Annotated in this window: 31 protein-coding genes, 1 tRNA gene and 3 pseudogenes (1 of these 35 only partly in view); 25 read left to right on the top strand and 10 right to left on the bottom strand. The window is 62.6% G+C overall.

The features are described 5' to 3' along the window. Positions 1-149: 149 nt before the first annotated feature. Positions 150-3,548, bottom strand: a complete 3,399-nt coding sequence (locus NDB2M4_RS12400) for an autotransporter outer membrane beta-barrel domain-containing protein (RefSeq protein WP_072375476.1) — start codon at positions 3,546-3,548, stop codon at positions 150-152. Positions 3,549-5,070: 1,522 nt separating this feature from the next. Between NDB2M4_RS12400 and NDB2M4_RS12390 the strand changes: the two genes are divergently transcribed. The 3 genes from NDB2M4_RS12390 to NDB2M4_RS12380 all read left to right on the top strand — a co-directional run bounded on the left by NDB2M4_RS12390 (position 5,071) and on the right by NDB2M4_RS12380 (position 18,845). After that, positions 5,071-5,586 carry an RNA polymerase sigma factor gene (locus NDB2M4_RS12390; RefSeq protein WP_072375471.1) on the top strand — a complete coding sequence of 172 codons (516 nt, stop codon included), beginning with the start codon at positions 5,071-5,073 and terminating at the stop codon, positions 5,584-5,586. Between the two features lie 97 nt (positions 5,587-5,683). Next, complete coding sequence (locus tag NDB2M4_RS12385) at positions 5,684-6,676, top strand: FecR family protein (protein WP_072375468.1); 993 nt, start codon at positions 5,684-5,686, stop codon at positions 6,674-6,676. A gap of 145 nt (positions 6,677-6,821) precedes the next feature. Further along, the gene (locus tag NDB2M4_RS12380) at positions 6,822-18,845 is read left to right on the top strand and encodes a filamentous haemagglutinin family protein (RefSeq protein WP_171988090.1); all 12,024 of its coding nucleotides are present in this window, start codon (positions 6,822-6,824) and stop codon (positions 18,843-18,845) included. Between the two features lie 133 nt (positions 18,846-18,978). Here NDB2M4_RS12380 and NDB2M4_RS12375 read toward each other — a convergent pair. Next, positions 18,979-19,230, bottom strand: a pseudogene (locus tag NDB2M4_RS12375) (hypothetical protein); the annotation flags it as partial. Between the two features lie 240 nt (positions 19,231-19,470). Here NDB2M4_RS12375 and NDB2M4_RS12370 point away from each other — a divergent pair. The 19 genes and pseudogenes from NDB2M4_RS12370 to NDB2M4_RS12280 form a co-directional block, all read left to right on the top strand. Beyond that, positions 19,471-20,208 carry an STN domain-containing protein gene (locus NDB2M4_RS12370; protein ID WP_139247240.1) on the top strand — a complete coding sequence of 246 codons (738 nt, stop codon included), beginning with the start codon at positions 19,471-19,473 and terminating at the stop codon, positions 20,206-20,208. 36 nt (positions 20,209-20,244) lie between these two features. Beyond that, a complete protein-coding gene (locus tag NDB2M4_RS12365; RefSeq protein ID WP_072375456.1) occupies positions 20,245-20,922 on the top strand; it encodes an energy transducer TonB family protein in 678 nt (225 codons plus the stop codon). A 132-nt stretch (positions 20,923-21,054) separates the two neighbouring features. Next, positions 21,055-21,603 (top strand): RNA polymerase sigma factor, encoded by a 549-nt coding sequence (locus NDB2M4_RS12360; protein ID WP_072375453.1) that lies wholly within the window; start codon positions 21,055-21,057, stop codon positions 21,601-21,603. A gap of 64 nt (positions 21,604-21,667) precedes the next feature. Beyond that, a complete protein-coding gene (locus tag NDB2M4_RS12355) occupies positions 21,668-22,630 on the top strand; it encodes a FecR family protein (protein WP_083556268.1) in 963 nt (320 codons plus the stop codon). A gap of 227 nt (positions 22,631-22,857) precedes the next feature. Then, on the top strand, positions 22,858-24,528 hold the full coding sequence (locus NDB2M4_RS12350; RefSeq protein WP_072375450.1) for a ShlB/FhaC/HecB family hemolysin secretion/activation protein: 1,671 nt from the start codon (positions 22,858-22,860) through the stop codon (positions 24,526-24,528). A 23-nt stretch (positions 24,529-24,551) separates the two neighbouring features. Beyond that, positions 24,552-26,627 carry a DUF2341 domain-containing protein gene (locus tag NDB2M4_RS12345; RefSeq protein ID WP_083556278.1) on the top strand — a complete coding sequence of 692 codons (2,076 nt, stop codon included), beginning with the start codon at positions 24,552-24,554 and terminating at the stop codon, positions 26,625-26,627. A gap of 3 nt (positions 26,628-26,630) precedes the next feature. Then, positions 26,631-27,035: an ExbD/TolR family protein gene (locus NDB2M4_RS12340; protein ID WP_072375444.1), complete on the top strand. Its 405-nt coding sequence runs from the start codon at positions 26,631-26,633 to the stop codon at positions 27,033-27,035. Positions 27,036-27,250: 215 nt separating this feature from the next. Further along, a complete protein-coding gene (locus tag NDB2M4_RS19995; protein ID WP_139247239.1) occupies positions 27,251-27,592 on the top strand; it encodes a hypothetical protein in 342 nt (113 codons plus the stop codon). Further along, a complete protein-coding gene (locus NDB2M4_RS12330) occupies positions 27,589-28,311 on the top strand; it encodes a TonB C-terminal domain-containing protein (protein ID WP_072375438.1) in 723 nt (240 codons plus the stop codon). Before NDB2M4_RS19995 ends, NDB2M4_RS12330 begins: the two co-directional genes overlap by 4 nt. Before the next feature lie 185 nt (positions 28,312-28,496). Continuing rightward, entirely contained in the window at positions 28,497-30,365 is a 1,869-nt protein-coding gene (locus tag NDB2M4_RS12325; RefSeq protein WP_072375435.1) for a putative porin, read from the top strand. Positions 30,366-30,367: 2 nt separating this feature from the next. After that, positions 30,368-30,979, top strand: coding sequence for a hypothetical protein (locus NDB2M4_RS12320; protein ID WP_072375433.1), 612 nt, complete (start codon positions 30,368-30,370; stop codon positions 30,977-30,979). A 24-nt stretch (positions 30,980-31,003) separates the two neighbouring features. Further along, positions 31,004-32,014 carry a peptidylprolyl isomerase gene (locus NDB2M4_RS12315; protein WP_072375430.1) on the top strand — a complete coding sequence of 337 codons (1,011 nt, stop codon included), beginning with the start codon at positions 31,004-31,006 and terminating at the stop codon, positions 32,012-32,014. Positions 32,015-32,146: 132 nt separating this feature from the next. Further along, the gene (locus NDB2M4_RS12310; protein WP_139247238.1) at positions 32,147-32,584 is read left to right on the top strand and encodes a hypothetical protein; all 438 of its coding nucleotides are present in this window, start codon (positions 32,147-32,149) and stop codon (positions 32,582-32,584) included. 23 nt (positions 32,585-32,607) lie between these two features. Beyond that, positions 32,608-32,967: a hypothetical protein gene (locus tag NDB2M4_RS12305; RefSeq protein ID WP_139247237.1), complete on the top strand. Its 360-nt coding sequence runs from the start codon at positions 32,608-32,610 to the stop codon at positions 32,965-32,967. 183 nt (positions 32,968-33,150) lie between these two features. Then, positions 33,151-33,897, top strand: a complete 747-nt coding sequence (locus tag NDB2M4_RS12300) for an STN domain-containing protein (protein ID WP_072375422.1) — start codon at positions 33,151-33,153, stop codon at positions 33,895-33,897. 18 nt (positions 33,898-33,915) lie between these two features. Then, the gene (locus tag NDB2M4_RS12295; RefSeq protein ID WP_072375419.1) at positions 33,916-34,473 is read left to right on the top strand and encodes an RNA polymerase sigma factor; all 558 of its coding nucleotides are present in this window, start codon (positions 33,916-33,918) and stop codon (positions 34,471-34,473) included. Next, positions 34,470-35,453: a FecR family protein gene (locus tag NDB2M4_RS12290; protein WP_072375417.1), complete on the top strand. Its 984-nt coding sequence runs from the start codon at positions 34,470-34,472 to the stop codon at positions 35,451-35,453. Before NDB2M4_RS12295 ends, NDB2M4_RS12290 begins: the two co-directional genes overlap by 4 nt. A gap of 167 nt (positions 35,454-35,620) precedes the next feature. Next, positions 35,621-47,728 (top strand): filamentous haemagglutinin family protein, encoded by a 12,108-nt coding sequence (locus tag NDB2M4_RS12285; RefSeq protein ID WP_083556264.1) that lies wholly within the window; start codon positions 35,621-35,623, stop codon positions 47,726-47,728. 202 nt (positions 47,729-47,930) lie between these two features. Then, positions 47,931-48,044, top strand: a pseudogene (locus NDB2M4_RS12280) (transposase); the annotation flags it as partial. Positions 48,045-48,115: 71 nt separating this feature from the next. Here NDB2M4_RS12280 and NDB2M4_RS12275 read toward each other — a convergent pair. Further along, positions 48,116-48,640: pseudogene (locus tag NDB2M4_RS12275) on the bottom strand (DDE-type integrase/transposase/recombinase); the annotation flags it as partial. Positions 48,641-48,786: 146 nt separating this feature from the next. Here NDB2M4_RS12275 and NDB2M4_RS12270 point away from each other — a divergent pair. Further along, on the top strand, positions 48,787-49,017 hold the full coding sequence (locus tag NDB2M4_RS12270) for a hypothetical protein (RefSeq protein WP_072375408.1): 231 nt from the start codon (positions 48,787-48,789) through the stop codon (positions 49,015-49,017). Positions 49,018-49,112: 95 nt separating this feature from the next. Next, positions 49,113-49,808, top strand: coding sequence for a hypothetical protein (locus tag NDB2M4_RS12265; RefSeq protein ID WP_072375405.1), 696 nt, complete (start codon positions 49,113-49,115; stop codon positions 49,806-49,808). A 32-nt stretch (positions 49,809-49,840) separates the two neighbouring features. On the opposite strand, the gene NDB2M4_RS12260 is transcribed toward NDB2M4_RS12265, so the two are convergent. The 7 genes from NDB2M4_RS12260 to NDB2M4_RS12230 form a co-directional block, all read right to left on the bottom strand. After that, positions 49,841-53,341 (bottom strand): DEAD/DEAH box helicase, encoded by a 3,501-nt coding sequence (locus NDB2M4_RS12260; RefSeq protein WP_139247236.1) that lies wholly within the window; start codon positions 53,339-53,341, stop codon positions 49,841-49,843. Between the two features lie 125 nt (positions 53,342-53,466). After that, positions 53,467-53,703, bottom strand: a complete 237-nt coding sequence (locus NDB2M4_RS12255; protein ID WP_072375399.1) for a helix-turn-helix domain-containing protein — start codon at positions 53,701-53,703, stop codon at positions 53,467-53,469. A gap of 51 nt (positions 53,704-53,754) precedes the next feature. Continuing rightward, complete coding sequence (locus tag NDB2M4_RS12250; protein WP_072375396.1) at positions 53,755-54,282, bottom strand: hypothetical protein; 528 nt, start codon at positions 54,280-54,282, stop codon at positions 53,755-53,757. Between the two features lie 83 nt (positions 54,283-54,365). Beyond that, a complete protein-coding gene (locus NDB2M4_RS19990; protein WP_139247235.1) occupies positions 54,366-54,902 on the bottom strand; it encodes a helix-turn-helix domain-containing protein in 537 nt (178 codons plus the stop codon). After that, on the bottom strand, positions 54,899-56,257 hold the full coding sequence (locus NDB2M4_RS12240) for a site-specific integrase (RefSeq protein ID WP_072375393.1): 1,359 nt from the start codon (positions 56,255-56,257) through the stop codon (positions 54,899-54,901). The genes NDB2M4_RS19990 and NDB2M4_RS12240 overlap by 4 nt, the downstream gene beginning before the upstream one ends. Before the next feature lie 115 nt (positions 56,258-56,372). Continuing rightward, a tRNA-Gln gene (locus NDB2M4_RS12235) sits at positions 56,373-56,446 on the bottom strand. A 97-nt stretch (positions 56,447-56,543) separates the two neighbouring features. Beyond that, entirely contained in the window at positions 56,544-57,359 is an 816-nt protein-coding gene (locus tag NDB2M4_RS12230; RefSeq protein ID WP_072375390.1) for a M15 family metallopeptidase, read from the bottom strand. Between the two features lie 171 nt (positions 57,360-57,530). Here NDB2M4_RS12230 and NDB2M4_RS12225 point away from each other — a divergent pair, with 171 nt between their 5' ends. After that, on the top strand, positions 57,531-57,671 hold the 5' portion of the coding sequence (locus NDB2M4_RS12225; RefSeq protein ID WP_244536160.1) for a Ppx/GppA phosphatase family protein. 1,053 nt of this gene lie beyond the right edge of the window; 141 of the gene's 1,194 nt are visible here — the first part of the coding sequence; it begins with the start codon at positions 57,531-57,533; its stop codon lies beyond the right edge, outside the window.

Below are 57,671 nucleotides of genomic sequence, written 5' to 3'. Positions count from 1 at the left end.
AATTCAAAGCGCTGTTGGCGTCGATCTACCGACGAGTTCGGATCCTCCGGCTTGTAATTGCTCTTCGCCATATCCGTCCTTTTCGAGGGAAAAATCCATACTTCGAGTCGGACCAATTCAATGGGGAAGGATCATCTGGCTGCGCGCTCTTAGAAGTCCACGCGCCCGCCACCGGTGATGGAACCGCCCGAGATTTCGCCGCCCTCGCGCCAGGTGCCCTGCAGGTAGCCGGCGATGCCCAGTGCAAGGTTCGAGTAGGAGACGCCTCCCGTGTACTGGCCAAAGGATGCGGGACCTCGGGTGTCGGAGGTGATCGTTGTCGCTCCGCCACCCGTGCTGTCGACCATGAGCGCCAAGTCCGTCTCGTTCAGGAAATTCCGCCACGCGCTGGCGCTGGCGTAGGGCGTTAGGAACTCCGACACGGAGATCCTCTGCACGAAAGCGATTTGGACGCCGAGCTTGCCGAGCAGCGACTCGTCGGAGCCGGACTCGACGGTGCCGAGGATGCCGCCGGAGTCGAATCGGTACGCCTCGCTGTCGTAGCGCGTGTATGAGATCGACGCCGAGGGCGACACGTACACGCCGCCACCGAGGTCAGCTCGGAAGAGGGCAGACGCGGAGACGTTATCACCCGTGCCATCGACCTCGGTCCGATCGAGACCCGCTAGCATGTTGGTGAACGTAAAAGAGTTGAAATCGTGTCGATAGGAGGCGTCGAAGACGAAGGTGCCGTTGGTCAGGAAAGCATAGGCGCCGGCAAACGGCATCTCGATGTCGGTGCTCCCGACGCTGCCGAGTTGGTCCAGGTCGCCTTCGATCATGCCGCCGGTCGCGCCGACATGGGCGTTCCAACCGGACCCAGCTACGTTCAGGGTGCCGCAGTCGGCTCCCACCTGGCCGCCCTGGTAGGTGAGCCTCTGCTCAGTCTCGATGTTGCCGAGGGAGCCGCCGCCAGCAAAATTGATTGCAGACTCTGAGCCGACGTCATAGCGGCCGGCATCGGCCCGGGTCCACACGCTGCACGAGATCCGGTTCGCATCGCCACTTTTGTAGGTGACGAAGTTGGATGCGGGCTCGAAGAAGCCGCTGGCCATCGTCGAAAGCGCGCCTGAGACGTTGGTAACGATCGAGGCGGCGCCACGCTGGTCGACGCCCGAGCGGACGACCCAGTCCTGGCCCTCTTTGACGAACTCGTAGGTGAAGAAGCCCGTAGCGTCCAGGCCGGTGCCTGCGGCAAAGGTTTCGGTGGTGTTGATATCGCTGCTCTGGCTGACGATTAGCGTGCCGGCAGTAACACCGCTGGCCACCCGGTTGAAGTTGACGACCGTGACGCCCGTGGCATCGACGGTGCGGAGCTGGTCGGCGGTCGAGTCCTTCGCGTTGAAGTCGACTGAAATCGTGCTGCCGGCGACGCCCTTATAGATGCCGTCGACAGTAAAGGTCTGATTCGGGCTGCCGCTGACCATGTCGATGGAGCCGGTGGCGCCGTTGGTGAACGTCGCGGTCCCGGGCGCGCTACCCTCCACGAAGACGTTACCGCTGAAGACGTTGAACTGCCCGAGGTTGGTGACCTCGTTGATGTCGCTCGTTACCGTGGCGGTGCCGCCGGGACCGTTGAAGTTGATGATGCCTGTGGCAAGGTTGTTGACGGCGCCAGCGTCCGCGATGTTGCCGTCGGTGGCGACATTGATCGTCGTTGCGTTGTTGAGCGTGTTGCCCGTGCCCTCGAGCGTCGAGTTAATGCCGATGTTGATCTGGCCGGCGTTGTTGTTGATCGTGCCGGCGGACAGGGTGAACCCGTCGCCGATATCGACCGTGCCGGAGTTGTCGAGCTTCAACAGGCCGGTGTAGTCGCCGCCCGTCACGTTGAGCTCGGCCTCGGCGGCATTGGTGAACACACCGTTGCTGGCCAGATTGCCGCCTACGTTGAACAGGCCGGACCCGTTGTTGTCGATGTCGCCATTGATGGCGCCGCCGCTTGCGTTGACCGTCCCATCATTGCTCACGCCGTTGCTCACCGTGCCGGACGTCTGCGTGAAAACGCCGTCGCCACTGTTGTCGAGCGAGGCAATCGTTCCGCCGTTGTTGTTGGTCTCCGCAGAGTTGGTGAAGGCGCCCGTGGTGCCATCGGCGTCGTTGTTGAACGTTCCGCCGCTGTTGGCGACCGTGCTCTGGAACTCACCGGTGTTGGTGACGGTGCCGCCGCTCACGGTGGAGGCATTGGTGACGGTTCCAGAGTTGTTGAAGCTGCCGCCGGTGTTGTTGAGCGACGCGATCTCGCCCGCGTTGGAGCCCGTGCCAGCGTTATCGACTGCGCCGGCTTTGGCGCCATTGTCGTTGATGAAGACCGAGGTTGCGGAGTTGTCGACGTTGCCGATCGTCCCGTTATTGATGAGCGTACCAGTCTCCGTCACGGTCCAATTGCTGGTCTCCGCCGACCCCGTCAGAGTCCAGGCGCTGCCTCCTGACTTCGCGAAAGCCTCGAACCCTTGATACTGGACGGTGATGGCCGACAGGTCGAAGCTCAAACCGTTGCCTTCGCCGCCAAGCCGGAAGACGTCGTCCGTGCCGGCCGCCACGACATTTCCGCTGATCACCGAGCCATCTCGAATTTCGAGCGTATTGCCGTCACCGGAAAAGACGATGGCGTTCGCCCGCGTACTCCCGTTGCCAGGGTCGCTGCCGGCTAGTCCGCCGGAGATCGTGCCGGCATTGATGATCGTCAGTCCCGCCGCCAAGCCACTGATGCCAACGCCGCCGGCACCGGCCGAGCCATTGGCGCCGGGGGCGCTGTCGGTGGATGCACCACCTTGTCCGCCGCGCCCGCCATCGCCGCCGGCAATTGTGCCAGTGTTCGTCAGCGTAATTCCAGCGGTATTGCTCACGAGACCCGAATTGCCATCGCCGCCGTCGCCACCATCGCCGTTGACGACGCCTGTATACCAGCCGGCTTCTCCACTTCCGCCACGACCACCGTCACCGCCCTTGCCGCCGGTGATCTCGCCGGTGTTCGAGACGTCGATGGCATCACCGCCCACGAGTAGGCCAATGCCGCCTTCACCGCCGCCGCCGCCGCCGCCGCCATGCGCGGGAGGATATTCGGGTGCGCCTATGCCGCCTGCACCACCACTGCCGCCCGCGCCGCCCGTTAATGCACCCTGGTTGGTGTAGAGTGTCGAATCCGAGTACACATCTCCGGCGCTACCGCCGCCGCCGCCACCACCACCGCCGCCGTATGCCCGTCCGCCGACGCCGTCTCCTCCATTGCCGCCATCACCTCCACTGCCGACACCGGCAGAGCCTCCGGCGCCACCGGCGCCTCCACCGCCCATTTGGCCCGGAGTAGTTTCACCCGAGCTACCCGCCGAGCCGGAGCTGCCACCAGCGCCACCATCGCCAGCGTCCCATCCGCCGTTCGCCCCACCAGCGCCGCCCTCCGCAAGCGCGGGGGTTGCCGCGACGAGCATCGTCGCCGACACGGCGGGCAGGATCAGGAATAGTGCGGTCGCGCAGATAGTGCCGCGGAGGTAGCGCCTCGAGGCAGCCAACGACGTCGGCGCGGGAGAGAAGCTCAGCGGGCCAGCTAATTCACCAGCACGAACTTCAATCTGCTGGTGTCTGAGCTTTGATGAGAAAGCCCGGGAGACGGACACATCAGCTTGTTGGCGACACTCGCAGGGAATAGCTCGCTTCTCAGACACTACGCGCACACGACTCATGAAACAGCCCCTCGTACTCTACTCAGCGAGGCAGCAGCATGGCGCTGCTACGCCGCGCGCGAGGGCCCACTACGCGGATCCATCACGCTCAACATTGAGACGAGCGCAGCAGCTGTGCCGCGCAACACGGAGCCATCATTTGAGGTGATTGACCGCGAACCCGATGTAGTTTGGCGGCCGAGCCGAGCGAGAATATGAGAGGAAAACAAGGGAAAAATGCACGCGTTCCCTAGGTGCAGCGCTTTCCGGAAGTGGATAATGGGTCACACTTTGGAACTAATTTCGTGCGCCTGCCGACAGCAATATGCTTGTGAGCTGACTCGTTCGTGCTGGGGCGGTGGATGGCCGGTTTCGCATCGAGCATCCTGGTCTCTGCCTTGGACCACAGGCGCAAGTCTGCGGACTGACTGCCCCTTGCGGCGCGCCTCTCCCTTCGCGGGGTGAAGAGGCCCCAATCGCGCTGTTGTCGTCATTCTGCAATATCCCCCTCATAGTTTGCGGCACATTCGTCGGCGTGGGGATGAGGGGTGCTGGCGGCTACCCAAAGTTCAGCGGTTTTCCAAGCAGTTGGTGCGCTCTTCAAAGTCGATCCTCCGAAGCTAGTCGGGGCATCACCACTTTGGCGATCAACTACTCCGTGCCTGCTCGGTCAGGGTAGCATCATCGGGCGGTTTGCAGATGGACTAGGCTGGGCGGGGCTCGTCCTTACGGCCATGCTGTTGACAGCGCCGTTTGTTCACGCCCAGTCGCCTGGAGACGATCAACTATTAGAGTTCTCTATCCCGCCGCAGCCTCTCGCCGAAGCGCTGAGCCGCTATGGCGACGTGACGGGAAGCGAAGCGCTTTACGAGGGGCACCTATCAGACGGACTTGTCTCGAGCGAAGTTCAGGGACGCCTGACGGCGACCGACGCCTTGCGGAGACTCCTGGAGGGGACGGGCGTATCCTCCCGTTTCGTAGCCGAGGACACGTTCATTCTTGTGCCGGCTACTCAGTCTCGCGAGAAATCCGAAAAGTCGCCAGCGCATCAGCGCTACTATGCCTTGATTCAACAAGCTGTGCTGAGCGCGTTATGCGAATTGCAGGAAGGTCGGCCCGGATCTTACCGGATGGTTGTTGCATTCTGGATAGAGCCGAGCGGTGCGGTCACCGATGTGTTGCGCGTTGGCACGGCTGGAAGACCGACGGCCGACAACCAGATTGATCGGACATTGCGTGCGCTTAAGTTCGCTGAAGGACCGCCCCAAGACTTCCTGCAGCCGGTCCGGCTACTATTTGTGCCTAAGGCGCCGGGAGTAAGCTCTGGCTGTGAGTCACTAAATTCCCGTGCGAGTGCTTTGAGGCACTCTCCATGAGTGACGCTGCGTTGAGCATCCTTCGTCGGCTGTTCGTCGATAAGTATGACGATCTAAAAAGGCGCCTGACATATCGTCTTGGCTCGGCGGATCTCGCTGGAGAGGCCATGCACGACGCTTGGCTGCGACTGGCGAGGCTCGGCCCAGCCAGTGTTGTCCAGCGACCCGAACATTATCTGTTCCGCACCGTCTTGAATGCCGCTGATGATCGCCGCCGCCAAGAAGAGCGGCATCGCGGCAATGTCGATTTTGAAAGGGTATTGGAAGTCGCCGACGAGCGACCGACCGTGGAGCAACAGCTTATCGCTCAAGCGGAATTCGAGGCGTTCGAAACCCTCATAGCTGAGCTTCCGCCGCGGAGGCGCGCCATCTTCTTGGCAGCACACGTTGGCGATGTGCCTCGACAGGTTATCGCCGACGAGATGGGTATCTCCCGACGGCTCGTCCAAAGAGAGCTTATGCTGGCGCACAAGCATTGCCTGTCGCGCTGGAAGGAACTGGTGGATTGCTAGGAGTGTATCTCAAGCCGTCCAGGACCGTGCTCAATGCGGCGGCTGCAGAGCCGGCCTTGGCGCATCGTGCCAGAAATGAGAGGAGCGCGGAGTTGCTATGAGCCAGCTTGGTCGGCCATCGAAACTCGGCCGTATAGAGGACGATGCCATACGCTTGGTGCAAAAGATGGCGACTGGAGAAGCCACTCCAGAGCAAATCGAGCGGTGGTGCGGACGGAGTGAGGTTCACGCTAAGGCGTACACCGATGCCGAGCGGATATGGAAGAGGATAGCCGCGGTGGGCCGCGCGCGAAATTCTGCCGAAGTCGATTACCTCGGTCCGCTTCGTGAGTTTTCTGAGCGCAGCACGGCGATGAATCGCCGCAGAATGCTGGGCGGTGGGGCGGCGGTGGTTGCTGCTGCCGCAGCCTATGGCGTTGTCAATCCTCCCTTAGGTCTCTGGCCGTCCTTATCAGAGCTCCGGGCCGATTTCCGGACGGGCACGGGCGAGCAGCGCGCGATACGCATCGCCGATGCTGTCGCCGTCCATTTGAATACTCAAACAAGTCTCTCGGTCCGCGCATCATCTGAAAACGAAGATCGCGTCGAGTTGGTGGCCGGGGAAGCGTCGTTTGTGACCGCTCCGGGCACTGCGCGCTCCCTGGCAGTAGTCGCCGCAAACGGCACGACAGTCGGCGGCCCCGGCCGATTTGATATCCGCTACGTCGCTGTCGGCGCGCCGGTGGTCGTGACGTGCTTTGAGGGACAACTGCGCGTGGAATGCGAGGGAAGCGTGTTCGACCTCCAGCCTGGACAGCGAGTGAGCTACGGGGATGGAGGGTTAGGGAGTGTGTCGGCCGTTGATCCAGCCCTTGAGTCTGAGTGGCAGCGCGGAATCGTCGAGTTTCGCAACACCCCGCTCGCAGAAGCGGTCGAGGAGATCAATCGCTACCGGCCGGGCCGCATCATCCTGATCAACTCGACGCTGGGGCACAGGACGCTCAGCGGCCGCTTCCGTATCGATCAGATGGAGAAAGTTCTGCTGCAGCTGGAGCACGTCTTCAGCACCAGGATCAGGCGGCTGCCCGGCGGTGTGGTGCTGCTGAGCTAGAAGCTCTTTTTGGTCGCGAAAAAGACGGCCCACGCGAGTGCACAAACGGCAGCCTTACAAAGTCTACCTATACGAGAGCAAATTTTCGGGCCAGCGGTCGAGCCGCTCACCCGTCGAAGCTTGTCGTGGTTATAGGAGCATGCCGATGCCCGGTCGTATCATCTCGCTGGCAACGAAACGGGCACGCGGCCAGAGATTTTTGACCGCTCTCGGTTGCGTTTTAGGCATCTTGCTCACTGCCTCCGGCAGCCACGCCAAGCCTTTAGGCGGTCAGCAGGTTACGCCATCTGCTGCGGCGATAGCGGCGCAGCAGGCGGCGCAGGACGCTGCGACGAATGCGGCACGCGATGCGGGGAACGCCTTGAAGCGCGCGACGCTGGCCATCCAGGCTCAGCAGGCCTCCCAGCAGGCTGCGCGCGATGCGGCGAAGGCTGCGCTCAGTGCGATGCCCAATGCGGTCAACGGGCTCGGTGCCGGCGGGCTGGTGATCGGCAACGGCGTCGTCGGCAATGGCGGCGTCATCAACACCGAGCTGTGGCAGGGCGCCAACCTGCCGACGCAGTTCAGCGATGGCGATCGCACCAAGGTCGGCATCGAGCAGACGCAAGGTAAGGCGATCCTCACCTGGGATACGTTCAATGTCGGCGGCAAGACCGACCTGACCTTCGATCAGCAGGGCAATCGCGACTGGGTTGCGCTCAACCGGGTGACGGGCGGGACCGCGCCGAGCCAGATCCTCGGCACTATCAAGGCCGACGGGTCTGTCTACGTCATCAATCAGAACGGCATCGTCTTCGGTGGTGCCTCGCAGGTGAACGTCGGCAGCCTCATCGCGTCGACGGCCAACATTGCCAACGAGCAGTTCCTCAATGCCGGCATCTACGCGCCGCTGACGGGCACCGTCTACACGCCGAGCTTCATGGGCGCCGGCAACGGCAAGGTGCTTGTCGAGCGCGGGGCTCAGATTGGCACGCATGACCCGAAGTCGGTCACCTCTGGCGGCGGCACGGTGATGCTGCTCGGCAGCGAAGTTGAGAACTGGGGCTCGATCAACACGCCATTGGGGCAGGCCCTGCTGGCGGCGGGCGATGACTTCGTCCTCCGCCGCGGCTACGGCACCGACGCCAACCAGTCGTCGACGACGCGCGGCTCGGAGGTGTCGGTCGGAACGTGGAACGGCACGACGTTCACGCCGGGCGGCCTTGGAACGGTGAGCAACAGCGGCGAAATCTACGCCTCCGAGGGCGACATCACGCTCGCCGCTCACGCGATCCGCCAGGACGGCGTGCTGATTGCGTCGACCTCGGTCAACACGCGCGGCACCATCCATCTGCTGAACTCGGTGCGCGATACGACGGGCTCGATCGTGCTTGGGTCCGGCAGCGTCACCTCGGTCATTCCCGATCTTGCGAGTGGGGCTACGGCGCTCAATAGCCAGCGCGATGCGCTGATCAAGGCATCCGATGACGCCAACGTGTTGCGCGGCAGCGCCGCGGCGGGGGCGTTCGACAATCTGTCGCTTCTGGCCGACCGGCTCGATCAATCGCGCATCGAGATCGTCACCGGCGGCAACGTGACGTTCGAGGGTAACTCGATATCGAGCGCGCAAGGTGGACAGATCGCGGTCTCGGCCAAGGGCCGCATCTTCAATGCCGAAGGCTCGGTGCTCGATGTGTCGGGTGTTCGCGACGTGCAGCTCGCCATGGCGAACAACAACATCCTGGTCAACATCCAGGGCAACGAGCTGCGCGACAGCCCACAGAACCGCGACAACGATTATCTGAAGAACGCCGACGTGTGGGTCGATGTCCGCAACCTGACCTACGTTCCGGCGGGGACGGGCGGCTATGACAGCGATCGCTATTATACGCCGGGCGGCCTGCTCGAGGTGGGCGGCTATCTCGCCAACACGGCGCATGGGATCGGCGAGTGGTCGAGTGTCGGCGGCACCATCACGCTGTCGGCCAGCGAGGTGATCGCGCAGAAGGGTGCGATCTTCGATATCTCCGGCGGCTCGGTCTCTTACGCGGGGGGCTACATCCAGACGACGAACTTCCTCGGCCGCGACGGCAAGCTCTACAACGTCAACGACGCGCGCGCCGACATGACGTTCTACGGGCTTGGCGAAGGCTACATCCGCTCCAACGACCGCTGGGGCATCACCGAAGTGTGGACCAACCCACTGAGCAAGGGCCGCGTGTCGACGCGGTGGGAGAACGGCTACACCATCGGGCGCGATGCCGGTCGGCTCAACCTGTCGACGCCGACCGCGGTGTTCGAAGCCGACATCCTCGCCGACGTGGTGCACGGCGAGTACCAGTTCAATGCGCGGCCCGCTGGCATCACCGACGGCTACAAGGCCAGCCAGACGCAGGTCGCCAAGGCCGGCACGCTGGCGGTGGGGCAGTATGGAGCGCTCGGACGCACCGATGCCTATGCGAGCGACGTGCGCATCGCCGACGTCGCCGACATCACCGCCAACCTGACGGCGGGTGCCGCGACCGGCCGCGCAGCAAACACGGTGTGGTTCGATGCCGGTCATCTCAACGAGCAGGAGCTCGGCGGGATCGATATCGCGACGCGCGGATCGATCGTCGTCGAGAGCGACCTGACTTTGGCCGACGGCGGCGCACTCGACCTCGTCGCACCCACGATCGACATCAAGGCCAATGTCACGGCCAGGAGCGGCAGCGTGATGCTGACGACGTTGCTCGACAGGGTATATCTGAATGGCAACAGCATTGGCAGGTCGACGCTGCCGCTCACGCCCGCGGTTGGTCGCGCCAGCATTACGCTGCAAGACGGCGCGGCTATCGACACGCGTGGTCTTTGGAGTAACGGGCTCGTCGACCCTGCGACCGACCTGTCGCGCCAGGCCTTCATCGATGGCGGCGCGGTGACGCTGCGCTCCACCGGCGATATCACTATCGGCACGACGTCTACCATCAACGCCTCCGCCGGCGCCTCGCTGCTCACTACGGGTAAGCTCAAGGGCGGCAACGGCGGCGACATCACGCTGGTGGCGAGCCACACCCTGACGGCCGTCGACGGCTCCACCTCTGCCAACACCATTCATGGCGATCTGACGCTGCGTGGTGAGTTGATCTCCTATGGGTTCGGCAAGGGCGGCAGTCTGACGCTGCAGACCGGCGGCAGCGTGAGCATCGGCGGCACCGACGCAGCGCTGAACCTGTCGTCGGAACTGTTCCGGTCAGGCTTCTCGGCTTATTCGGTCAACGGGCTCACCAGTCTGACGGTAGCGGATGGTGTCGCGATCGACGCCGTGATGCCGGTGCTGACATTCGATGATGGTCGCGCCCTTGCGGCAGCGGGCGCCGACGCCATCGGCGCGGCGGTGAGCCTGTGGATGCCGCCGGTCTATCTTGAAAACCCGATCAACGCCACGCTGACGCAGCGCGGTGGCGCCAGCGTCGCTCTGCTGTCGGGAGCCGGTGCTGATGGCAGCGGCTACACCACGACCAAGGGCGCGCTGACGATCGGCACCGGCGCGTCGATCACGGTCGATCCGGGCCAAAGCGTGCGCCTTGCTTCCAGCGGTCAGGTGACGGTGGACGGCACCATCACAGCGCCGGGCGGCAGCATCACGGTTGCCAACAACTTCACCGAGGTCGGGTACGTCGATCCGGGCGCGATGTCGGTATGGATCGGCGACCACGCCGTGCTCGACGTCGCAGCGCGGGCCTACGTCGCGACTGACCACGCCGGCCGCCGTTACGGCGTGATCCCCAACGGCGGCAGCATCAGCATCGGGAGTTCCGGCGGGGACTTCCGGTTGGTCGCGGATACGGGCGATGCCTACAAGACCGGCACCGAGGCTTCGACCCATGCCTATGTGGTCGTGAGGCCTGGCGCCGTGCTCGATGCCTCCGGCACTAGCGGCGAGCTCGACCTGATCATTGGCTCGGACACGACGCGGCGGGTGACGGTGGCGAGCGACGCCGGCACGATCGCGCTCAGGAGCTGGTCCGGCATTCATGCCGAGGGAACGATGAAGGCCTTCGCGGGCGGCGCGGGTGCGGCCGGCGGCAACCTGATCGTGAACTTGGAATCCCCGATCCAGTCAGCACCGAACGGCATCCCCGTTCCATCGAACCTGAAAGTGGGCCGGTTTCTGACGGTCAGTGAAGAGCTTTCGAACACCTTGACCGCCGGGGTGCAGCCGGGCCAGAGCAATGCCAATTTTGCGCCAGGCCGCGGATCCATCGCGGTCGCTCAGATCGAGGCGGGCGGCTTCGACGCCGTATCGCTGCTCGGCCGCACGGCGCTGGTTTTCGACGGAGACGTCTCGCTCAGCGTCGGGCGCAGCCTCAGCCTGAAGGCTGGAACCTATGCCGACCTGTCCGCAGGCACGGCATTGCTGGCGGCGCCCTACGTGCGGTTTGCGGGCCAGGACACGTTCACTTTGAACTATACCAGCGTTGCGCAAGGGAATAAGGCCACAACCGACTTTGACACGAACGGCAAGCTTGTCGTGCGTGGTGATCTCATCGATGTGGCTGGCACCCTCATCACCCGCTTTGCCGACGTAAACCTGGCGTCGACAGGTGACCTGCGGTTCGTTCTCGGCAACGGTGGTACTGCGCCGGCCCTCTACACGGCCCATGATCTGTCACTGTCCGCCGCGCGGATCTACCCCGCCAGCGGGGTGAGCGCGACCGTCATGGCGGGCTACACGCAAAACGACTACAGCCCGGGCAACGGCGGCGGCGCCAGCCCCAATCTGAGCCTCAGCGACCCCGCGGCGGCGATCCGCATCTCGCGCCCCGCGACGGGCGCTCCCGTGGCCACGCCCTATTCGGCCTTCGGGGCGTTGAGCCTGACGGCCAGTGCCATCGAACAGGGCGGCGCGCTGTTTGCGCCGTTCGGGGACATAACGCTGACCGCCACGCACGGCGCCAGCGCCGCCGAGACGGAGCAGGCCGTGGTTGAGTTCCTATCCGGCTCCATCACCTCGGTCAGCGGCGCCGGGCTCGTCATGCCCTATGGCGGCACCACCGACGGGGTGAGCTATTTGGTGGACGGTGCGAGCCCGGTCAGCATTGCCCTCGGTACCGGGCAATATCTCAAGAGCGACGGGACCATCGATACCTCCAAGAGCCTCCAACTCGCCGGCATCACGGTGACCGGCACCAACATCGTCGGAGAGTCGGGTGCGCGGCTCGATGTTTCTGGCGGCGGCGCGCTGACCGGGGCGGCGTTCGTCTCGGGGCGCGGCGGCTCGGTCGATAGCCTGCTCAACCCTCTCAGCAAGGACGGCTTGGTTTACGCCATCGTGCCAGGCGTCTCCACCGCGCCCGTGGCGGGCGGCTATTTCTCGGCGTGGACCGGAGCCGTGCCCGGCATCGGCCAGACCGTGACCATTCCGGATGGGGTGCCGGGCCTGCCGGCCGGCACCTACACGCTGCTGCCCGCCAACTACGCGCTGCTGCCGGGTGCGTTCCGGGTCGAACTCGGCCGCACCGGCGCGACAGCGCTAGCGGGCGCGACGGTGCTGACCAACGGGTCTTACGTCGTCTCCGGCTACCAGGGGATCGCGGACACCGCGATTCAAGCTGCGTTGCCGACCGACGTGACCATCACGCCCTCGGCGACGGTGCGCACCTATTCGCAGTACAACGAGACGAGCTATGCGGCCTTCCAACGCGCGCAAGCCGCGACGTTCGACGCGCGGCGCCTGCTCCTGGAGGCGGACGCCAAGAATCTCAATCTGGTCTTGCTCGCTCTCTCGGCCTCCGCAATCAACGCCAATCAGCCGGCGCTCGACTGGCGCGGGACCGCCGACATGGCATCTGCAGCGGGAGGCTACGGCGGCATCCTGGCCGTAACCGGCGGCTCGAACGGCGACCTGATCATCACGGCCGAGGGCAGCACGACCGCACGGTCGGCGACACAGACCACAGTGGCAGCGGCGGATATCAACGCCTTCGGCGCGCCGAACGTCGTGGTCGGGGGACTTCTCGGTCTCACCTACAACGTTTCAATTCAGCCTTCTCTTCTCAAAAGCGGACGTGTGACCAGTTCGATCCGCCTCGAGAGCGGCGCAACGCTCAGGGGCGGGCAGGTGGTTCTCGGCGCGCAGAAAGCGATCCGCCTCGACGGCGGCGCGACGATCGATACGCGTGGGTATGGCAACGTCGGGCTGCTCGATGCGTCGACGGGCCTGATGCTGGGCGGCAACGTGCCGCTGCTGGTGGCCAGCAATGGTGACGTCGAATTCTACACCAACGCCATCCAGAGCTCGACCGGCACAATCGACATTGGTGCCGGCGCCGGCATCTACACGGAAAGCTTCGTCGGCTTCCTGTCCCAGACCGGCGTCGCCTTCGAGGGCACTCCGCTTCTCGGGGCCAAGACGCTCGATATCACGGCGGCGTCCATCAATATCGGGACCGCGCAAAGCCTCGCCGCTGCGCAGACAGCCGGCACCCTGGCGCAGGGCCTGAACCTGACGGAGGATCTGTTGGCGTCGCTGCTCGCCGGAGATCCGTCCCGCAATATCGCCGCGGTCCGCTCGCTGAAGCTCGGTGCTGGAAACTCGGTCAATTTCTACGGCGCGGTGAGCCTCGACCTCTCCGCGCTCGACAGTCTCACCCTCACCACGGCCGCCATCTATGGCTCGGGCAGCATCAATGACCGCGCCGTGCTCAAGGCCGGCTCGCTCTATTGGAACGTCGGCCAGCGCACCGTTTCAAGGGACGGGAGTGGCGAGGTGAACTATGGCAGCGCGCTGCCTGGTGCGATTATCGCGAACGGACCTGGCGCGGGCAACGGGTCGCTGACGATCGAGGCGCGCGACATCGTGCTCGGCCATGGCAAGGCGCTAGCCGGCGGCTCGACAGTGACCTTCGACCGCCTGATGCTCGGCTTCCAGGACGCAACTTTCCTGGCGTCGAGTTCCATCACGTCGAGTGACCACAACACGCTGTCGTTCTGGCGCACGGGTGCGAGCCCCACCTCCACCTACGACGCCAAGACCTACACCGGCGAGGTCGGGCACAGGCTGAGCCTGATCACGCCGCTGCTCACGGGCGAGGCGGGTTCGGTGCTCTCGGTCTACTCCGGCAGCAGCATCTTCGTGACGGCGCCTGAGGGCAGCACACCGGCCGATACCAGCAAGGTCGGCAGTCTCGGCGCGACCATCAACCTGAAGTCGGTCTACAACGGCGTCGTCATCGACACGGCCGTCGCGCTGCCCTCCGGACGTCTCACCGCCACGGGTGGTGGACTGAATGTCGAACTGCGCAAAAACGCTCGTCTCGATCTGTCGGGCCGCGCGGTCTCATTCGATGACGTCACCAAGTATTCCTGGGGCGGCGACATCGCGCTCGAGGCCTCGACCAATGGCGCCGTCATTTTCTCCCAGGGAGCTGTGCTTGACGTATCGGCCGCGAACAATGACGCCGGCTCGATCTCGGTCGCCGCGCCCGATCCCAACAGCGGTGGTCTCGTCGTGTTCGTCGACGGTGAGGGCCGCACGTTGACCTCGGTCGATGGCATGTTCAAAGGCGCCGCGACCGGCGGCTACAAAGGTGGCTCGTTCAAGCTCGATACCTATTACCTCGACAGCCTCGACCCCGACTGGTCGAGCACGACGAGCTTCGCCCGTCTCAACCGTGCGCTCAACGCCGGCGGCTTCTTCGGCACGCGGGAGTTCGATCTGAAAAAGGGCAACCTCACCATCGGCGACGAGGTGAAGGCGCACACGGTCGTCGTCTCGGTCGACAGCGGCAGCCTCACGGTGAATGGGCGCATTGATGCCAGCGGGGCGACGCCCGGAACCATCCGGCTCGCTGCCAGCGACAATCTGACGATTGCCTCGTCCGCCGTGCTCGACGTTCACGGCACGGAACTGCAAGTGGACAGCTACGGCCAGCCCATCGAAGCGAAGAACCGCGGGCACATCGAGTTGACGGCGCGCGACCGCACGCTCAGCCTCGGCGCGGGCTCGGTCTTGGACCTTTCGACGCCGAGCGGCGCTTATGGGCAGGTGGTTCTGAATGCGCGGCGCACGAGCGAGACAAGCGGCGACATTCAGGTCAGCGCGACCGGACCGCTCTCCATCCGCGGCGCCAATAGCATCGCCCTGAATGCCGTCTGGCAATACGGCAATTACGCGTCGAATACTGCCATCACCCAGGCCATGCTGGACGGCTTCGACGTCGCCAGCCAGAGCTTCATCCGGGCGGCCTACAACAACGACGTCGCCGCCGGCCGGCTCACCGCTTCGCTGCAAGGTAAGCTCGCCGGCCTTACCGGCTATGGCAGCGCCTTCCATCTGCGGCCGGGCGTGGAGATCACCTCGGGCGGTGATCTCTCTACCTCGGGCGATATCGATCTGTCCAAATATCGCTACGGGCCGAACGCCAACCGCGATCTCACGTCGCCGGGCTACGGCGCCGGCGAGCCCGGCGCGCTTGTGATTCGCGCCGGCGGCAATCTCACGATCGGCGGCAGCATCTCGGACGGATTCGGTGCGCCGGCTGAAGTATCTTTGGGCACACTCTCGTCGAGCGAAACCCTGCAGGCTGCCCGGACCTTGACTGTGGTGACCACTATCGGGAGCGCGTCCATTCCGATGACGCAGCTCACAGCGACCTCGACCCTGAACTTTGACGCTGTTCTCGCTACCAGCAATACCGTCAAGCGCGCCGTCGCTATTCCGTTCGAGTTCACGAGCGCCGCAAACGTCGCACAGACCGGCTGGACCGCCACAGCGAACATCTACAGTGCCAGCGGCGCGCTCCTCTATGCGGCCGGCGCCGTTGTTACTGCCGCGGTCCCGGCAGGGTCGCGATTCGCGGCGGGCACCACACTTCCGCCGGCCGGCACGAGCACGGGGTCACTGTCGCTCGCCGCCGGAACGATCATTCCCGCCGGCACGGTGATCAAGACCTATCTCGCACAAACCACGCAGCTGTTCCTCGGTGCCCAAATTCTGCCGGTTGGCACGGTGCTGCCAAATCAGACAAGCCTGAGCGCGGTGACGCTCGTCACCGGCAAGACGACGCCGATGCTGGCGCCGGGTAGCGGGTCCTGGTCGATCCGGCTCGTCGCCGGCGCCGACCTTGCAAGCGCGGACGGCCGGGGCCTTCGCTCGCTGCGAGAACTGAACGGCGGCGGCAACATGGTCCTGTCCGACCAGCACCTTAGCCCACTGGGCAATGTGCCTATTGCGAGCGTGATCCGTACCGGCACAGGCGACCTCGAACTCCTCGCCGGCGGCGATCTCACCATGAACTCGCTCTATGGTCTCTACACGGCCGGCACAGACACCGGCACGGCCGGCCTCCCCGCCGGCACCTACATGCCGGACCACGGCGGCGACCTGACCGTGACCGCGCAGGGCAACGTCACCGGCTACTCGTTCAACTGCACGTACAATGTCTGCGGCTTCGCTCAGTCCTGGTCACCGGCCAACTGGCTGGTACGCAGCGGCAGCAGCACCAGCAATGCCGCCTGGTCGATCGCTTTCGACCGCAAACTCACCAGTGGCACCGTCTCCTACATCACGGGCTTCACGGGCGTCGGCACCCTCGGCGGCGGCAACGTCGCTCTAGCGGTGGGTGGCGACGCCGGCGCCATGACCCGGACCTTCAATAGTTCTGGCGTCACCACCCAGACCTACGGCTCCTTGCAGGTCGCCGTCGGCGCCAGCGGCAAGGTGCTCTCAGTGACCAAGGACGGCTCCATCGTCACCGGCGGCACGCTGGTACAGGCCGGCGGCGGCGATCTCATTGCGAAGATCGGCGGCTCGCTCAACACCGGCTACAACTACTTGAACGGCGTGCAGGCGGCAGACGGCTCGCACAGCATCTTCGCCGATCTGCGTGGCGACATCACCATCGCGGCCGGCTCCATCGGCGCCGTTGCCAAGATCTATGGTGTCAAAGAAACCGGCGACCCGCGCGGTATCGACGCCAATGCCGCCAACCTGGCTAGCCCTCGTGGCGGCATCGACCTCATCCCCGGTGATGGCGCCGTGACGGTGCGGACGGCGGCCGACCTCGTGATCGGCACCTATGCGGATCCGGGCCAAATGGGCGCGGCGGCGTCGAGCGCATCCTTCTCGCTCTGGCAGCCGCGATCGACCGCGATCTCGCTGTTCTCCGCCGGCGGCAATCTCGTGCCGGTGACAAATGCGGGGCTCGGCTCAAGCTGGTCATCGAAGGGCTCCAGTTCGGCCTTCACAATGGCCCCCGGCATCTTCGATGCCGTTGCGGCCAGCGGCAGCATCTATTTCGGCGGCAATTTTGCCCTTACGTTCGAACTGGCCCCGTCGCCGAACGGGCGGTTGAATCTGCTCGCAGGCCAATCGATCTATGGTGCCGGCCTGTGGGTCGGCAATCTGACGGCTGTGAGTGCCACCGGCACTTCGACCCGGATCCTCGTTTCCAGCGCCGCTTCGGGGGCCAACGACATCCCTAATCCGTTCCGCCCCTCCACCGGGAACAGCAACTACTTCTTCAGCTTCCAAGACGACCGCGTGTCGGCGTCCAATACGAACGACACCACCCCGAACCGCATCGTCGCGCTCGCCGGAGACATCATCAATCTCGCCCTCGGCGAGGCGCCCAACAGCATTGTCTACGACAACGCGGATCACACCCTCAATCGCGGGACCGGCAAGGCCATTCGGGTGATCGCCGGCGGCGACATCGTCAACTTCGGTGCCGGGAGCGCCCGCACCACGGCCGGCCTGATCCTCAACACCGACCAGACCGACATCTCGATGATCGAGGCCGGCGGCAGTATCTTCTATCTCAACACCAACATCGCCGGTCCCGGCGCGCTCGATGTCAGTGCCGGCGGCACGATCTACCAGGGTGACAAGGGCTCGATTGTGTCGATCGGCGCTCTCGCCGCGGGTGACACACGCCCCGGCGCGTCGATCCTGATGCAAGCGGGTGTGGGCACGGCGGGTCCGAACTACGCAGGCCTCCTGCCCTATCTCGATCCTGCGAACCTCGCCGTCGTCGGCACGCCGCTGATCGATCAGCCCGGCAAAGTAGCCAAGACCTACGAGAAGGAGCTGCAAGCCTGGCTCGAGGAGCGCTTCGGTTTCACGAGTGCAGATGATGAGGAGCGCCGCGAGTACTTCGCAAGCCTCGCCTCCGAGCAGCAGTCGATCTTCCTGCGCCAGGTGTACTTCGCCGAGCTGAAAGCCGGTGGCCGCGAGTACAACGATCCCGACTCGAGCCGCTATGGTTCGTACCTGCGCGGCCGCTATGTGATCGAGGCGCTGTTCCCCGAGAAGGACGCGAACGGCAATGCCATCACCTACGCCGGCGACATCACCATGTTCGGTGGCTCGGGCGTGCGCACGCTGTTCGGCGGCGACATCCAGATGCTGACCCCAGGCGGGCGCACGGTGATCGGTGTGGAAGGCCTCGTGCCGCCTGCCTCTGCCGGCATTGTCACGCAAGGGCAGGGCAACATCTCAATGTATTCGAAGGGCTCGATCCTGCTCGGCCTGTCGCGCATCATGACGACGATGGGCGGCGATATCCTCGCTTGGTCGGCAGAAGGTGACATCAACGCCGGCCGCGGTTCCAAGACGACGATCGTCTACACGCCTCCCAAGCGCATCTACGACAACTACGGCAACGTGACGCTGGCGCCCAACGTGCCTTCGTCGGGCGCGGGCATCGCCTCGCGCAGCACGATCCCCGGCATCCCGGGCGGCGACATCGACCTCATCGCGCCGCTCGGCACCATCGACGCGGGCGAGGCCGGTATCCGCGCTGGCGCCAACGTGAACCTCGTCGCGCTACAGATCATCAATGCGGCGAACATCCAGGCGCAGGGCAACGTCTCCGGCGTACCGCAGATCCAGGCGCCGAACATCGGCGGCCTCACCGAGGCGACGAATACGGCAGGTGCCGCACAGGCCGCGACGAAACCCCAGCAACAGGGAGCCTCAGAGCAAGCCTCGGTGATCATCGTCGAGGTGATCGGCTTCGGTGGAGGCGATGAGGAGGACCCTGCGGATGGGCGCCAGAAGCGAGATGAACGCCAGGGCAACCTCGAGTATGATCCGAACAGTACAGTCAGGGTCGTGGGTAACGGCCCGATAAGTCCACAGCAGACAGACGCCTTGACGGTGGATGAAAGAAGGCTGCTTGCCGAAGCGGAACGAAGACGGCGTTAGCGCCATCCGCTGCGGATTTTTGGAGCGGGCGCCTCACGACGATACGGTATCGCGCGCCAGTTCAGGCGGACTGAGCGCAAGTGTCCTTGTATATTGCTTCAGAGCGAAAGTTTGGCAGAGCCGTTAGCTCGCGTCAGCCCGCGGAGACCGGAAATCCGAGGCGAGACAGTGCATTTTCGGCAATGCGGCGGTCATCGCCGCCTTGCCCTTGCAGGGCGTCAAGCAGTCGAATGAGCTTGGCGAGTTTGCGGCGCTTCATCTCCTCGTGGAATACTTGCGACACCTCTGTCGGTGACAGCGCCAGTATCTCCTGAGCCATCTTGCGCGCCTCTGCGATCTTCTCATCCGACGCCATTTGACACCTGTGAACGCCTCGAACTTGGACGGCTAGCCGTCCTCGATCTCAGTTTAACAGGATTGGGTTACCGGTTGTACCCCGGACCGCTCACTGCGAAGTATCAAAGAACTCATGCGTACGGGCAAATCTCGAGCGTTTCGCGCAAGAGGCTCGTGAGTGTTGACAATGCGTCTGCGCCCGGGCCGGTGATGTCGTCAAACCGTTACATTCAGAGACTACCCGTCGGATCGGGTGGGGCAATCCCTCGTGCGCAGCACGGGAACAGGTATGAAGTATTTCTGTTGTAGAGCCGGCAGGGCGCCGGATTTCGTCTTCGGCCTAGCGTTGATCGCATCGGCGACAATTCTTCTCAACGGCTTGTTCATCTCAAAAGTTTGGAGCGAGGAGGTGGTAGCCACCTACTTCGGTCCAATAGCCTTCGATATCCCCAGTCAAGCGCTCAGCGATGCACTGCAGGCATACAGCCGCGCGAGCGGCGTCGAAGTGCTTTATGAAAGCAGCATTGGCCGATCGCTCAAGTCATCGGCGGTCAAGGGCATGTTCACGCGGCAAGCTGCCGTCGAACAGCTTTTGGCCGGAACGGATCTTGAGATCCAGTACACCCGCAGCGACGCCATCACCATCTCGTCGCCGTACCGCCAAGCCGATCTGCCGCCACCGACAGCGCTGGGCGATGCGGACCTGTTGCTCGATACGCTTCGCGTTTCGAGCGGACCGCGGCCCAGCGAGAGGGAGCTGGAAAACTTCGGTCAGAGCGTCAAGGTCGATATCGCCCAGGCTTTGCGTAGAGACGAGCGGACGAAGTCAGGGAACTACCGGGCCAGCGTGAAGCTCTGGATCAGTCCGGAACGCGTCGTGAACCGCGCAGAATTGGCACAATCAACCGGCGACGTCGGCCGCGATGCATCCATCGCGGACGCGCTCGGCGGCCTAGTCCTGCGCCAACGGCCGCCAGACAATGCGCCGCAACCGATACGCGTCGTTATTGTCGTGCGCTCGATGTAATAACACGCGATAGCAGTCGTCAGGACCTGGAGTGTGATGACCGACATGGGCCATGGGAGGCACGGCTTCTCGGGCGATGTCCTGAGACTTTTCGTGGCTTCGGCTGTCGCGGTGCTGTTGTTGGCGGGCGGTGTCTACTGGCTGCATCGACTGCCAGATGGTCGTGCTTCGTCCGAGAACGGCTCGACCGTTCAGGTCCAACTGCTTTTGACCACGGAGCCGACGCCTTATGCCGCTTCCGAGCCGCCCGAGCAGAGGCCGGCGGATAGCGTTGGTAGCTCCGATACTCCGCCTCAACTGCAGGCGAAGAGTAATCAGGAGGAGGAACTCGTCGTCCACGAGCAAGCCACCTCAGCGGTTCAAGCGCCTTCTGAACGTCGCAGTAGTGTTCGCTCTCCTCGCTCGCAGAAAACGGCGGCTTCGTCGGAGATGGCCCTGAGGTTTCAGCAGGCTCTCCTGCGCCACATCGCACGTTTTCAGCGCTACCCCGCGGCAGCGCGCAGCAGCGGAATGGAAGGCACGGTGCGCGTTGTGTTCGTCCTGCAGCGGGACGGCCGCGTTCTCGACGCGTGGGTCGAGACGAGCTCCGGGAAGCAACTGCTTGACCGGGAAGCCGTAGAGACGATCTTCCGAGCCGCTCCGCTGCCGGAGATTCCAGCCGAGCTGCCTGGCCAGATGCGGGTGCTTCTTCCCGTCGATTTTGCGCTTCCGTGATAAGTTTGCCACCGGCGTGCACGGACGAACTCGCGGCGTCGGCGAGCCGTCACAAATATGTAGTTCAGCGGCGGTATCGGCTTGCGGGGCAGTGCACCATTTCACGGAATGGTGGCGTAGGCGGGGTTTAACGTGTCTGAGGCTGACAGGGCCACACTGCAGAATCTGCTTGTCGCAAACTACAATTCGCTCAGCCGACGCCTCGCGCGCCGGCTGGGATCGGAGGAAAGTGCCGACGACGCCCTGCAGGACACCTTTCTTCGGCTCCAGCGCGGGACCGAGATCGGTGATATCCGAAGTCCCAAGGACTACCTGTTCAAAATTGCCCTAAACATTGCTGCCGACCAGCGCCGGGCTCGTTTGCGAAAATTGACGACAGATGAGGTCGATGCCCTCCTTCACATCGCGGACGACGCCCCGACACCTGAGCGTGTGGTAGAAGCGCGGTCGGAATTGCAGGCCTTGCTTCGCGCGATGGAAGAGCTGCCGGAACGACGCCGGGAGATATTCAAAGCGGCTCTTCTCGAAAAGGTGCCCCGTCGCGATCTTGCGGTGCGGTTCGGCGTCAGCGTCCGCACCATTGATTTTGAGGTTCAGCGTGCGCTCGAACACGGTATGAAATGTTTGGCCGCGACCTCGCCGGAATTCGCGCTCCGGGGTCGAGAATCGTCTACCGATTAGCGAGAAAGCATATAGATGATCGTGTTCCACCGCGCGGGCGCGGCGATATAGAGCATTTGCAGCCGTGACTCAGCCAACCGAACGGGCCTCTGACCTCGATCCGCTTCTGCGCGAAGCGATCGCAAAGGTCGTTGTGCTGACGTCAGGGGAGGCAACGACGGCGGATGCCGACGAGATCAAGCTCTGGCGCGCTCAAAGTCCCGATCACGAGGCCGCGTTTCGCTCGGCTGTGAAGCTATGGAAGCAGTTTGGAGAGGTCGCCGCCGCGCAATCGCCGAAACCGCTGAAGCGGGACAGGATCGCGCGGCGCGTGTTCATTGGAGGGGCTCTGGCTGCAACGGTCGCCGGTTATTGTGTGGTTCGGCCCCCGCTGGAGCTTTGGCCATCGTGGAGCGAGCTGCGTGCCGACTTTCGGACTGGAAAGGGTGAGCAACGAGAGGTCGCCCTTTCTGAAGCGACGACGGTGCAACTTGGGACGTTCACCAGCCTTGCTGTGCGTCCCGCATCCAAGGGCGGCGAACCCGACGTGCGGCTCATCTCTGGAGAGGCTGCGTTCACCACTCGAGATTCGAAGGGGCAGCCGCTTGTTGTGCAGGCGGAAGGGTTGCGCGTCATCGCCTCGGACGCAAGCTTCAACGCACGGTGTATCGATGGTGTTGTTGCCGTCACCTGCATTTCCGGCGATGTGAGCGTGGAGGAGGACGGGCAGACCGTTCTGCTCGTTGCCGGGCAACAGGTTTCATCTCGCAACGGTGCGCTCGGGACGGTGGCAGCCGTCGATGTAGGCAAAGCGACCTCGTGGCGCACGGGGATGCTCATCTTTCAGGACAAGCCGCTCTCCGAGGTAATCGATGAGGTCAACCGGTACCGTCCAGGCCGCATCGTCATTGCCAACGACGAGCTGAGCCATAGAGTCGTCAACGGGACGTTTCGCGGCGATCAGATCGATACTTTCATTGCCCAGATACAGCGTCTTTTCGGCGCGAAGGTGACCAATCTTCCAGCAGGCCTTTTGGTCCTGAGCTGATCTCGCAGGTTAGGACACTGTTCTTCGTGGCGCCCGGTCGACACCGCGCCGGTTCCCGAGCTGAATTCCTCACCACGCACGCGGTCAATCAAAAAAAGTCCACCCGCCGATTCGCATCGCCCCAAGTCGAGGCGTCTTTGAATTGATGGTGCACGCTTCCCTCGGGGGAGGGGCGCGGCGGTAGTGCGTTTGCACCTGTGGGGTGGGCGGTGAGTTTGCACGAGTACATGCGTAGGCGCAGCTGCGCCGGGGGACTGCGCACGGCGGCGGCCGTGGGCGTGCTCGCACTCTTCGCAGGGGCGGCGGGCGCTGCCTCGGATGAGAAGTCCACGACATCGGCGCAGCAGGTTGCGTCTGCCGACGCGGCCCAGCCGCCACCGTTCGATGTGTACGAGTTCCGCATCGACGGCGCGGATCATCTCGTCCAGGCGGAGGTCGAGGGTGCGGTCTATCCATTTCTCGGGCCGCAGAAGACGCCGCAAGATATCGAGAAGGCGCGCGCCGCGCTGGAGAAGGCGTATCACGATAAGGGCCTGCAGACCGTCAGCGTTTCCGTGCCGCAGCAGAATGTCGAAGCCGGAACCGTGGTGCTGGTTGTTACCGAGGGAAAAGTTGGAAATCTGCGCGTTAAGAATTCGCGCTATTTCGATCAGGACCTCATCAAAAGAAAGGCTCCGTCGCTGCAGGAGGGTGTTCTTCCCAACTTCAACGATGTCACGAAGGATCTCATCGCATTGAGCCAGTGGCCGGATCGGCGTGTCACGCCGGCCCTCCGAGCGGGCGTGACGCCCGGGACGGTTGATGTCGATCTGACGGTTGAAGATAAGCTGCCGCTGCATGCGAGCGTCGAACTCAACAATCGGCAGTCGCCCAACACCACACCGCTTCGCCTCAATACATCGATCCGCTACGACAATCTCTGGCAGCGCGGTCATTCGCTCAGCCTGAGCTATCAGACATCTCCCGAACAACGCGATGAGGTCGAGGTCTTCTCGGGCTCGTACCTCGGTCGCCTTACCGATTGGACGAGCATTCTCGTCTATGGCGTCGATTCATCCAGCAACGTTGCCACCGTTGGCGGGATGAATATCGTTGGTCCAGGACAGGTTCTTGGCACGCGGGCACTGCTGACGCTGCCGGCACTCGACGGCTTCTATCACAGCCTGTCATTTGGCATCGACTATAAGCATTTCGGCCAGATCGTGGAGCTCGGGTCGGACTCGTTCTCGTCACCGATTACCTATTATCCGCTCACCGCGAGCTACAGCACGACGTGGCAGGGCGAAAAGGTACTCACGCAGGCGAATTTCGGTGCAACCTTCAACTGGCGTGGACCGGGTAGCGATTTCGAGGAGTTCTGGATCAAGCGCGCATACGCCGAATCCAACTTCTTTCACGCCAATGTCGACGTGCAGCATACGCGCGAAATTGCACATGGTTTCCAGATTTTTGCAAAGGCCCAGACGCAGATATCCGACGGGCCGCTCGTTTCGAGTGAACAGTTCAGCATCGGTGGCTGGGATACGGTGCGCGGATACCTCGAGTCCGAGGCAATCGGCGACACGGGCGTAGCTGGGTCTCTGGAACTGCGCTCGCCAGACATTGCCGCACTTCTCCAGAAGCGGCGCAAGGACGAAGGCCTGGAAATGCAAGGCGAGCGGCCTGTCTTCAACGAATTCCGACTTTTCGCATTCGTCGACGGTGCGGCGGCGATGATCCATTCGCCGCTGCCTGAGCAGGACGCCAGCTACCGCCTTTGGAGCCTCGGCGTCGGTGCACGCTTCAAGATGCTCGAATACCTCGACGGCAGCGTCGCGCTGGCCGTCCCCATGACGACCGAAACAACAACGACCGCCAACGAACCTCGCGTCCTGTTCAGTGTAACGGGCGGGTTCTGATGACAACCGAGGAACGCAGCGCAATGTCCCGCCCGATCAACGGCACGACCGATAATCGACCGAGCCCCAGGAACTGGATGCGCAGGGCTTCAGCCCTCACGCTGGGCGCCGCCTTCGCGACAATCATGCTTACGACGTCGGCGGCGGCTTGGTGGAATGACGAATGGGAGATGCGCAAAAAGCTCTCGCTCGACACGAGCTCGACGGGCGCTGCGATTACCGATGCCATCGGTTCTCAGGCCGTTCTTATTCGCTTGCATGTCGGAAATTTTCGCTTTGCTGCTGCGAAAGAGGACGGCAGCGACCTCCGCTTTGTTTCCAGCGATGACAAAACCCCGTTGAAGCATCACATCGAGAAGTACGATGCTCTGCTCGGCGAGGCGCTGGTGTGGGTCAATCCCGGCGAACTGCAGCCCGGCGCAAAATCCGACATCTGGCTCTACTACGGCAATAAGAAAGCTGTCGCGACCAGCGACCCCAAAGGCACCTACGGCTCGGAGACGGCGCTCGTCTATCATTTCGCGGAGCGTGGAACGCCGCCGCAGGACTCCACCGTGTGGTTGAACAGCGCCCAAACCGCGGGCCAAGCAGCCGACGGATCGCTCATCGGACTTGGCCTCAAACTCGACGGTGCGGCGCCCATAACGATCCCTGCGACGGCTGCGCTCGCCTTCGCGCAGGACAGTCAGCTGACCTGGTCCGCATGGGTGAAACCGGCGGCGCTGCAGCGCAATGCCGTCATTTACAGCCGCCGCGAAGGCGCTAACGCCTTCGTCGTTGGAATGGACGACGGCGCTCCCTTCCTCGAGATCGCAGTGAATGGCGCCGTGCAGCGCACGGCCGCCGCGGCACCGGTGGCGCCGGGTGGCTGGCACCATGTGGCAGTCGTCGTTTCGCCTGGCCTCGCGACGCTCTATCTGGACGGCAGTGCTTACGGCTCGATCTCCACCACGCTGCCGGCACTCAACACGATTGCGCTGCTCGGCGGCGACAGTGCGGTTGCCGCACCACCAGCGCCAGCACGCCCTGCTCCAGCCGCCCCGGTGGCCGACGCTTCTGTGGCTGCCGCTGATCCCAATGCTGCACCGGCTGATGCTGCCGCGCCTGCCGGTGATGCCGATGCCGCACTGGCAGCGGACGGCAGCGCACCGGTAGCCGAACCTACGCTGCCAGCACGGGCCGTCGCACCCGCGCCTGCTGCGTCGTCTGCAGCCGGATTTGCCGGCGACATCGACGAACTGATGATTATCAAGGCGGCGCGTCCTGCCGGCTTCATCAAGGCGCTCGTGGCTTCGCAGGGCACCGATCCTAGCAAGTTCATCGTCTTCAGCGTGGACGAGGAGACGTCGAGCTGGCTCACGGGATACTTCGGCGTTCTGCTGAAGTCGGTGACCTTCGACGGCTGGGTGGTCATCGCGATCCTGCTCGTGATGGGTGTCGCCAGCTGGATGGTGATGGTTGAGAAGCACGGCTACCTCAGCCGCCAGAAGAAAGGCAACGACGCCTTCACCGATCGGTTCCGCAGCATGCGTGGCGACTTGACGACGCTGCTCGATGCGGACGCCGTGCCAGCCGATGGGAAGCGCCGCCGCAATCCGCTGGGCAATTCCTCGCTCTTCAGGATCTACAAGATCGGTGCGAAAGAGATCCGCGGCCGCTTCCCTGACGATGCGCAGGGCAGCACGCATCCCCTCAGCGCCGAAGCGATCGCCGCGATCCGCGCAGCGCTCGACGCCGGTCTGGTGCGTGAGCTGCAGCAACTCAATCGGCTCATGGTCATACTGACAATCTCGATCTCCGGTGGTCCGTTCCTGGGTCTTCTCGGCACCGTGATGGGCGTCATGATTACCTTTGCCGCCATCGCTATGTCAGGTGACGTCAACATCAACGCGATCGCTCCAGGTGTTGCCGGTGCGCTGGTCGCGACTGTCGCTGGTCTTTCCGTCGCCATCCCGGCCCTGTTTGGATACAACTGGCTGACACTCCGCATCCGCGATCTGACGAGCGACATGCAGGTCTTCGTCGACGAGTTCACGACGAAGCTCGCCGAGACGTACAGCGCAGATCGCCCTCGCAAACTGCCGATGGCGGCGGAGTGACCCATGCAAATCCAATCCGAAAACAAACCGTACGACGACATCAACGTCACGCCGATGCTCGACCTCGCGTACGTGTTGCTGATCATCTTCATCGTTATGACCACGGCGACTGTGCAGGGCATGAAGGTGAACCTGCCGAAAGCTTCCGCCGCGCCCAGTCTTGCGCAGCAGACGACGAAGGCGATCACAGTGTCGAATGACGGGAAGATATTTCTCGACACGATACCCGTCACGCTGCCCGAGCTCGAGCAGCGCCTCGTGCAGATGAAGGCTCTGACGCCTGAGTTTCCCGTCGTGCTGCGTGGAGATGCGCAAACACAGTACCAGAACGTGATGGACGTGCTCGATCTGCTCGGGCGACTGAGCATCACGCAGGTCGGCCTCGCAACCAAGCCACTCGTGAAATGATGTATCTCCGCAAACTTGTGTCGCAACCGGACAGCGTCTCGGGCCAGTGTTGCGCGGGAAATGATACGGGCTGGTTGGCGCGCGTCTGCCGCTGGGTCGCTGCGATCGCCGGAGCAAATGCCGGTGCTGCGAGAACGGCCGAAACGGACGTTGCGCCGCCTACGCCCAGATCCTGTGCGTCGCAGGGCACTACCCATGCGTTCAGATGCCAGTTCGTGGATGTCGCGGCGGACAACATTCTGTCATTTCCGGAGACGGAATGGAGTTTGTTAAATCGTCTCGCGCGAGAGGTCGGTTCGCAGTGTCGTGCGGTCAACGGACACGGTCTCGAAGTAGACTTTCTGCAGATTGCAGGAGGAGCGGCGCTCAAATTGTGGATCGACCGCACTGCATATGCCGAGATCGCCTCGTTGGGCAGAACATACCGTGTGGTGCTCGGTGCCAACCTACCCACTTGCATCTCACTCGAGACAAGCGATTTCGAAGAGGCTAGCGGCTTTATTCGCGACTATGTGCTCGCCACGGGTTTTCGGCTCGATGCAGGAGACCGCGCATGAGCGAGGCCGTCCTTGATGATCGGGTGGGGCAAGGTCCGTCAGTCGGCCAGCGTGTGTTCGGCATCGGTGCCGGACTTACAGTGGCGACGCTTTTGGTCGCCGCGGTGTACGTCGTGCTGCAGGATGATTCCCCGCCTACGCGCCCTGTTCACGAGTTGACAATCGTCAACATCATCACGCCGCCGCCGCCACCACCACAGGAGATGCAACAACCGGAACCCGAGCCGGAGATGATCGAGCAACCCGAGATCACCGAAGCCGACATCAAGGAAGAGGCGCCCACCGAAGAGCCGAAGGAAGCGCCGCCGGAGGAGAGCGCGGAGCCTCCTTTGGGGCCGCTGGGTCTCGACCAGGCGGCCGATGGTCCTGGCGATCAGTTCAACCTGGCTGCCAATCCCGGTGGACGCGGTTTGGTCAACGGCGGTGGTGGCGGCGGCAGTCGTTGGGGTTGGTACGCGTCGATCGTTCAGCAGCAGATCGAATCTGCGCTTAGGGCAAATCCAAAGACAAAAAGCATCGTCGCACGAGTCGAAATGAGGATTTGGGCGGACGGCAGCGGACGCATCCATCGTGTCGTGATCAGTCCGTCAACCGGAGATCAAGCTGTCGATGCGGCGCTGCGAGGAGAAGTCCTGTCTGGTCTCGTCCTCCGCCAGCCCCCGCCAGCCGATATGCCGATGCCGATCGTCGTGCGTGTTACGGCGAGCAGGGCGACATGAAGTGCGCGTGAAACGACCCACGACATGGGGCGCAGAGTAAAGGCCTGATTGAGAGTTCAAGGGACTCCAGGCCGAGTTAGTTGAGTGAGTACCGGGGGGTAGGAAGTATGTCGGTGTCAGTTGCGTTTGCGTCCCAACGTTTGGGTCCGCTGGTTTCCGTTTCATTGGTCGCTCTGGCGGCGGTTATGTCCCCCGTTAGTGCTCAGCAACTCGATTGGGCCCCACAGCTACGTCTCGCCGCGGCCGAAGGCAACGTTGCGGAGCCTGGCCAGACGGCTGCGGGTACCGATGCCGGTGCGCAGGCTACGGAGGCAGCTCCCGGCCCGGAGGCCGAAGGAGAGAAGCCGACCGTATCCACGGACCGGGCCGTCTCGCCAAACGCTACCGTCAACCTCATCAACGTTCTCGTCCAGAAAGGCGTCATCACACAGGAACAGGCCGACGAGCTGGTGCCGCAGGTGGACGACGAGTCGATGGTGACGCGTGAAGCCGTAAAGACCGCCACCGCCCGAGCGGAAGAAGCGGCGAAAGCAGCCTCGGCTGCCGCATCAGCCGCGACGCCACCCGGCAGCAAGCGCGTCTCGTATGTTCCCGAGGTGGTGAAGCAGGAGCTTCGCGACGAAATCAAGAAAAAGGTTATGCAGCAGGCTAAGGACGAGGGCTGGGCATCGCCAGGCAAGTATCCGGAGTGGGCTTCACGCATCAAGCTCTACGGCGACCTGCGCACCCGGTACGAGGGACACTTCTACCCCGGGGATGGATACAACTCGGTTGGACAGCTCTACGACTATAACAAGATCAACACCGGATCGCCCTATGACGTCTCCGTACTCGATCCTACGTTCGGGCCCCTGATCAATACGACGCAGGATCGTCAGCGTTACCGGATCCGCGCGCGGATCGGCATGGACGCCGACCTCGAGGAGGGATTCTCGGTCGGCATGCGCATCGCGACGGGATCGGATAATTCGCCGGTCTCCACCAACCAGACGATGACGGGCAACTTCGCCAAATACGATCTTTGGCTAGACCGCGCCTATCTGAAGTTCGAGCCGGCGAAGTCGCCATTCGAGCACTACGGGTTGCTCGACAACACGGTGTTCAAAGTCGGCCGCTTCGACAATCCATTCTGGCGGCCTACCGAGCTGGTATGGGATGAGGACCTGGGGTTTGATGGCTTTGCGGTGCAGGGAACGCACGAAATTCGCCCGGGATTGACGGCATTCGGTAACGTCGGCGCGTTCGCGATGTTCAACACCTCACTCGACTTCTCGTATAACGAGGCGCGCAAATTCGAGAGCAAGGACAAGTATCTCTACGGTGCGCAGATCGGAGCGAACTGGCAGATCCGCCCTACGATCGGCCTCACCGTAGGTGCTAGTGTGTTCGAGTATCAGAACGTCAAGGGACGGTTGTCTGAGCCCTGCAACCTGCAGGTCTCGAAGGATTGCAGTACCGACCATCTGCGACCATCGTTTGCGCAGAAGGGCAACACCTATCGCTACCTTCGCGATATTGTGCCGCCGGTTGGTCACACGCCTGGCACGCCATTCGCCCAGCCAGAATACTTCGGGCTAGCCAGCGACTACATGCCGGTCGTTTTCGCTTCGCGTCTCGACTTCGCGCATTTCGATCCCGCGCATATCATGCTCGACACCGAGTTCGTGTGGAATCCAGTCTTCAATCAGGCGGCCATCGATAGGGTCAATACCAACAACTGCGCCCCCAATATGCCAGCAACAATATGCAACTTCGACGGCGGCAATATCGGATTCCTGGCGCGCCTCAGCGTCGGCCACAAAACTTTCGATGAGTTCGGCGATTGGAATGTCCATGTCGGCTACAAGTACCTCGAATCCGATGCGACGCTCGACGCATTTGCGGATAGCGACTTCGGCCTCGGCGGCACGAACCTCAAGGGCTACTTCCTAGGTGGCAACTTCGCGGTGTCGCACAGCATCGTGGCGACGGCAAAGTGGATGAGCGCCAACTCCATCGCTGGTGCGCCCTATGCCGTCGATCTCCTCCAAGTCGATCTCAACGCAAAGTTCTGATCATGAAGCTCATCATCAAGACGGCAACATCGATCGCGGCAGTTCTCGCCATCGCCACCGGTGCCCAGGCAGACACCGAGGTTGACAGACTTCGCGAGGCACTGCGGTCCACCACCATGCAGGTGCGGGCGCTGGAGGATCAGCGCACGAGCCTGCAGGCAAAGACGGCACAGCTCGAGCGCGACAATGCCGCGCTCAAGTCTCAGGTCGACGCGGCTAAAGCCGAGGTCAAGCAGGTGAAGAAGGACTACCGCGAGGCGGTCAAGGAGTTCAATGCCCGCCTCGAGGAACGCAACCAGACACTGGAGAAGTGGAAGGAAGCCTACGCAGAGGCTGCTACGGTCGCGAGGACCAAGGACGCCGAGCGGGCGAGGCTGGAAGTCGAATCCAACAACTGGAAAGCCAGCACTGCCGCGTGCACGGACAAGAACAAGCAGTTGGTTAAGGTCGGTCGCGAACTTCTTGCTGAGTATGAGAGCGTAACGTTGGGCGACGCACTGCTGGTCCGCGAGCCGTTCACTGGCATCAAACGCACGCAAGTTAAGGGCGTGCTCGAAGACTACGACGAAAAGATCGACACGCAACGTGTTTCCGACCAACGCGCGCAACGCTGAAACTGGAGCAAGCAAGTGACTGAGATGACGAAGCAGAGTGGGAAGCGGATCATCGGTCTCGTGGCGGCAGGGTTGATGCTGTCAGTATCGGGTGGCGCGATGGCGCAGGCGCCCCAAAAGAAGGCGGCTGCGCCAGCGGCCGTAGCACCTGCGGCTCCAGCTGGTAAGCCCGCGGCCCCGGCTCGGGCCACTGCGCCGGTCGACGCCAGCGTCGTTGCTCGCGCGGGCGACTATAACCTAACGCGGGATGCGATCCGGGCGTTCGTCGCAACGCTGCCGGCGAACGAGCAGGCGGCGCTTGCCCGCGATCCCGCCCTGTTCAGTCAGACGCTGCGCGTGCTGCTCGCGAACCAGCTCGTACTGAAGGAAGCAACGGCGAAGAAGTGGGAGAATGAGGCCGCGGTCGCCACGCAGATCCAGCGCGCCCGCGACAACGTCGTGGTCGAAACTTACCTCCAGGCGATGTCGACCCCGCCTGCCGACTTCCCATCGCAGGCCGAACTGGAGAAGGCCTACGAGGCGAGCAAGGCTTCGCTCGTTGTGCCGCGCCAGTTCCAGGTGGCGCAGATCTACATTTCGCTTCCGGCCGGCGCCAGCAAGGAGCAGGCCGACAAGGCAGCGAAGAAGGTTGCAGACGTGCAGGCTAAGTTGAAGCAGGCGGGCGCCGACTTCGCGGCAATCGCCAAGACGGACTCGGACGAGCCGGACAGCGCAGCGCGCGGCGGCGAGATCGGCTGGCTGGCCGAGACCCAGTTGAAGCCGGAGATCAAGGCCCAGGTTATCGGGCTGCAAAAGGGAGCGACGAGCGAGCCGGTGAAGGCCGCCGAGGGTTGGCACTTCCTCAAGCTGATCGACACGAAGCCGGCTTCAACTCTCACGTTCGATCAGGTTCGCAGCGCGCTGGCGCAGCGTCTGCGCGCACAGCAGGCAGAGGCAACGCGCCGCGCATACCTCGCGCGCCTGCTCGAGCAGAGCCCACCAACCATCAATGAACTGGCGCTATCGCAGGTCCTGGACCAGCCAAAGACCGACTAACAATCCGTTCCTACTCCTACCCGCGGTGACCCACGCTCCGCGGGCTACGCGCCAAGCCTGATCTGGATCGATACGGATCAGGCTTGGACTTTTCTCAGCCTTCGCATGAGTCATGGTCGGATGGAGCTGGTCATGCAACGCAATCGTTTGACGAGTGCTCTGGTGGCGTCGCTTCTGTGCGGGGGGACATATGGTGTTTGCTCGACGGGAGCTGTCGCTCAACAGGCTGTTTCGCCGACACAGGCCCCGCAGGCATGGATCGAATTTGCCAACAAGCTGCGCATGGCCGCAGAAAGCGCGATTGCTTCGAAGAGCGCCGCGGCGCAACGGCTGCATGATGGTCTAAGAAATGCGCGGGCCAACGACGCACAGCAGGTTCCCTCCAGCATCGTGGTGAGCATCTGGATTGGGTCGGCCGGTACTGTGGAGCGTGTGGCCTTCAAGTCCATAGGTGTGGCGCCAGCGGACGATGGATTGCGTGACGTCCTGCAGAGGGTCAGCGCCGGAGCACCGCCTTCCGGCATGCTGCAGCCTGTGCGTCTCAGATTGAAGCTGTCCGCCGCCAACTAAGATCGGGGCAAGGGAGTGCAAGTATGCGATCCGCGCTTATCTCGCTAACAGTTCTCTTTACAGTGACCTCTCCGGCAATCGGTCAGCAGGGAACTGGGAGCGTGGAGTTGCCGCCTCTCGTCAACGAGGCTCCCGCGGAGAACTGCGTCGAGGTGGAGATCGGTACGGCGAAAACCTACGACTGCCTCAACAGCAAGCTCAAGGAGATGAGCACGCGCGTTCCGGCTGTGCCCAATCTACCGCCTTTCGATGCCCGTTCTCGTGATACCAGCATCGGAATTGTGAACGTTCCTGCTGTGCGTCAGCAGTACGGCCCAAACTTCGGAAAGTCCGTCGTGCCTTACCGTCCCACACCGCCTTCGAACACGCCGCGGGGACCGTGAGGGCGTCCTAGGTGGGCGGGTGGCTTACTTGACATCTAACTCTAGTAAGCGATCCACGGCGAAGAGGGGCAAGACGCGCATCTTATGGCCTCAGGGGGCGGGTTTTTGAAGCGGAAACATGAGGGTTCCCTCCGGCTGTCGAAGCGCAGTCGACCAGATTGGAGCTTAGCGTCTTAGTGCGACATGGAACTGCAAAGAAGCAAGCTTAGTCTGCTTCGCGGGGTGGCGAGCGCGAGGGCTGTGGTGGTGCCATTTTCGGCGTTTTTCGCTCGTCTGGCGTCAACTTTCATCGGCTCCGTTATTGCGGTTTCGGTTTCACTATCGGCGCTCGTGACTGGAGCATTTGCCGGCTCTGTCGCTCAAGCTGTCAACTTTCATATTTTGGCCCAGCCGCTCGCTTCGGCGCTCACGGCCTATAGCCTCACCTCCGGCCTCGAACTCTACTACGATGGAGCGCTGGCCATCGGCCGAGAGTCTACCGCTGTCATAGGTACGTTTGAGCCGGATGATGCGCTCGGTTCGTTGCTGAGCGGAACTGGTCTGGTGGCACGCCGGAGCGGTCCGAGAAGTCTGACGATTACAGCCAGACGCCCCATTGTTGTGGCCGGCTCGTCTGCGCAAACCTACTTCGCTTTCGTCCAGACGCGTGTGTCGGAGGCGTTGTGTGCGCAGGCGGAGACGCGGCCGACAAGCGGCGACTTCGTCATTCAGTTTTGGGTCTCGCGATCCGGAGAAATCAGCAGGATCCGGCTGCTGGATGCGCCGCCAAATACTTCTGGCGAAGACGCATTTGCACGTGCGCTGCGCGGTCTGCAGATCGGAGCGGTCCCACCCGAGGGACTACCCCAGCCTATCACAATGGCAATTCTCGCCAGGACGGGGCGCGAGCCCAGTGGTTGTGCCAATACGACTATGACTGCGGCGCGCTGATATGACAGCGGAAGAGCCATGAGCAGTGCAGCCCGCGACGTCTTGCGCCGCTTCTTCGTACTTGGGTATGATGAGTTGCGCTCCCGGCTGACCCGCCGCCTCGGTTCGGCGGAGTTGGCCGCTGACGCATTGCACGAAACATGGTTGCAGATCGAGCGCGCTGAACCTTCGGGGCATGTACACAGTCCTCGAAACTACTTGCTGCAGATGGCCGCGAATCTCGCCGCTAAGCAGCGTGCATCTGACAACCGTCTCGTCACGCTCAGCGACGCCAAACACGCCATTGGATTGGTCGACGAAGATCCCGATCCCGAGCGCGCGGTCTTAGCGCGATCAGACATCCAGGCGCTCGCGCGTGCACTGTCAGAACTCAGTCCTCGACGTCGTGAAGTCCTTCTGGCTTCTCGTGTGCACGGCGAAACGATGCGCTCGATAGCCAGTCGGCTGGGCATTTCGCTCCGACTTGCCGAACTTGAACTGAGGGATGCCCTCGCGCACTGCGCGCTGCGACTTCAGCGGCTCGACACTAGGTCGAATGTGCGGGCCGCGGCACGCGAGGACGGGGAGCCGAGATGACCGCACGATCCCCACGTGGCGCGACCATTCAAAGTACCGCTGTATTGCTCTCGGCTGTAGACCGTGAGGCACACGATTGGTTGCTGCGCTTCGTCAGCGGAACGGCGACAGGTGGCGATCTCGAAGCATTTCGGTCGTGGGCCGCTCGCAGCAGCGCTCATATCGAGGCTTTCGACAACGTCTGCCGCATTTGGGAGGGAACGGGGCCAGCCAACCAGTTGCTTCTTGCCGCGAGGGGCCCGGCGCGACAAGGCAGCATGGGGCGGCGGGGATTCATTTCGGGAGCGATCGCCGCCACCGTGGCAGGCTATCTTTCAGTCCGTCCGCCACTGGGTCTATGGCCGTCGGTATCTGAGCTTGCCGCCGACTATCGCACGGCACCTGGGGAACGGCGCAGCATTGCGCTGTCAGGCGGACCTTCGGTCGAGCTCAACACGCGCACCAGCATATCGTTGTTGCCGTCTGAAGGCGGAGCGGAGGGGTTCAGGTTGATCGCTGGTGAGGCCTCAATATCGGCGCGAGTGAGCGGACGGGCTGTCCGGGTAAAAGCTGGTGCCGGCGAAATTCGCTCTAATAGTGCAATTTTCAACGTCCGTTACGACGGTGAGATCGTTCGTACAACATGCATCGAGGGCAAGGTGATGGTTGCATGCGGCGGCCGATCTGCTCTCATTGGAGCGAGCGATCAGATTACCTATTCGGCAAATGGCCTCGGCGCAGGTGCTAGTGTCGACGCTGCTGCCGTGACGTCCTGGAGAAGCGGCATTCTCACGTTCGAGGAAGCTCCGCTGACGGACGCGATTGCTGAGATCAATCGGTACCGGACCGGGCCGATCATCCTCGCCAATGCGGAATTGGGGCGCCGCCTCTTCAACGCGCAATTTCCGATATCCAGCATCGACGGGGTCGTCGAGCAGATTAAGCTGGTCTTTGGCGCGCACGCCGTAGAGCTGCCAGGAGGCATCATTCTTTTGAGTTGAGTGAGGGCTGTCGCATAGTCGCCGATCCGCAACACTTTGCTCTGCATGTGAAAAGCCCTGGGGACTTTTTTTGCGGCTTCGATGCCTGGGAAGGATCTACGCAGCAGACGCTGGCATCGACAGCCGGCGGCTGTGTCTCAATTCTTCAAGCTGCGTGAGGGCCCTCCATGAATGCTGTCATTCCCGATCACCGCTTGAAAGCAGCGTCCGGATGTGGGGGGCAACTGCGGCATTGGGGAATCTGCCACGCTGTCATTTGGGCACTTCTTCTCTCTGGTATGCCGGCTGACGCCAAGCCTTTAGGTGGTCAGCAGGTTACGCCATCTGCTGCGGCGATAGCGGCGCAGCAGGCGGCGCAGGACGCTGCGACGAATGCGGCACGCGATGCGGGGAACGCCTTGAAGCGCGCGACGCTGGCCATCCAGGCTCAGCAGGCCTCCCAGCAGGCTGCGCGCGATGCGGCGAAGGCTGCGCTCAGTGCGATGCCCAATGCGGTCAACGGGCTCGGTGCCGGCGGGCTGGTGATCGGCAACGGCGTCGTCGGCAATGGCGGCGTCATCAACACCGAGCTGTGGCAGGGCGCCAACCTGCCGACGCAGTTCAGCGATGGCGATCGCACCAAGGTCGGCATCGAGCAGACGCAAGGTAAGGCGATCCTCACCTGGGATACGTTCAATGTCGGCGGCAAGACCGACCTGACCTTCGATCAGCAGGGCAATCGCGACTGGGTTGCGCTCAACCGGGTGACGGGCGGGACCGCGCCGAGCCAGATCCTCGGCACTATCAAGGCCGACGGGTCTGTCTACGTCATCAATCAGAACGGCATCGTCTTCGGTGGTGCCTCGCAGGTGAACGTCGGCAGCCTCATCGCGTCGACGGCCAACATTGCCAACGAGCAGTTCCTCAATGCCGGCATCTACGCGCCGCTGACGGGCACCGTCTACACGCCGAGCTTCATGGGCGCCGGCAACGGCAAGGTGCTTGTCGAGCGCGGGGCTCAGATTGGCACGCATGACCCGAAGTCGGTCACCTCTGGCGGCGGCACGGTGATGCTGCTCGGCAGCGAAGTTGAGAACTGGGGCTCGATCAACACGCCATTGGGGCAGGCCCTGCTGGCGGCGGGCGATGACTTCGTCCTCCGCCGCGGCTACGGCACCGACGCCAACCAGTCGTCGACGACGCGCGGCTCGGAGGTGTCGGTCGGAACGTGGAACGGCACGACGTTCACGCCGGGCGGCCTTGGAACGGTGAGCAACAGCGGCGAAATCTACGCCTCCGAGGGCGACATCACGCTCGCCGCTCACGCGATCCGCCAGGACGGCGTGCTGATTGCGTCGACCTCGGTCAACACGCGCGGCACCATCCATCTGCTGAACTCGGTGCGCGATACGACGGGCTCGATCGTGCTTGGGTCCGGCAGCGTCACCTCGGTCATTCCCGATCTTGCGAGTGGGGCTACGGCGCTCAATAGCCAGCGCGATGCGCTGATCAAGGCATCCGATGACGCCAACGTGTTGCGCGGCAGCGCCGCGGCGGGGGCGTTCGACAATCTGTCGCTTCTGGCCGACCGGCTCGATCAATCGCGCATCGAGATCGTCACCGGCGGCAACGTGACGTTCGAGGGTAACTCGATATCGAGCGCGCAAGGTGGACAGATCGCGGTCTCGGCCAAGGGCCGCATCTTCAATGCCGAAGGCTCGGTGCTCGATGTGTCGGGTGTTCGCGACGTGCAGCTCGCCATGGCGAACAACAACATCCTGGTCAACATCCAGGGCAACGAGCTGCGCGACAGCCCACAGAACCGCGACAACGATTATCTGAAGAACGCCGACGTGTGGGTCGATGTCCGCAACCTGACCTACGTTCCGGCGGGGACGGGCGGCTATGACAGCGATCGCTATTATACGCCGGGCGGCCTGCTCGAGGTGGGCGGCTATCTCGCCAACACGGCGCATGGGATCGGCGAGTGGTCGAGTGTCGGCGGCACCATCACGCTGTCGGCCAGCGAGGTGATCGCGCAGAAGGGTGCGATCTTCGATATCTCCGGCGGCTCGGTCTCTTACGCGGGGGGCTACATCCAGACGACGAACTTCCTCGGCCGCGACGGCAAGCTCTACAACGTCAACGACGCGCGCGCCGACATGACGTTCTACGGGCTTGGCGAAGGCTACATCCGTTCCAACGACCGCTGGGGCATCACCGAAGTGTGGACCAACCCGCTTGGCAAGGGCCGCGTGTCGACGCGGTGGGAGGACGGCTACACCGTCGGGCGCGATGCGGGCCGCCTCAACCTGTCGACGCCGACCGCGGTGTTCGAAGCCGACATCCTCGCCGACGTTGTGCAGGGCGCAGGACAGACCTCGGCCCGGCCTAGCGGCATTACTGACGGGTACAAGGCGAGCCAATCGACCGTGTCGCTGGCCGGCACTATGAACATCCAGACCTACCTAGTCGACGGCACGGCCTTTGTAACCAGGCCGGTGAACACGTCGCTGTTGATTTCGTCTACGAAGCCCGCGGTCGCTGATGGCATTTGGCTCGACGCTGGCGGACTCGATAGCGCTGGCCTTGGGGGGCTGTGGGCGGCGGTCACCGGTACCATCACGGTCGATGCGCCGCTGACCATGGCCAATGGAGGTGGCATCGCACTATACGGAAGCACGGTCGCCATCAATGGAGATATAACCGCCCGCGGCGGTTCAATCGAACTCGGCCAGACGACGAACGAAAGCCTCGTCCGCAACACGAGCGTCACCGTCGCCAACGGCGTCACACTGGATGCACGCGGATTGCCGACCAATCAGATTGCCGATCCGGCAAGTGCCCTTTCACGCCTTGCCTATATCAATGGCGGTGCGGTGACACTGCGCTCATATGGTGATGTGTCGCTCGGCGAGGGCTCATCGATCAATGCCAGCGCCGGCAGCTTCTTGTCTTTCAACGGCAAGTTCAACGGAGGAAACGGCGGCGATATAACCCTCGTCGCTAGCCAAACGCAGCAAAGCGACGATGGCAGCTCGACCAGCAGCAACCACGGCGATCTGACGCTCAATGGAACACTAGCCTCTTACGGGTTTGGCAAGGGCGGCAAGCTGAATCTGGAAACCGGCGGCGTGGTGTCGATTTCGGGCACATCCCTTTTCCCGGGAGAAACCCTCCCGGCGGGCACGGCCGCACCCCTCGGCTTGGTGTTGGCCTCTGGCTTCACAGTTCCTGCCGGAGGCGTTTTGCCGATGCCGGCCTCCGTCACGATCACCAGCGTCGCAAACGGGCACGTCTTTCCGGCCGGTGCGACGATTGCAAGTCAGAGGGTCACTCTGAGCAGCGACTGGGTGTTGCCCACGGGAATATTTTTCGTCTGGACCAGCACCAATAGCCGCTATTTCCAAGGTGACACCGTCCCAGCCGGCACTGTGCTCACTCAATTTGTCGGCAGTCTTCCCGATGGATATCGGATTCCAGACAACACGTTCCAGGGCGGATTAGCGATTAATCCTGTAACCGTCAGTTATGCCGCCGGGACCATCGCGCCAGACGATATTGCTTATGCTGCCGGCGTCGCCGTTCCGAAGGGAACGGTTCTGCCGACGGACGTTGCAATCCAGCGTGTCACCACGCTGTCGCCGTCGCTCTTTCAGTCCGGCTTCTCGAATTATTCCGTCAACGGCCAGAGCGGCTTGAACGTGGCGGACGGCGTCGCGATCGACGCCGTCATGCCGGTACTGCAATACGCTGGATCGGCTCCCGGCTCTCTTGCGGGCACGAACAACGCCAACACGGCGCCGGTCTGGACGCCCCCCGTCTATCAGGAAGACGCGGTCAATGGGAGGCTCATCCAGCGCGCGGGCGTCGGCCTGGCCCTCCTTTCTGGTGTTGGCGCCGACGGCACGGGTTACAGCTCGAGACCAGGCTACCTTATGGTTGGCTCCGGCGCCTCGATTACGGTCGATCCCGGTCAGAGCGTCCGTCTGGCCTCCAGTGGTCAGGTCACTGTGGATGGAACAGTCACTGCCCCCGGCGGAAGCATCGCCATCGCCAACACCTATGGGCAGGGCAATTTCACCGACCCGGGCACGATGTCGATATGGATCGGCGATCACGCTGTGCTGAATGCAGCGGCACAACCCTATATCGCCACCGATATCCGCGGACGGTTCTATGGCGTGGTGCCAGATGGCGGCAGCATCAACATCGGCAGCACCGGCGGCTTGCTCCGAGCTTTTGATACCACCGGGCAGCTCACCACCATGGATATTGAGGCCTCGAGTCATGCCTACGTGGTTATCCGCCCCGGCGCGGTGCTCGATGCTTCAGGCACGAGCGGGACGCTCGACCTCTTCGGCGATGACGGCGCGGTCCGGTCGGTGGTCGCGGCCAGCGACGGTGGCACGATTGCGCTTCGCAGCTATTCCGGCATCTACGCCGAGGGCACGATGAGTGCGTTCGCAGGTGGCCCCGGCGCGTCCGGCGGTTCACTTACGGTCAATCTAGAACATCCCTATCAGTACGGCACGGAACAGAATCCGATTCCTGCCGCCTTGCTGGTCGATCGTGTACTGAGCCTGACCCAGACGCCAGCTAACGGCCTTGCGGCTAACGCACAGCCGGGAAGCAACGACCTGACGCTTGGCCAGAGCCACATCGCCATCTCCTCGATCGCAGCGGGCGGTTTCGACACCCTGTCGCTGATGGGGCGCGATACAATGGCTTTTGACGGCAATGTCTCTTTGAGCCTCGGGCGTAGCCTCAGTTTGAACAGCCGACTCTATATTGATCCGGCCGGCGGCAACGTTTCTCTCTTCGCGCCTTATGTTGACCTCGCTGGCACGGCCAATCAGCTTTACAGGTCTGCCGCCGCCGCGGCGACAGGGACCCTAGCAATCAGCGCCGACCTCATGGAACTGAGCGGCACCATCAACCCCGCCTTCACCAGTACGACGCTGTCGAGCAGCAGCGATCTGCGTTTCGTTTCCAACACCAACCTTTATGCGCCACATGACCTCACCCTGTCCGCGGCGCGCATTTACCCGACCAGCGGCGTCACCGCCGTCATCCGCTCCGGCTACGGGCAAAGCACGTCCAATAGTTATTCGCTCACCGACACCGCCGCCGTGCTGACCTTCACGCGCCCGCACGGGACCACCTCTGTATCGACACCCTATTCGGCCTATGGCGGCCTCGACATTTCCGCGCCAACCATCAATCAGGGCGGCGCGCTATTCGCCCCCTTTGGCTCCATCAAGCTATTCGCCACCACGAAGACAGTTAACGTCAACTCCGTCGAGACCAAAGACGCGGTCGTGACGCTGAAGGCGGGCAGCATCACCTCGATAAGCGGTGCAGGGCTCGTCATGCCCTATGGCGGCACCACAGATGGCGTGAACTGGACCGTAGACGGTGCGGCCCCCGCCTGGATCAATCTGATCACCGGCGAATATATGAACGCCGATGGAACGCTAAAAGCTAACGAGACCGGCACCGGCGTGTCGCTGCAGGCTACCAGCATCGTCAGCGAGGCAGGCGCGCTGGTCGATTTGTCCGGCGGTGGCACGCTGACCGGCGCAGGCTTCGTGGCGGGCCGCGGCGGCTCGGTCGACACGCTGCTCAATCCGTTGAACAAGGGCGGTACCGTCTACGCCATTCTGCCGGGCGTCGTGACCGCACCCGTGGCGGGCGGATATAACACCGCCTGGACCGGAGCGACGCCGGGCGCCGGCCAGCAGATCACAATTCCTTCCGGTGTACCGGGACTGCCGGCTGGCACCCATACCTTGCTTCCGGCAAATTACGCCCTGCTGCCGGGGGCTTACCGCATCGAGCTTGGGGGAGCCAGCACCACGGCGCTATCGGGCGCAATCGCGCTGCCTGGCGGCTCTTATGCGCTCTCCGGTTATCAAAGCGTCGCCAATACGGTGATCCGTGATGCCCTGCCGACAAGCGTGACCATCACGCCAGGCGGCACGGTGCGCACCCTGGCGCAGTATAACGAAACCAGCTTCGACTCGTTCGCAATCGCTCGGGCGCAGACCTTCCAGAACATGCGTCCGCGCCTTGAAACTGACGCCAAGAACCTCCGCTTCTCGTTCGGCTCGTTCAACACCACCATGCCTGCATTGGTCTGGGATGGCACCGCCGATCTGACCCCGGGCGAGGGAGGCTACGGCGGTTCGCTGTCGGTGACGACGAGCATCGTCAGTCAGGGCAACGGGCAGATTCAATATCAGGACCTGATCCTGGCGGCAGACGGCAGCAGCGCCGCGCGCTCGGCCGCGCAAACGGTACTCCTCGCCTCGGACCTCGACGCGATCGGGGCCCCAAACTTGTTCATCGGCGCGCCTAGCCTCAATGCTCTCACCAATGTGATCATTGTGGGTAGCACGACTGGCAGAACACAGATGGAGAGCGGGGCCGTACTGCGCGCCGGACAGGTGCTGACGTCAGAGGCCTTCAGGCTCGATGACGGAGCCAGGATCGATACCCGGTCCTTTGCCGACACTAAATTGCTTGATGCATCGACTGGTTATTATCTGAGCGTGGGGCTTGGTGTCTCCAATGGCGATCTGCTGCTGGATACTTCATACGGCGGCAAAGCCATCAGCATCGGCGATGGGGCGGCGATCTATTCACGCGGCACCATCGCCCTGAACGGCGGGGTGAGCTTTGACGGCACGCCGCTCCTTGGGACCAAGACCCTCAGCCTAACGGCTCCCTCGATCAATCTGGGATCGGCCGGCGATCTGGCGGCGGCGCGGACGGCTGGGGTTTTGCCCGACGGTCTCAACTTGACGAAAGATCTGTTCACCGCGCTGCTGGCAGGCGACCCCGCCCACGACGTCGCGGGAGCGCGCAACCTGCAGCTAGCCAGCACCAATTCGCTCAACGTATATGGCGGGGCGTACCTCGATCTTTCCGCGCTCGACAGCCTCACCCTGACGACACCCGCCATTTATGGCGCGGGCGCATCGACCGATAACGCGGTTCTCAAAGTCAACGAACTGATCTGGAACGTCACCCAGCGAGTGGTCTCGACGAATGGGGACGGAAGCCTAAACTACGGCAGCGCACTCCCGGGTGCGATCATCGCCAACGGTCCGGGCGCCGGCCAAGGCAAGTTCGAGATCGACGCCCGAACGATCACATTCGGCCATCCTCCCATGCTGGCAGGCGGTTCGACCGCGACGTTCGACCGGCTGATGCTGGGCTTCTCCAACGTTACGCTCGCCGCGTCCGAGCGGGTGACGTCCTTCGACAACAATTCGCTGTCGGTGTGGCGCAGCGGTACGGTGACGCCGTCTTTCGCGCCCAAGACGTTCACGGGAGAGGTCGCCGAGCTGCGGATCGTCACGCCGCTGCTCACCGGCGAGGCGGGCTCGGTGCTGTCGGTCTATGCGGGCGGCATGCTGCGCGTGCGCGCGCCGGGTGGTGCGTCGGCCGTCGACACCTCGGCAATCGAAGCCCTCGGCGCCACCATCAACCTGAATTCAGTCTACTCGGGAGTTCAATTGGACACGGCCGTGGCATTGCCGTCCGGCAAGCTCGCGATTACGGCGCAAGACGGAATCGACATCTATGACCGCACGCGGATCGATCTCTCCGGCCGCGCCGTTCAATTCAACGACGTCACGAAATATTCGTGGGGCGGCGATCTAGACGTCGAGAGCGAGTATGGGAGCATCTCGTTCTTTGGAACACCGCACATCGACGTCTCAGCGGTGAACAATGCAGCTGGCTCCATCTCGCTGACGGCAACAGACAGCTTCTACGGTGGGTCCGTCGCCTTCTACAAGGATGACCGCGGCGGTGGCCCCATGAACTCACTCGACGGCTTGTTCGCAGGCATATCTACGGGCGGTTATGACAGCGGCTCGTTCACGGTGAATACCTATGGCTTCTCCAATTCCGATTTCGCCCTCGTCAATCAGGCATTGAACCGGGGCGGGTTCTTTGGCTCGCGCAGCTTCTCCTTCAGAGCCGCCGATCTCATCATTGGCGACGAACTCAAAGCGCACGACATCTCCGTTTCGGCGAATGTCGGCAATCTCACGGTGAATGGCCGCATCGACGCGAGCGGCGCGAGGCCGGGAAGCATTCGGCTCGCGGCGGGTAACAATCTGACGGTCGCTTCGACGGCCATCCTGGACGTTCACGGCAGTGAGTTGCAGGTCGACAGCTATGGGCAGCCCATCGAGGCGAAGAATCGCGGAACGATCGAGCTGACCAGCGTCGGCGGCACGTTGACACTCGCATCGGGTGCGACGCTCGATCTTTCGACTCCGACAGGCGCTTACGGTCAGCTCGTTCTCAACGCGTCGCGCAATGGTGGAACCAGCGGCGATGTACGCGTCAGCGCTGGTGGGCCGCTCAACATCCGTGGCGCGAGCAGCATAGCGCTTAACGCCGTGTTGAATTACGGCTTGTTCGCTCCGGGCACAGTCATTACCCAGGAGATGCTCGACAGCTACGATGTGGCCAGCCAAGCCTTCATCCGCGCAGCCTACAACAACAATGTTGCGGCGGGCCAGCTCACGGCAAGCCTTCAAGGCAAGCTCGCCGGCCTGACCGCCTATGGCAGCGCCTTCCATCTGCGGCCGGGCGTGGAGATAGCCTCAGGCGGCGATCTCTCCACCTCGGGCGATATCGATCTGTCCAAGTATCGCTACGGGCCGGGTGCCAACCGCGACACCAATTCGTCGAACTACGGCGCCGGCGAGCCGATGGCGCTGGTGGTGCGTGCAGGTGGCAATCTCACCATCGGCGGAAGCATATCGGACGGGTTCAAGGGAAGGCCTGCAGCGCAGGGCAATCCGCCTGTCTATCGATATTCAACAACTTTGAACGTAGCGGCATTCGACACTTTCGACTGTACAGTCGGCGAATGCGGAGCATCCGGAACTGTTTATTTTCTGCCTCAGGATCTCTACCTCACCGCCGACTGGACCGTTCCGAACGACGCATTTTATCGAGGTCTTGCATCTGCGGTTGGGCCAATCAGTTCGACCTCTGGAACCCAGTACCTGCCTGGCCAAACCATCCCCGCGGGGACAAGGCTTAGCGCATCTTCGACCTTCCTTGAAAAGGCTGCGGCCTTGCCAAGCTTGGCTTTGACCGCGACACTCGTTCAGCCGGGCACGACACTACCAGCGCTCACTGCGACGTCGCCGCTGGCTCCTATGCTGGCTCCAGGCTCGCTCGCCGCTTCCATCAGGTTGGTGGCTGGTGCTGACATCTCGGCCGCGTCGTCCCGCGTATTGCGCCCATACGGCCAACTGGAGGGTGCGGGCAGCCTGAGTATGTTGAACCCACTCGGCGGGACCACACCGAGCGTCGTGCGAACCGGTACTGGCAGTCTTGACCTGCTTGCCGGCGGCAACATCACGATGAACTCGCTCTACGGCGTCTACACGGCGGGTACCGACACCGGCACGACAGGCCTTGCCGCCGGCAGCTACATGCCCGATCACGGCGGCGACCTGACGGTGATCGCGCAAGGCGATGTCACCGGTTATAGCTACGACGACGGCCAGAAAAACATCCAGTCCTGGTCCCCCGACAATTGGCTCCTGCGCTCCGTAGACGATGCTGGACTCGCCTCATGGTCCATCGCCTTTGGCCGCAACATCAGGGTCAATAGCACCACCACCTTTACCGGCGGCTTCGCAGGAATCGGCACGCTGGGCGGCGGCAATGTCACGCTCGTCGCGGGCGGCAACGTCGGGGCCATGACGAGAACGGTTACCGGCTCGGGCTTGCCCCAAATCTATGGCGCGTTGCAGGTAGCGGTGGGCGGGAGCGGCAAGGTAACATCGGTCACCACCGATGGGTCCATCCTCACAGGGGGCACTCTGATCCAGGCCGGCGGCGGCGATCTGACTGTCAAGGTCGGCGGCACGCTCAACGGTGGCAACAACGCAATCAACGGTTCGTCTGCCGCCCGCGGTTCGCTCAGCATCTTCAGCAATCTGCGCGGCGATACTCAGATTGCAGCAAGTTCCATCGGCTCTATGGCGCCTATCTATGGCAGAAAGGAAACCGGCGATCCACGCGGGCTGGACCCCACCAGAGCCAGCATCGTCAGTCCCTGGGGCGGTATCGGTCTGGTCCCCGGCGACGGCACTATGACCGTGCGAACGGCGGGCGATCTCGTGATCGGCAACTATGGCGATGCCGGGCAAATCGGACAGACCCAGCAGACCACTTACTTGTCGTTGTGGCAGCCTGAAACGACTTCAGTCTCGTTGTTTGCTGCTGGCGGCGATCTGGTGCCGGTCACCGGAGGCGGGCTCGGGTATAACGTTTGGAGTTCCATTAGCTCCACTATGGCGGTTGCGCCGGCCCGGTTCAGCGCCGTGGCAATGGAGGGCAGCCTGTTCCTGGGGAGCGGCGATATCGCCACGCTCGAACTAGCTCCTTCGGCCAACGGCGCGCTTGAGCTGCTTGCCGGCGGCGCTATCTACGGTGCTTCGCTCGCGGTCGGCAATTCTATCAATGTCGGCTCGCTGCGCATCGATGTCTCGGGCGCCAGCGCCGGAGTCAATGATGTCCCCAACCCGTTTAGACCGGTGAGCGGCGTCAGCAGCTTCTTCAGTTACAAGAATTTCGCCACGTTCCGCCCCGATGGGATTGAGGCCAATCCAAACACTAGTCAACAAGCTATCGACCGCATCTACGCGATGGACGGCGACATCCTCAATGTCGCCTTCGGCGAGGTCAACTCCAACGCATATTACAGCAACGCCTACCACACGATTTATTTCGGTAACCGGGCAGTCCGCGTGACCGCAACCGGCGACATCGTGAACTTCGGCGCGGGCACGAGTGCCAACCCTGGCTTGATCCTCAACAATGACTCCACCGACGTGTCGATGATCAAGGCCGGTGGCAACATCTTCTATGCCAACGTCAACATAGCCGGCCCCGGATCGTTGGAGGTTATCGCGGGCGGCAACATCTACCAGGGCGACAAGGGTTCGATCGTATCGATCGGCGCCCTGGCCGCAGGCGACACGCGGCCGGGTGCTTCGATCCTGATGCAAGCGGGAGTGGGCACGGCGGGTCCCAACTACGCGGGCCTCCTGCCTTACCTCGATCCGGCGAACCTCGCCGTCGTCGGCACACCGCTCGCGGAGCAGTCCGACAAGGTGGCGAAGACGTATGAGAAGGAGCTGCAAGCCTGGCTCGATGAGCGCTTCGGCTTCACGGGTGCAGATGACGAGGAGCGCCGCGAATACTTCGCCAGCCTCGCCTCCGAGCAGCAGGCGATCTTCCTGCGCCAGGTGTACTTCGCCGAGCTGAAAGCCGGTGGCCGCGAGTACAACAATCCCGACTCGAGCCGCTACGGCTCGTACCTGCGCGGGCGCGCCGTGATCGAAGCGCTGTTTCCGGAGAAGGACGCGAACGGCGAGCCAATCGTCTACGCTGGCGACATCACCATGTTCGGCGGCTCGGGCGTGCGCACGCAGTTCGGCGGCGACATTCAGATGCTGACCCCTGGCGGGCGCACGGTGATCGGTGTCGAAGGCCTCGAGGCGCCTGCCTCTGCCGGCATTGTCACGCAAGGGCAGGGCAACATCTCGATGTATTCGAAGGGCTCGATCCTGCTCGGCCTGTCGCGCATCATGACGACGATGGGCGGCGATATCCTCGCCTGGTCGGCGGAGGGCGATATCAACGCCGGCCGCGGTTCCAAGACGACGATCGTCTACACGCCGCCCAAGCGCGTCTACGACAACTACGGCAACGTGACGCTGGCGCCGAACGTGCCGTCGTCGGGTGCCGGCATCGCCTCGCGCAGCACGATCCCCGGCGTACCGGGTGGCGACATCGATCTCATCGCGCCGCTCGGCACCATCGATGCGGGCGAGGCCGGTATCCGCGCTGGCGCCAACGTGAACCTCGTCGCGCTGCAGATCATCAATGCGGCGAACATCCAGGCGCAAGGCAACGTTTCCGGCGTGCCACAGATCCAGGCGCCGAACATCGGCGGGTTGACGGAGGCGACGAACACGGCGGGAGCCGCGCAGGCCGCGACGAAACCCCAGCAACAGGGAGCCTCAGAGCAAGCTTCGGTGATCATCGTCGAGGTCATCGGCTTCGGTGGAGGTGATGAGGAGGATGAGTCCCGGAAGCGGCTAGAAAAGCGCGGCGACTCACGCGGGACCCAGGTTGATCCGAGTCAGGATCCCGCTAGCGCGTTCCAGGTGCTCGGGGCCGGTGAGATGACGGCCGCCGAGGCCAAAGAGTTGATCGCCGCACGTCGAGGTGGTGCAAACCGCTAGTGTCTTTGCCGGTTGCGAAGTGGCCGGCATCGAAGCCTACGTGCCAAATCCGCTGCAGTTGAATGCACGGGCGGAAGGTCGGTTCGAGCGAAGCTACTTCTGGCCTGCTCCCCTGGAGCGATACGAAACCAGGTGAGCGAATCTAGCTATTTCCAACCTCGATTGAGGAGAGACGGGAATGGCACGATAAACGACAGGGTAAATCAGCGAGCAGACGTACTACCGGTGGCGGCGTGAGTACGTTGGCTTGAAGCTCGATCAAGCTAGGCGTTTCAAGGATCTGGAGCAGGAGAACAACCGGCTCAAGAAGGCGATTGTCCGTCGTCAGAGTCTTCGGGACAGTTGAGGGTCTGATCTAAAAGAGGGTCCGGCTCATCTGGTTGAAGCTCATGCTGCTGCACTGAAGTGGTGGCGGCGACGTTGTTCGATGGTTCGTCGCTTTATGTCTCGTCGGCGTTCCAGGATTCGAGAGGCGCGTCCGAAGTAGACGTCAGCGGGAGTGATGTTGTCCAGGCTCTCGTGATATCGGCGGTGATTGTAGTGGTCGACGAAGTCGGCAATGGCTCGCTCGGGGTCGCCGGGCAAGTAGTAGTTTTTAAGCAGGATCCGGCTCTCCAGCGATAGGTGCCAGCGCTCGATCTTGGCCTGGGTTATCGGGTGATAGGGCCTTCCACGGGTGTGACGCATGCCCTGCTCCTCAAGCCAATCGGCGAGATCGTTTGCCACATAAGATGGACCGTTGTCGGATAGCAATCTTGGCCGCCGATCGGCACCGATCTGATCGAGCCCCGCCGCCTGCAAGGCCAGCTTGAGCGTTGCGCTGACGTCGGCGGCGCTCATTGTCGTGCAGAGCTTCCAGGCGACGATGTAACGGGAGAAGTCGTCGAACGCCGTCGAGAGGTAGAACCAGCCCCGCCGATGCGCGGGCTCAAAGATCGTTCCATTTCCCAAAAGGGAGTAGCGCGCAGCGGCGTCTTGCGCGCATCCCTTGATGTCGGAGTTGCTCCGTTGTCGGAAGCATGGCTCTCCACGTCACCCGCTGGTGATTTGGAAAGCCGATGCAAAGCAAAACCGATCAGATCCGCAACGCATGGGCGGCGGGCGATAAGATCACCGCCCTTCGCATCGCCTCGCGGTTCTTCGACCGCAGCGACGAAACAAAGACGTTCCAACGCGGCTATCAGGCCCACGTCAACCCGGCGTTCTTCGCGCAGATCGGCAAAGATCCGGCCGCGCTGACCGACGAGGCGCTGCGCGTCATGGCCGCTAAGTTCAATCTTTCTGACTAGATCCGGCGTATTTCACCGATAGGATATTTTCCGCAACGTGGCAGGTGCTCCGAACTTTGGGCGTCTGCGTGTACTGCTAAACGGAGCGGTTATTGATGGGCAAAAGTACCACTTGGTTGGTCAGTATGGAGCGGCTGGCCGATCTCGGGGAGATTGGATCACTTATGGTCCGCCTTATGACGGCTGTTCAAGACTTCGGTCTTGCCAACTATGCGATGGGCAAATGGAAGGCTGAGGATAGCTTTAAGCTTCAACCGAGGAAGCTCGGGGCAGCCCGGTACTTTTTGCGGTTACAGATGTCCCATATGTTCGAGGCACTAGCAATCATAGAGAACGAGATCGAGCGCACTCCCGCTCTACGGGCTGCCGTCGAGCAATGCGATGCAAGGACAATCAAATCCTACGAATGGCTCGTCGAATTCGCAAAGAGCGACGATTTCAAGCTGCTCACCCGGATCAGGAATAACATCGGATTTCATTACGACGCGAAGGTCGTGTCTCAATCACTTCGGCGTCTGGAGCGACAGCGGAAGAAAAAGGTCAGCGCAGGGAAGTTTACGAAAGACTTTGGCGCGCTGACACTAGGGAATGAAAGCCTCGACTGGTTCTTTAAGCCGACAGAATATGTCGAGAATGATATAATCATACATGGCATCTTCGGTCTCTCAGAAGATGACGAGCCGCAAGATCTACAACAACGGACCGATGAGATCGTGATGCGGCTTCACGACGTGGCTGTCGTGTTTTCTGATTTTGCAGGTCACTTCATCAAGCACCATGCCAAGGGATAGCGTTCGGCTACAAAAAGCATCCTGGGGCGGGCTCAGTTGAGCCGACTATGTAGCGCTTGAAACACGCCTGCGCTATTCCACAGCGACCTGTTGCCGATGACGTACACTGCTTCTTTGGCCCGCGTCACGGCGACGTTGAGGATGTTGGGGCGACCGCCTGCCCAGTTTCGAGCCCCAACTTGTTGAGCTGCCGGCGCGCCGAGGACGAATATCACCGCCTCGGCCTCGCGGCCTTGCACGGTATGCACGGTTCCTATCCGGTCACGGACCCAACGACCCGGATCGGTCGCCCAGGCATCGACGACGCCGCTGTCGCGTACCAGCGTGCGCATATTGTCCTGAACGACGACGAACGGCGTAACAATGTAGATGTCGGGCGGTTCGGCCAGTCGTCGCAGCTTGGCAAGCAAAGCGACGACAGCTTCACCTTCCTCAGGGCACCATTTGTCGTGCGCGCTGCCCGCAATGTCGATCCAGCGCGATGGGCCGAGAATGTCACGAATGGCGGATGGGCGCGCACCGCGGCCCTGCACCATCAAGCCCTCGTAGGCGACAGCATTGGAGATCGCGAACATCGGATCATCGCATCGCCGATGGACGAGAAGCGGTACACCAACCGTGCGCGAGCCGTAGCGGTTATGGAACTCCGCGACATACGGCGTCGCGGCGTCGGCCAACGTCTGCACGGAAGCGGCCGGTGCATTGAACCGATCCGGGTCGATCCCGAAGGTCCGGCAAATTGCTTGCGTCAGGATGTCGGGCAGAGCCACAACCGGCTCGATTTGCATCGGATCGCCGACGATGATCGCCCGGCGGCTTCGCATCAGGGCGCCGACCGCGGCCTGCGGCAGGGCCTGACCGGCTTCGTCAATGAGTAGCCATCCCAACGTCTCAGGCGGTAATTGTCCCAGCATCCGCTCGACGGAAGCGAACGTCGTCGATACCGCCGGGACCAGAAGGAACAGCGACCCCCAAAGGTCAGAGACGAGCGCTTGCTTCACCGCATCCGGCATCTGGCGGCCGGCAAAGACATTCATCAGCGCGCCAAGATTGTGGCGCAGCGGTTTCGCTGCCGCGTCGGCGAACGCCTTGTGCAACGCCATGGCGGCGATGAATACGTCATCGCGGAGCCGATGCGTCTCATCGTCGAACCAGGCTGCGAGCAAGTGGCGATCTTCGTGACTACGTTCGGCAAACGAAGCATCGATCATGCGCTCACCAAGCGCCGCCCGCCAAGCACCTAGCAGTTCCTCGGCGTCGTAAAGCCGCTTCTGCGCCTTTTCGTGATCGGCTTCGGCGGCGTCCCGTTCACATTCGGCGTCAGCCAACGCCTTCGCCGAGGCGTTGAGAGTTGATTCAGCCGTTTGACGCTTGTCCCGGGTAGCACTGAGTTTGCTCTTTAGCTTTGCCTCACTTGCGCGCCATTCGCGAAAGCGCGCGGTTGAGAAAAGGCGCGCGAAGAACCCCGGCTGCATCATCGCATGGGATTGCAGCTCGCGGGCGGCCTGCATTTGATGTGTGTCACATAGGCTCAGCAATTGCGCGCTCTGCGCGTTTAAGGCTTTGGCCCGATGATGCGAGCGTCGAGCCTGCTCAGTGCGGATAGCGGAACTCTGAGCCGCCTCCGATATCGTTGGCATCTCGTCCATCAAGCGGCGGACCGCTTCAAGTTTCCTTTGTGCCTTCCGGCTTTTTTCTAGTGCCGCGACAAATGCCTTGCGCGCGGTCTTCCATCGCTGTTGAGCATGATGCGGATCGCGCGGCGCTTCCTCGTCGGTAACGATGCGGGGGGCGCGCTTCTCGACTATTTTGCCGTCCTCGTCGGCGATCTCGATGGACTGTGGCGTTCCAGCAGCATGAGCAAGGTAGCGCGCCATGCCGACCTCATCGTCCCACCAGAAGCCATTGCGGAATGCGCTGCGGTTCTTCGCGTTGCCGAGCACTGCGGCGACCAGGCCCCAAGTCTCTTCCTCCAATAAGCCATCCGATAATGTTTTGAAGTAGCGAAGACCGGACGCGTCGGCGGCGACGGCATCGCTTCCGGGTAGCTCGGCACTCACGTTCTCGACCGCCTTGTTGTTGGACGAGGCGATCAGCATCTCGAAGCCCTTAAGCCGCGGGTCGAGCTTATAGAGGTGGAGCCACGCACTGCCAGCGCTCAACCGCTGGCCGGAGTTTGTGAAGGCGTCGGCGGGATCGCCGTAGTCCGCCATGACCTCGGCGCGCGCGCAGATTACGCTTGCAACGATGTCTCGTAGCAGTGTCGTCTTGCCGGTGCCGGGCGGTCCATTGACCGCGAGGATGCCATCAGTTTTTAAGTCGCGCATGGCAAGGTTGACTGCGGCTTGCTGCAATAGCACCAGGGGATGGCGTCCCTTGCCCGGCCAACGCGCTGCCGGAAAATTTCTTGGCGATAGCGCCTCAGTCACAGCCTCGGGCTCATCGAGTAGGTTGCGCCGTCTCACCGGCCTATCGAGACCGAGGTAGCGCTTAAGGTTGCCCGTTTCCTTGCCGTCGCGAAAGGAAGACGCGGCTGTCGCTAGGTCACCAAGGAAGAAGCTGTTGAGCAGAAGTGGTTCCGGCGCGTCGCTGTTCTTGAAGTATTGATAGGTTCGAACCGAAAAGCGCGGCGCATTGATCAGCGATGCCGGTAGACCCAGCGTCTTGACTAGCCACTGGTACGCCTTAGCAATGGTGTCGCGGTCGAGTGGCAATAGCTCGCCGTTCTGATCTTGGCGGCGTATCAGCTTGTCGAGCTTCTCGACGAGCGGCTGCTCAGCGGCCTGCCATCCGCCAAGCGAAGTGAGGTCGCCTGCCAGCGCGCGTGGCACGCCCCAGCCAAAGCTTGAGATGGCAACGGCGGGTTCCTCCACCGGCCTACCCGCTTTGTCGAGTATGATGGTCGCAAGGATCGCCTCGCCGCGCGACCCTATGCGCTCGGCCTGCGTATCGCCGTAGCGCGCGACCAGCGTGGCAACCGCTTCATCCAGCTTGACCGTTCCCAAGACGACTTGGTGATAAAGCCGGTAGTTCTTGCGCCCGCCGCGCGTGTCTTCCCAAGCGAGCTTAGCGCCATCGAGCCGCACGACGGCCGAGCGGTCGCCGCCGGTGAGATCGGTCTCCCGCCTGAAGGATGGCGGGGACAGAACTTCTAGCGCGGTCCATGCGGTCAGAACAGAAACGGCATCATTGGTGATCGGCGGAAACTCGGGTCGCGGCTCATCGCGCGGTGCGAGAAAGGTCGTTTCCGGCGTCGGGCTCTCCTCCGTAGTCGGCGCGTCATCCTGTTCGAAATCGAAGGCGTCGTCAGCGATCAATTCCGGCTCCGTGCCGAGTTGTTTCGTCTGTCCATTGGCCGCGCCGTCTGCTAGCCCGAGGCGCTCCGTAACACGGTTCCGCAGACGCGCCGCGCGTTGGGTTGAGCGGTATTCAAGTTCATCGAGCAGCGCCTGTAGGAATGAGGCATCGTCCTGCCGCTGGGCGAACTCCGTCTCCAACGCATCAATGCTGTGCTTGAAAAATGGCCTAGTCAAAACCGGTATGCCCCCACCACGCCTTCTATACCAGCGACCCTTTTAGAGCGCTTGCGGGGGAGATCAAATTTGGCGCGCGGAGAAAAAGCAAGGTGCGTCTTGGGATGAGGGGGGTGGCCAGTCGATCATTCGGTCCCAGGCAAGCGCTCGTCCTCGTCGCGGAAATCATCCGGGACGCCGTAACGGTCGAACATGATCGCAAGCCGGGCGATCCATGGCGGGATCGGCTTTTCGTCCGCCTCATATCTGCGCATCGTCGTTTGAACGTTCTTGTCGGCGCCGCTGTACCCAAGGGCGAGGCCGAAGCGGACGAGCGACAGTTTCAGGCGCCGCCGGATTGCTTGCAGTTCGCTGCCCGTCATCGAATGCTCCAATGCAGAGAGGGCGCCTTGCGGCGCCCCCTCATATCGTGATCAGCGGGTAACAGATAGGCCAAAGGCAACTCGGCTCAAAGCGTAGATGAGCGCAGGAACCGCGATGCCAAGCGCTGCCGCCGGATATAGCATCAGCCCCTCGGCCGCTGCGCCAAAAGCAAATGCGTTCAGCGCTGCCGAGACGGCCAGGGTCGCAACGATGGCGGGGCGGCTAAACCGCTCGATCTGACGGCGAACGGCAGGCGTGGCCGCGGATAGTTGCGCGAGTTCAAGTGCGAGGAACCCGAGGTCAATGCCGATTGCGAGTGCCCAAGCTTCGAGCGCGGGGGCGCCAGTAACGAGAGCGATGCCTGCCGCAAGATGCGAGAGGGACAACGCGGTCAAGACGATGGCGACTGCGGCAACGCCGGTAGCGGCGATGTGCTGCCGCCGTTGGCGGCGGACGTAGGATGCCGAGGCGCCGCGCGGACGTGGCGTGCGGGCCTTCTTAGGCGCCGCCGGATGGCGGATGATGGTTGCTGCGTTCATGGTGATGTCCTTTTCCAAGGTGGGCGAGCCGAAGCTCATGAGGGCCGCGTATATCTGCGCGGCTCTCGTGCTCTACGCCGAGGCAAACTTGAGAGCCAGTCCAGTTGCAGAGCTTTTTCGCGCTACGCTAGATCATCGACATCAATACGCAGCGCCGCCGCGATCTTGCCAACGTCATCGGGCGATGCGCTGCGCGCATCGTCTTCGATCTGTCTGATCTGATCCGTCGCAATTCCCGCGGCGCTCGCTAACGCCTCGACGGACAAGCCTCGATACTCGCGCCATACCCGGATCTTGTTCTCGCCATCGAGCAGGCGGTCGGCGAATGCGGCGGGGATCAGTTCGTCCTCGCCGCGCGCATGCCGCCCCTTCGCGGCGTCGTAGGCTGCAACGTCTGCGGCGTCGCCGGCAATCATGGATAGGTGGAACGCATCGATTGCGAGATCATCATCGCCACCCCACGAAACACCGCTGCCGTTTTTGTCAACGCGCGCCGTTGCGAAGACGGCAGGATCGGTCAGCGGCGCGAGGATAGTGCTGCCGGTTGCGATCCAGCCGGTGAGGTCGATGCGTTCCGAGCGGCCGGTTGCCCACGTTACGTCGATCAGGTTCGGGGTGACGACCGACACAGCGGCGATCTTGGGCATTTCGATTGTCATGGCTCAAATGATGTTGGCGCGCGGAAGGCGATCTTGTCGAGCCAGCCTTTCAACTGTTCGAGCGACGGCGGGCTGCCATACTTCGGTCGATCATACTTATGGCCCATGAGATAGGCTTGGATCTTCTCGGGCGGCTCAACCGCCGTCAGTCTATCCTCAAACGTATGACGCAGCGAATAGAGGCTGTGCTTTGAGGTCGGCCGCAGCTTGTGCGCTGACAGATACTTATTCACGGTCGCCGAAAGGACGGGCGATTTGTCAAAGTAGCTCGGAAAGCCGTTCGGGTTCCTGCTCATGACTTTAAGCGCGACGCCCACAAGCGGGAAATGTCGGTCGCTGTAATCGGTCTTGAGGACGCGGCCTTCAGGCTTCACCAAGATATGGGGCACGTCGCAGTCAAGGCGGATCGTTCGCCTCGTCAGGTTGACGATCTCGACGGGGCGCATCCCGGTTTCGGCGCAGACGTAGACGACGCCGCGGGCCTCGTCGTTCAGCCCATCGAGGGCACCGTCCGCGAGGATGTTGTTCTGCACAAAATCGACCGCGTAGGCTGCGCGCTGCTCGTAGCCGCCGCCCTCGATGCAAAGCTCCTTGAAGACCAGTTCTAACCCGAGCCGCTTTGATCGGTTCAGCACATGCACCATGCGGCTGATGATCCCGATTTCTTTATTGGCGCTATCGATCTTGACCCCGCCCGCAACGATCCGGTCCTGCCACCAATCCCGGAAGTTCAGGGCGTCGTCGCGGCTGATGTCTTCGATGTAGCGATCACCGCCGAGAACCTGTTTCAGGTTTGCGACGGCCCGGATGCGTCCGTTGCGCCACCGGCGCAACTGGTCCGGCGAATACTTCGCAAGCTGAACCTTCTGCGAAGCTTCATATTCATCGAGCAGCGTCGATAAGGCGATCTTGGTCGATGATGCAACGCCGCTGCGCTTCGCGGCGGTCGGTGCAGATTTGGGCGTCGGTTGCGCCTTGAGCGTCAAGGTTGGGTTCGCAGCCTCGCCCGCCCGCATCAGCGCTGCAACTCGCCGCGCGATTTCTTCGACTGCATTCCCGTCCAACCCGCCCGCAGGGAGATGACGGCTGCGCATCTGCTCGACATAAGCGCGCGCGGTCGTCGCGCTGACCGGCGCAACTGGTTGGCCCGCATCGAGCCCGCGCCAGTACGCCTCCAACTGCGAGTTGAGCGCTTGAACCGCCTCGTGCGCACGGATGCCCGCAGGATCATCAGCAACTCGGATACCGGTGCTGACGCGAACGACCTTGCGCGCCTCAACGTGCCGGAAGCCTTTCGGCACGAACCGCGTCAGCGTCCAAAGACCCGCCTTGCGCGTCGGCTTGATTGGCCGCATCGACCGCCCCGCTTTCTACCCTAAATTCTATCCCAAAGAGGTAGAACGGGACCGCAAGCGTGGCCAGCGCTTGAGCTTAAACGCTTGATTTCATTGATCTTTTTGCGGATTTTGTTGGCTGGGGGACTAGGATTCGAACCTAGACAGGCAGAGTCAGAGTCTGCAGTCCTACCATTAGACGATCCCCCAATGCCGGGATCATCGGCGGGGCTAGCCGCCGGAGGGCCGCATATAACAGGTGCTTCGCACCTCCGCAACCGGGCAACCGCTGGTCGCGGCGATCAGGCTATTTCGCTAAGCCCGCCCCGCCACCACGCACCCCCACGAGTTCCGGCCGGTACTCGAAATGCATGGTGTCGTAGTGATACCAGCGCCCACCCCAGATGAACCCGTGCCGCTCGAATATCCGCACGATCTCCATCGGGATCTCGTTCCGGAAGGCCACTTCGCCATCGTTGCCGTTCATCGCATCGCGCCAGTAGTGCGCCCACTTCAGCGCGATATCGATGGCGATGCCATGGCCATGTGCCGATACCCTGTTGGTCCCAGCGATAACCCGGCAATTATGCGTGCCGGCCGAAGGCACCAGATAAACGTCGAAAGCGTCCGGCAGATCGTCCAGTTCGCGGCTCACCGCCGCGAGCGCTTCGGCTGCTCCGTTGCGGCGGTTGAAGGGAAGGCGCTGTTTGCTGCGCTTTGGCAACCATGCCACGCGCGTCAGATTCGGCTCCACCTCGCCCCGGCGGCAGTCGCCATAGACCTTGTCGAAGAAGGCTTGATTGCGTGCCCGCCCTGGATCGACGTTCCTGGCCGGCGGTGAAACGGCATCGCCCGCGGGGTAGGGCACGGACAGCATGTCCTCGACGTCGGGATCATCGATCCAAGCCTCGAAGCGCTTCGCCCCCCGGCCATCGTCCAGCGGCATGCGCGTGCCGTCCTGCCAGACGAGTTCGTTGCCTTCGATCCGGTTGAGGTAGCCCGGATAAGCGGCAAGCAGACGGGCGCGCTCGGCATCGCCCAGTGCACCCGCAACGGCGCTCTGGCCATGGAGTGCCATAGCAACAAGAGCGGCGATCGTCGCAAAAAGAGCCTGCTGGAGCATAGGTTAAGTCTATTTCAGCTACGCCCCGGCGAGGATAGCAGGCTCCCGAGACTTACGCTTTACGCCCCGCCGATTACTGCTAGACTGTCGACAAGTGTCATCCAGAAAGACGCCTGATGACGCGCTTGCCCACTTCCCGGGCCGCATGCCAGGCGCTGGAGAATTTGGACTGTGCAGGGCTATCCCGACGAGGGCGGCGCAACCGAAGCGCCTGTTGGCACGGCCAATGGCGGCGATTTCCAAGCCGCGGTTTCCGCTCATTTTTCTGCCTCAGGCACGGCCGGCAGCGATGCCGTAGGCTCGGTGCCTCAG

This window comes from Hyphomicrobium sp. NDB2Meth4 (assembly GCF_900117445.1).
Classification (GTDB): Bacteria; Pseudomonadota; Alphaproteobacteria; order Rhizobiales; family Hyphomicrobiaceae; genus Hyphomicrobium_A.
The sequence above is the reverse complement of the archived record's forward strand: the minus strand, read 5'-3'. Positions and strand labels throughout refer to the sequence as shown.

Bases quoted from the DNA above. Each gene is read 5' to 3' on its own strand.
- NDB2M4_RS12390 (WP_072375471.1), top strand. From the start codon at position 5,071: ATGAGTGACGCTGCGTTGAGCATCCTTCGTCGGCTGTTCGTCGATAAG.
- NDB2M4_RS12385 (WP_072375468.1), top strand. From the start codon at position 5,684: ATGAGCCAGCTTGGTCGGCCATCGAAACTCGGCCGTATAGAGGACGAT.
- NDB2M4_RS12380 (WP_171988090.1), top strand. From the start codon at position 6,822: ATGCCCGGTCGTATCATCTCGCTGGCAACGAAACGGGCACGCGGCCAG.
- NDB2M4_RS12370 (WP_139247240.1), top strand. From the start codon at position 19,471: ATGAAGTATTTCTGTTGTAGAGCCGGCAGGGCGCCGGATTTCGTCTTC.
- NDB2M4_RS12365 (WP_072375456.1), top strand. From the start codon at position 20,245: ATGACCGACATGGGCCATGGGAGGCACGGCTTCTCGGGCGATGTCCTG.
- NDB2M4_RS12350 (WP_072375450.1), top strand. From the start codon at position 22,858: ATGCGTAGGCGCAGCTGCGCCGGGGGACTGCGCACGGCGGCGGCCGTG.
- NDB2M4_RS12345 (WP_083556278.1), top strand. From the start codon at position 24,552: ATGTCCCGCCCGATCAACGGCACGACCGATAATCGACCGAGCCCCAGG.
- NDB2M4_RS12340 (WP_072375444.1), top strand. From the start codon at position 26,631: ATGCAAATCCAATCCGAAAACAAACCGTACGACGACATCAACGTCACG.
- NDB2M4_RS12330 (WP_072375438.1), top strand. From the start codon at position 27,589: ATGAGCGAGGCCGTCCTTGATGATCGGGTGGGGCAAGGTCCGTCAGTC.
- NDB2M4_RS12325 (WP_072375435.1), top strand. From the start codon at position 28,497: ATGTCCCCCGTTAGTGCTCAGCAACTCGATTGGGCCCCACAGCTACGT.
- NDB2M4_RS12320 (WP_072375433.1), top strand. From the start codon at position 30,368: ATGAAGCTCATCATCAAGACGGCAACATCGATCGCGGCAGTTCTCGCC.
- NDB2M4_RS12315 (WP_072375430.1), top strand. From the start codon at position 31,004: ATGACGAAGCAGAGTGGGAAGCGGATCATCGGTCTCGTGGCGGCAGGG.
- NDB2M4_RS12310 (WP_139247238.1), top strand. From the start codon at position 32,147: ATGCAACGCAATCGTTTGACGAGTGCTCTGGTGGCGTCGCTTCTGTGC.
- NDB2M4_RS12305 (WP_139247237.1), top strand. From the start codon at position 32,608: ATGCGATCCGCGCTTATCTCGCTAACAGTTCTCTTTACAGTGACCTCT.
- NDB2M4_RS12300 (WP_072375422.1), top strand. From the start codon at position 33,151: ATGGAACTGCAAAGAAGCAAGCTTAGTCTGCTTCGCGGGGTGGCGAGC.
- NDB2M4_RS12295 (WP_072375419.1), top strand. From the start codon at position 33,916: ATGAGCAGTGCAGCCCGCGACGTCTTGCGCCGCTTCTTCGTACTTGGG.
- NDB2M4_RS12290 (WP_072375417.1), top strand. From the start codon at position 34,470: ATGACCGCACGATCCCCACGTGGCGCGACCATTCAAAGTACCGCTGTA.
- NDB2M4_RS12285 (WP_083556264.1), top strand. From the start codon at position 35,621: ATGAATGCTGTCATTCCCGATCACCGCTTGAAAGCAGCGTCCGGATGT.
- NDB2M4_RS12270 (WP_072375408.1), top strand. From the start codon at position 48,787: ATGCAAAGCAAAACCGATCAGATCCGCAACGCATGGGCGGCGGGCGAT.
- NDB2M4_RS12265 (WP_072375405.1), top strand. From the start codon at position 49,113: ATGGGCAAAAGTACCACTTGGTTGGTCAGTATGGAGCGGCTGGCCGAT.
- NDB2M4_RS12255 (WP_072375399.1), bottom strand. From the start codon at position 53,703: ATGACGGGCAGCGAACTGCAAGCAATCCGGCGGCGCCTGAAACTGTCG.
- NDB2M4_RS12250 (WP_072375396.1), bottom strand. From the start codon at position 54,282: ATGAGCTTCGGCTCGCCCACCTTGGAAAAGGACATCACCATGAACGCA.
- NDB2M4_RS19990 (WP_139247235.1), bottom strand. From the start codon at position 54,902: ATGACAATCGAAATGCCCAAGATCGCCGCTGTGTCGGTCGTCACCCCG.
- NDB2M4_RS12240 (WP_072375393.1), bottom strand. From the start codon at position 56,257: ATGCGGCCAATCAAGCCGACGCGCAAGGCGGGTCTTTGGACGCTGACG.
- NDB2M4_RS12230 (WP_072375390.1), bottom strand. From the start codon at position 57,359: ATGCTCCAGCAGGCTCTTTTTGCGACGATCGCCGCTCTTGTTGCTATG.